This window comes from Paraburkholderia fungorum (assembly GCF_046026025.1).
GTDB classification, from domain to species: Bacteria; Pseudomonadota; Gammaproteobacteria; order Burkholderiales; family Burkholderiaceae; genus Paraburkholderia; species Paraburkholderia fungorum_E.
Genome location: NZ_JAQQFL010000028.1, coordinates 1 through 56,865 on the forward strand (window position 1 = coordinate 1; position 56,865 = coordinate 56,865).

Below are 56,865 nucleotides of genomic sequence, written 5' to 3' on the forward strand. Positions count from 1 at the left end.
GTTGTCGGCGTTAGCCGAAGTGAAACTCGTAAAGGCACTGTACGACGGGTTGATTGGCGAGCCGTTCATCATAATGCCGAAGGTCTCGTTCCCGCTATCGAGCACGTAGTACATCACAGACTGAATGTTGTGAGTCTTTCTTGCCGGATAGAACTGACCCAGTTGCGTGGTGATGTAGTTTGCCCGATACGCCTCAGTTTGTTCCGGACCCGTGTTCCACTCGGAGATGATGAATGGCACGCCGTATCTGGCTTTGCAATACGTCGGCAGATCGAAGCCCGGACCCGCACCATCCGTGCCGATGTCGAAGATATCGCCGTAGACTTCATAGTTGTGCCAGGTCGTGATGTCCCAGCGCACCTTGGAGTAACCGCTACTCCCGTCCGGCTGCGTTCCTTCCCACAACGCGTCGGACGCACCAACATCGTTCACGCAGAAGTTGATGCCGCACTTCGCGGAAGACTGAACCGATTTCACCCCGTCGATCATGCCCCGCATCACGCCTCGCATGACCGGCCAGTTCGCATTGTTGAAATCGAGGGCCTTCGTCCCTGCGTTGGTGGAATCCAGAATGATGGCACCATCGCGCGTCAATTCATTGCCGCACTCGTACATGGTCACGCCATACGACATCAGCGCGCCTGCAACCGCGGAGCCCGCCGAGTAGCCGGCGCTGTAGGCGGCCGACTCACCGCTGAAGAGTTTGCCGGTGCTGTCGTAGAGACCCTGGTTAATCAGCACCAGCAGCTTGATCCCAGCCGACTGAAAGGCCTGGGCCAGTTTGACAACCGCATTGATCTGGGTCGGGTCCGACGTGCAGCCGACGCGATAGCTGGTACAACCCATCGCTTTCAGCATCGTGACCAGTTGCGCAGGCGTGTAGGTGTAGTCGTAGTGCCCGTTGACACCATAGAAGCTACCCGCGCTCGGGGCGACGGCAATACGCGGATCGGTGCACGCCAGCCATTGGGCGCTCACCTCTGCGTTCGCGTAAAAATGGCCGCTCGTGTTGCAATGATAGATCTTGCCGCCGTACCAGAGTACGAGCGACACGTTGAAATTCACGCCTGCGACGGTGCCGTTCTTGTAGACAACGCCGTTCACGAGGGTCCATTTCGCGCCCGACTTATCGAGGATGTACGACGCGGAAGGCAGCGTGGTGCCGTCCGCGGAAATGCTGCCCAGACGCGGATCGATAGCGCTCACCCAGCTTGAGCCATTCCACTGATAGAACTGGCCACTCGCGTTCTCGTGATACATGCTCCCGTTGACCCACAACGCGAGCGCCACATTGTAGTTATTCCCTGCTACCGAACCGTTTTGATACAGCACGCCGCCTGACAGCGTCCATACGGCGCCTGTGCTGTCTGTGATCGAACCTGCCGGCGGCATTGTCGTACCGCTCGCGGACGCGGCGCTGGCATGTGCCGTTGCTTTGGCTGCAGCGGATACAGCGGTACCGCTGCTACCGTCTTGCGAGCCTCCGCCGCAGGCGCTCAAAAGATAGCTTCCACCAAGGGCCGCTAGCCCACCCATAAATTGACGTCGTTTTACCATGGCCGAATATTTTCCACTGTCGATAAAATATAAATATTGTTTTTTAGAGCTTTCGAATGAGAAAAAGCTGATAGATAACTCGGTTTACTTCGCGATCCTAATTATGAAAAAAGATCTTCTTACGTATCCCGGGTGCAGCTCAAAGCCTGATTAAACGGTCCGAGGTGAGACTCGATTAGATGCGGCCATCCAGCGGACGAGCGTCACGGATCGCCACGGCGAGCCGACGTACGCGTCCTACTGCGTTAGAAACCGATGGGAGACAACCTGACTACGATATCCACTGCTACTCAAAACTCTGCCACCACGCGAAACGCAAACGTTTGATCAGACGAATAGCCTTCTTGCTGATACTCGAAAATTCTTCCGCCCGCCTGTCGCGACTGGGGTAAATCGTACCCGCAATACCCGCTCGGTCCCACAAGAAATAGTATTTTTCGGACAAATAGTAAGATTATTTCTATTAGCTTGCCGCATCGCAAAAATCCCTGCTTTCTCATGATGATCATAGGATTGGATGGTCACCATCTTTCTGACTTCGACCCCAAGAAAAACCTCGTGCTGTGCGCGGTGAGTTCGGGGGTGGCATCAGATCAGCGGGCAATGCACCGTTCGGGAGCGTGTTGTCGCTTACGCTTCGATAACAACCAGGCCCAGACGCATACGAATTGTGTCCGACATTTCCGATTCCCTGAGAAGCGTCCGCACGGTGTCACTTCCCAGGGCTCTCGACGAAATCGACACTTAATTCGCCGCAGCGACAGAGAAATTCAAATCGTTATCCGAGGTTCAACATCGCCTTTATCACGTGACCCGCAATACTCGGATTCTCTTTGATTCGCCGCGTACTGTAGCCGTACCAGTCCTTGCCATAGGGGACATACACACGGACGTTGAATCCCATGCCGAGCAGCGTGTCACGCAATGGCTCGCACACACCTAGCAGCATCTGAAATTCGAACTTCGCACGATCCACACCTTCGCGACGCACAAGTGCGAGTATTTCGTCGATGAGCGCCGTGTCGTGTGTCGCGATGCCGACGAACGCGCCTGCTTTGAAACAGCGTGATACGTGTTCCATGAAATGCACGTTGATCGCCGCTCTGTCTTTGCTTGCACGCTCAACAAGGTGCGAGCGATCCTCCACATAGATCCCTTTGCAAATACGCACCGTACTGGTCTTGCGGAGCAGACGGTCGGTGTCCGCGTAAGTCCGTTTCAGATAGGCTTGCAAGGCCAGACCGACATTGCCATGCTCGCGTTCCACTCGCATGAAGAGGTCGATTTCTTTTTGCGTGCAGCTAACGTCTTCCATATCAATGCAGGCAAAGTTTCCATCGGCAGCCGCTACTTTCAGAATCTGTCGAACCAGACGCTCGCATTCTGCCTCGTCGACGAGTAGTCCGAGCGCGGACGGCTTGATCGATATTTCCGTGTTCAAACCGTGTGCCCGGATCGCCTCAAGTACTTTGGTGTACTCGCCGGCCATCGCCTCGGCTTCGCTCATCGATAAGACGGTTTCACCCAGCACGTCGAGGGTGGTGCTGAATCCGCAGGCGTTCAGCGTCTGGACTCGCGCGATGGCGTCGGCGAGTGAATCGCCCGCGATGTAGCGCCGCGAGATTTTCTGAATCAATGCACGGGGGATAAACGGAATGGCGAGCGCCGCCACCGTATTGAGAATACGCATGTTGTCATCCATGACGAAGAACAGTCAGCTCCCCTGGCGCACAAAGTTATGCGTATAGGTGAAGCAACCCAGCCAGTTTCGAGTTCGTCGAAACTGGCGCGAATAGCCGTACTCCCGCCAACGGTGTGGCGGCGAGTTCGACCTGGTTCAACGGGTCGTCAGTGGAGGCCAGGCAGCTGCGTACATTTTTTGCTGGAACGAGAAGGCTGCGATGCAAGGATGGTTTCTACGCTCGCCTGCGATGCGACATCATTAGATGCATCGAGACGGCGCTCGATATTATCACGCGCTTCACATGAAGACCGCCCCGATAAATCGACCGGATGGGAGGCGTGCCTCACCGCTTCGCACGCCCCGCCCCTCCACCGCGTCAGGCCGTGTGGCCGTGACTTCCCTGTTCACTGTCGAGATGGGCCATCTGCGCCGCCGCGTAACGTTCGCCTGCGGCAGCCCCAGGCGGTACTGCCTGCGCGATCGCAGCCAGATCGTCCGCGGTAAGTTTCACATCAACCGCCCCCAATGCTTCGGCAAGACGATCGCGCCGGCGCGCGCCAACCAGCGGCACGATATCGCTGCCCTGGGCTGCCACCCACGCAATCGCGATCTGCGCGACCGAGACGCCTTTTGCATCCGCCACCTTGCGAAGCGCATCGACCAGCGCGAGATTGTGATCGACGTTGTCGCCCTGAAAACGCGGACTCGTGGCGCGAAAATCGCCTTTCCCCGCAGACGCCTTGCTCCAGTGGCCACTGATCAAACCGCGGGACAACACGCCGTAGGCCGTCACGCCAATCCCGAGTTCGCGGCACGTCGGCAAGATTTCGGCTTCAATACCACGCGAAATCAGCGAGTACTCGATCTGCAGATCGCTCACGGGATGCACCGCTGCCGCGCGGCGAATCGTGGTCGCGCCCACTTCGGACAAACCGACGTGCCGCACATAACCGGCTTTGATCATGTCGGCAATTGCCCCCACCGTATCTTCGACAGGCACGTTGGGATCGAGCCGCGCAGAACGGTAGATGTCGATATGATCGACGCCCAGCCGTTGCAGCGAATAGGCGAGAAAGTTTTTGACCGCGGCGGGACGTGCATCGTAGAGCGACCAGCCACCTGCGGGGTCGCGCATTGCCCCGAATTTCACGCTGACGATCGCCGCATCGCGACGCGACGGCGGTGCGCTTTTCAGCGCCTCGCCGATCAGGATTTCGTTGTGACCGGAGCCGTAGAAGTCGCCCGTATCGAGCAGCGTGACGCCGGCTTCGAGCGCGGCGTGGATCGTGGCAATGCTTTCCGCGCGGTCGGACGGGCCGTACATGCCCGACATACCCATGCAGCCAAGACCGATAGCCGAGCTTTGCGGACCCGTCTTACCCAGTTGAAGTTGCTTCATCATGTTCCTTGGTAGTCGCGCCGCAAGAAAGGCGCTCGACCTGCAGTATCGGCCTAATTTCAGCGTGCGATAATCCACCTCAATCTGGATGACCCGTGCGGAAAGGCGAACAATGCAGGAACCCGATCTTTCCGATTTGAAAGCATTCGTCGCCGTCACGCGGGCCCGCGGATTTCGCCATGCCGCATTAACAAGCGCTGTGTCGGCCTCATCGCTTAGCGAAGCGGTTCGCAGGCTCGAACAGCAACTCGGCGTCAGGTTGCTCAATCGCACCACGCGCAGCGTCACGCCAACGGAAGCCGGGCAGCGTCTTTTCGACCGGCTCGCGCCAGCATTCGGGGAAATCGCCATCGCGCTGGACGCGGTGAATCTCTTTCGCGAAAGTCCTACCGGAACGCTGAAGTTGAACGTTCCGTCGATCGCGGCAAGAGAAATCCTGCCCGCGTTGCTCTCGCGCTTCCTTGCCGCTCACCCGGGTATCACGGTGGACGTCGGGACTAACGACACGTTCATCGATATCCTCGCAGCCGGTTTCGATGCCGGCATCCGCTACGACGAACGCCTCGAGCGCGACATGATCGCCGTGCCGATCGGCCCGCGCATTCAGCATTTCGTCGCGGCGGCTTCGCCGGCCTACCTTGTGGCCCGCGGCGTACCCGAGCATCCCGGCGAACTGCTGAACCACGCATGCATCGGACACCGCTTCGACAGCGGCGTGCTCGCGACATGGGAATTCAGACGGGGCGACGAGATCGTGCGTATCGAGCCAAACGGACCGATGATCGCCTCCGTGATCGAACTGCAACGCGGCGCGGCCATCGACGGACTGGGAATCGTCTATTCGTTCGACGAGTTTCTGCGGCCGGCCATCGAGCGCGGCGCGCTCGTGCGGGTGCTCGACGAGTGGTGTCAATCCTTCTCAGGCCCCTTTCTGTATTACCCGAGCCGGACCCACATGCCGGCACCGTTGCGGGCATTCGTCGACTTCATTCTCGCCACCAACGACCCCGATATTCAGCCGTAAGCGTGAGACGAAACGCGAAACACGATACGCCGGGCTAACCGCGCGGCACAGCTTACCGCGTCGCGTTGTACTGCATGAGCCCCGGCAACGCCTCCACCAGCGCATCCACAGCAAGGCGAACCTTCAGCGGCAAGTGAGGTGTCTGCAGCCAGAGCGCGTGGACGTCGTAGAGATATTCCGGCTCATCCGGCAGCAGTTGCACGAGGCCACCCATCTGAATGCGCTCGCGAACGAGCCAGGATGGGAGCCACGCAAGCCCCATCCCGAGCGCGGCCGCGTCGGCGATCGCGTCGAGATCGTCGAGCCGCAACCGGTTGGGCGGGGTGACCTCGACCGGCGACGTGCCGGCACGAGGAAACAGCCACGGGCGAATACGCCCCGAGCGCCTGTAGATGATCGCCTCGTGCCTGCTGAGTTCTTCTATCCGCCGAGGGTGCCCGTGCGCTGCCAGATAGGCGGGTGCTGCACAGACAACCATGTGCTGCCGCGCAATCCGGCGCGCGATGACCCCTGCTTTATCCTCCAGACTGCCCGTGCGGATGGAGAGATCGTAGTCGTCCTCTGCGAGATCGACTAAACGGTCGTTGAAGGACAGATCCAGTTCCAGCCTCGGATAGCGTTGCGCAAACGCCAGCAGGATCGGCGCAACACAGCGCCGCCCGGAGTGCACCGGCATCGAGACGCGCAGCTTGCCACGCGGTTCGGCAAGTTGATCCGCGGCGAGGGCATCCGCCGCATCCGCGTCGGCGAGTATGCCCCGGCAGCGTTCGTAGTAGGCACGCCCGAATTCCGTCAGGCTCTGGCGGCGTGTGGTTCGCGTAATCAGCCGCACGCCCAGGCGCTCCTCGAGAAAGCGGACGTGCTTGCCGACCATCGGTCCGGACAAGTCGAGTGCGTCCGCCGCGGCTGCGAACGAGCCCAGATCGACAGCTTTGACGAACACGGCCATGCTCGTGAGGCGATCCATATTAGTAACCAGTGGTTTCGACTGTTCTAGTTATACCGCCATTTATCCGCCGTTGCAGCGCTGTCATAGTTAAATCGTTCCAATTACTTCCGAGTTGAAACCATGACACGTGTTATTCGCTTTCATCAGCATGGCGGTCCCGAGGTTCTGCGCATCGAGGACATCGCCGTTCCACCGCCCGCTCAAGGGGAGGTTCAAATTCGTGTGAAGGCGTTGGGCCTTAACCGCGCCGAGGCCATGCTGCGCGCGGGCGTCTACATCGAAACGCCAACGCTGCCTTCGGGTCTTGGCTACGAGGCTGCGGGTATCGTCGATCGGATCGGGGCAGGCGTGCAAGAATTCGCGCCGGGCGACGCCGTCAGCGTCGTGCCGCCGCCGACCATGCTTCGCTGGCCCGCCTACGGCGAGGTGGCCACCTTTCCTGCCGAATTCGTCGTCAAGCATCCGCCGTCGCTCAGTTGGGAAGCGGCTGCGGCAGTCTGGATGCAATATCTCACCGCTTACGGTGCGTTGATCGACATCGGCAAACTGGGCAAGGGGGACTTCGCTGTCGTGACGGCGGCATCGAGCAGTGTCGGCCTTGCCGCGATCCAGATTGCCAATAGCGTCGGCGCAACCCCTATCGCGGTCACGCGAACCTCGGCCAAGAGGCAGGCGTTGCTCGAGTTGGGCGCGGCCCATGTCGTCGCCTCAGCGGAGGAGGATCTGGCGGGCCGGTTGAAGGAAATCGCGGGACCGCAGGGGGTGAGGGTTGTGCTGGACCCCATCGGCGGCCCCATCTTCGAGCCGCTCACGGACGCCATGTCTGCTGGCGGCATCCTGATCGAATACGGCGCCCTGAGTTCTCAACCGACACCCTTCCCGCTATTCACCGTGTTGAGCAAGGCACTGACGCTGCGCGGCTACCTTGTGCACGAGATTATCGGCGACCCGGCGCGGCTGGCGGCCGCCAAGGCTTTCATTCTTGACGGGCTAACCTCGGGTGCCTTGAAGCCCGTGATCGCCAGGACCTTCCCGTTCGACCAGATCGTCGACGCACATCGCTTTATGGAGTCGAATGAACAGTTGGGGAAGATTGTCGTGACGGTTTGAACGAGGCCAGGGACAGTCTGAGACTGTCCGCTCAGCCGGCGGCGACGACGTTGATGCGCAACGCTTCGCCACCGGCTGCGATCGCCAGCAAATGGTCGACGTTCGGGTGCGCGCCCGGGCGGTTGCGCGCGTCGGCCGTATGCTCGGCGAACACGGCAAGGCCGTGTTCTGCCGCCCTGGCGTCCAGCGTGCCGAAGGCTTGCTGCAGATAGTTGTACACCGCGAGCGAGCCCTGCTTGCCCGGCTTGTTTTCGATGCTGGCCACCACGGCGCCCTTGCCGTCGAGCAGATCGATACGTTCGATACCATCGATGGCAGGCAGTTGGGCGAGGTTGTCCTTGAACACGTTGCTCGGCTGAATCACTGAAAACACTCCTTCTATTCGGAAAAATGCGGCGAGCCGTATCTTAGCCGATAGGGTACGGCGCATCGCGTTAAGCGGCGCCGCTTCGCACGGTTCACCGCACACGCTTCGGTTTTTCCGAACTATCGCTCCCGGATTAGCAGATTTATCCGTTCCGCCACCTGACGCAGACTGAGGTTCACCACCACTGCGGACCTTGTCCGCGCCAGGAGCCTCAACATGCGTACCTATCCGCGTAACAGTCCTCAAGCCGCCGCACGTATCGTCGCGCTGGCGCTCATCTCCGACGGCCACGTCAGCAGCGCGGAAGAGCGCGCACTCGAAAGTCTGGATATCGCCGGCGAACTGGGTCTCGCGCCAGCGCAATTCGCGCAGATCGTGCAGACGATGTGCGAGGACCAATCGGTCGCGCACACGCCGGCGGTCGGCCAACTCGATGCGGCCCTGCTCACCACCTTGTTCGGCGAAATCGACGACCCCGCGTTGCGTCGCAAGGTGATGCGGCTGTGCCTCGCCGTCACCATCGCGGACAACTATCTGGCGGACGGCGAAATCGCCTTGCTCGCTGCCGTGTTCAGGGCGTGGGGACCTCAGCCAACCCCGGTCGCAAGTCCGCACGGCGCGCTGCTCGACGCGCCGCGCGCTCACGCACGTACGGCGGCGATCACCTGAGAAGCGAGCGCATGATGTTGCCCGCGCCGCGAGCGGATCGCGTGGATTTCTTCGACTACGCCTTCCGCCCGGCCGAGCCAGCGCAGTCCGCGCAGCAACGCCACGTCTTCCGCGCCCAGTTCCGCGAGCGGAAACACGCCGAGACCCCGCGCGGCGAACACCGCCATCAGCGCGCTGTCTTCGAACTCGCCGACGATTCGCGGGCGGATCCCGGTGGTGTCGAACCACCGGTCGAGCCGCGCGCGCAACGCGCCGTGCCCGGTCGGCAAAAGGACGGGCAAACCGGCCAGGCACTGCGGAAAGCCTGCGCGGGCGGACTTGCCGACGATCCCAGCGGGACCGTACCAGTCGACCGGCGAACCGACGAGGCGCTGGCTCACGACGCGCAGGTCCGCGTTGTGCGGCGCGGGCTGGCAGGCAAGCACCAGATCGAGCCGATGGAGCGCGAGTTCGGACAACAGTTGCGCATGCTCGCCTTCGTGACATAACAGCCTGAGCGAAGGCGTAGCGAGCACCGGTGCCAGCAGCGCATGCGCCGCGAGCTTGGAGATACCGTCGGAAAGACCCACGGCGAGCCGCGCAGTGCGCTCCCCGCCCGCCTCGCGCATCTCGTCGAGCAGCGCCTCGCCAATCTGGAAAATCTGCTCCGCGCGATTGAATGCCGTCTCGCCGGCTTCGGTCATGGTGACGCCGCGCCCGGCCGGTTTCAGCAACTGGCGTCCGATCGATTTTTCCAGCTCGCGTACCTGCGCGCTGATGGTTTGAACCGCCATGTCCAGACGCTCGGCCGCACGCGCGAAGCCGCCCTCTTTCACGACGATCCAGAAATAGTACAGATGGCGATAGTTGAGCATGGGGCGGAAACACTTCGAAAAAAACGATATATCGCTCAGATTATCACTGATTTATCCGAACCATGAAGATCGCGATGATAGCGGCATACCGAAGTTGACCGTTATCCGTTACCCATTACTTACGAACCCATGGATTCCTTACTCATTCTCGCTGCCGACCCCGCCGTATGGGCTGCGCTTCTCACGCTGGTCGTGATGGAAATCGTGCTCGGCATCGACAACCTGATCTTCATCTCGATCCTCAGCAACAAGTTGCCGGAAGCACAGCGCGCGCGCACGCAGCGCCTCGGCATCATGCTCGCACTCGTGTTGCGGCTCGGCCTGCTCGGCACTGTCGCGTGGATCGCGCAACTGACTGCGCCTGCCGTGACGCTGTTCGGCCACGCGTTTTCATGGCGCGACCTGATCCTGCTCGGCGGCGGCCTGTTCCTCGTCTGGAAAGCGACGAGTGAAATTCACCACAACGTCGTCCAGGCCGAACAGGTACGCGACAAGGCGAGCACGACCGTGCAGTTGACCGCCATGGCTGCGATTGGACAAATCCTGCTGCTCGATATCGTGTTTTCAGTCGACAGCATCATCACCGCGGTCGGGATGACCGAGCACATGCCGATCATGTTCATTGCCGTGATTGCCGCGGTCATGGTGATGCTGTTCGCTGCTAACCCGCTGTCGCGCTTTATCGACCGGAATCCGAGCATCGTCATGCTCGCGCTCGGCTTCCTGCTGGTGATCGGCATGACGCTCATCGCGGAAGGTTTTGGTTCACACGTGCCGAAGGCTTACATCTATGCGGCTATGGCGTTCTCCGCGTTTGTCGAGGCACTGAACATGCTGGTGCGCCGCGCGAAATCGAAGCAGGTGTTTAGCGCTGGGCAATAAACGTCCATCGATTTTTTTATCCCTAAGGAGCAACCCGATGAAATGTCCCGTTTGCAAAACCGCTGACTTGCTGATGACCGAGCGACGCTCGATCGAAATCGACTACTGCCCGGTCTGCCGGGGCGTCTGGCTCGATCGCGGCGAACTCGACAAGCTGATCGCGCAGGATGCCGGAAGCGACGGCGCGCCGATGAGCGCTGCCGCGCGCCCGAGCCGGAACGACCAGGCGGATCGCGACCGCGCGCACCACGGCGACCATGCGCACAACAACGACCGTGCCCACAACAGCGACCATGCGTACGACCGCAACCGCGCGTACGACAACAACCGCTCGCATGACAGTCACCGCACGGACTATCGCGGTCACAAGAAAAAGCGCTCGCTGTTCGACATGTTCGATTTCGACTAACGGTGTCCGCCGATACAGGAACCAGGCGGCTAGTATCGAATCAAGGGCGCGCGCTGCTATCAGCCGCGCCCTTTCGCTTTTCCCCTCTTTACCTCTTCTGGCGTGGCCTCGTGCCCTCACCAAACCCTTCAGACAAATAACACGGCCTCACGTGTCATCGACAGAGCGGACTGGCGCGTTAATGCGTCAATACAGCATTAACGGTTTGAGCGCGGGCTGTCTGCGCTGAATCTCCTGGCGCACGCCGCCTTGATGCTTCCCCAAATTGTCTTCCCTGCCTGTCTATTGTTCAGATGCCAATTTCACTCGTTTCGATTAAAAAAACCGGCGCGCTTGCTGCGCTGACGTATTGCGCGCTCACCATCGCGATGCCGGCTCAGGCAGCCGACAACGTGATCGTGCTCGACTCCGGCGAAGCCCAACTGACGCTGATCGATCCGGCCACGCACAAGGTCATCGGCACGGAGCCGACCGGTAAGGAACCGCATCATCTGATGATTACGCCCGACGGTCACTCGCTGATCGTCGCCGATTCGATTTCGAATGACCTGATGTTCCTCGATCCGCACACGGGCCGCGTACAACGCAAGGTCGAAGATATCGAAGATCCCTATCAGCTCGGTTTCTCGCCCGATCACAAATGGTTCGTCACCGCCGGCCTGCGGCTGGATCGCGTCGACGTGTACCACTACGACGGCCAGAACGTGACGCTCGCCAAACGCGTCCCGCTCTCCAAGACGCCGAGTCACATGACGTTCTCGTCCGATAGCAAGATCGTGTTCGTCACGCTGCAGGACACGGGCGAAGTCGCCGCGATCGATCTGGCGACGCAGTCGGTGCTGTGGAAACTGCATGTCGGCAACACGCCCGCCGGCCTCTGGATGACGCCGGGCGACCGCTATCTGTTGATCGGCATGACGGGCGAAGACGACGTCGCCGTGGTGGATTGGCACAAGCAGCAAGTGGTGAAGAAAATCCAGACGGGGCGAGGCGCGCACAACTTCCGCAACCTCGACGACGGTCATCACGTGGCGCTCACGAACCGCGTGGAAAGCACGATCAGCATTCTCGATTACAACACGCTGACAAAAACCGCCGACATCACCGGACTCCTGCCCGGCCCTGACGACATGGAACTTTCCGCGGATCGCCGCTATCTGTGGGTCACGTTCCGTTTTTCGCGGCATGTCGGCATCATCGATCTGACGACGCAAAAACTTGTCGACACAATCGCGGTCGGACGCTCACCGCACGGCTTGTACTTCGACAACCGTGCGCCCGTGTATGCACCCAATCCGGACTGACCCGGTTTTTGTGCTTGTGACCGTACCCGCAATTTCAAAAGGTTTTCGATGATCCACGAAATCGTCGCACAACTCGACAACGGCATCTCGGCGTTGCAGACCCTCCTGTACGTCGACGTGGTGCAGCCGCTGTTCTATCGCTTCGGCCTGATGGGATACGACGAGGACACCTACGACGCACTCTATTGGGTGATCATCGGCGTGCTGGAAATAGTGATCACGTATATCGCCTTGCGGCCACTGGAGGCGCTGCGCCCCATCGAAGCGTGGTCCGACCGGAAAGCGCTGCGAGCCGATGTGATCTACACATGGATTGCCAAGCTCGGCATCATCAATATCGCGTTCTTCTTCATGCTGCAGCCGCTGTTCGATCACTGGCAAAGTCTGATGGCGATCTACAACGTGCCGAACATCGACGTCGACGGATTGTGGCCGGGCGTCACGGATCAGCCGGTCGTGTCGTTCCTGATCTATCTGATCGTGCTCGATTTCTTCGGCTACTGGTATCACCGCTGGCAGCACCGCTTCGGCGTGTGGTGGGAACTGCACGCCGTGCACCATAGCCAGCAGCAGATGTCATTGTGGGCCGACGACCGCAATCACTTTCTCGACGACATCATTCAGGCCGCGTTCTTTGCCGCCATTTCGCTGTTCATCGGCGTGCAGCCGACGCAGTTCGTCGTGCTGGTCGCCGTCGGCAACTTCATGCAAAGCGTGCAGCACGTGAACGCGCGCTTGCCGTATGGATGGCTGCTCGAGCGCACGATCGTCAGTCCGATTTTTCATCGGCGTCACCACGCCATCGGCTACGGCCATGAAGGCACGCGCTACGGCTGCAACTTCGGCGTGCTGTTTCCGTGGTGGGACATGATGTTCAGGACCGCGTCGTGGGACGCTACCGTCGAGCCGACCGGCATTCGTGACCAGTTGCCCGCGCCGCACGGCGCCGGGCGCTCCTACGGCAACGGCTTGATCATGCAGCAATGGCGCGCGTTTGGCCGCATTGCCATGCGTCTGCGCGGACAACGCAATTACAGCGGTGTGACGGACTGATCGTCATCGCCGTCGCCGTGGAATGGGCGCCTCATCCCAAACCCACGGCTCGCACGATCAGCAACATCCCCGCGCCGACAATGCCGGCCCCAATGACGCGCGCCGCGCGCTCGCCATTCGGAGCAAGGCGTTCGATCGTGATGGCCGCCGTCACGCCGGCCATCACCCGCCAATCCATGACGCCTGCAACCAGCAGGATCATGGTCAGGCCGGCGCAGCAGTAGATGCAGTGGAGGCCGAGGCGCAAGCCGTGCCGCCACGCCGTGGCGGCGCCCGCGGGCACCCCGGGCACCCGCTGCAACCCCTGCAACCCCTGCAACATCAGGCAGCGGCCCGGCGCCGCGCGGCAGCAAGCAAGACGGCGTGCCTTCCACGCGGTGAACTGCAGCGCCCCGGCGATCAGCACGATCACACCGACCGCAACCGGAACGGCGCGCGCCAGCGCCGGCAGTTCCCTCTCGAGCGCCGCGAGCGCAACGCCCAGCGGAAACACGGCCACGCCGAGCGCGGTCCACACGAAGAAGTACCCGCTCCCCACCAGCACCGTCAGCGAGGCGAGACGCGTCTCGCCTGTTGCGCCGACCGCCCGGCGATAGCGCCACAGCATGGGGACGAGCGAGGGCAGCATCATCGCGACCATCATCACGATCCACATGCCGAGGAACGACGCCGCGAGGCCCGGCCACGTCTGTCCGCACATCCGCATCCACGCTGCCGACATCGTCCAGCCGCCGGGCATCGGCATCCCGCCCATCGCCGACATGGATTCGGCGCCGGCGATCGTCGCCGCTACGCTGACGGCGAAGAGCAGCGACGAAATGCCGAAGAGCGCCCGCTGCGGAACGGGCACCTCGGGCACCTCGTGCACCCCGGGCACGTGCGGCATGTTGGTCGAGCGGCCCGGCATCTGCCGCCCGCCCGTGGCGCTAACGTGTTCCATCACCGGGCTCAGCGCGTTTCGTACTCGTCGTGGCGCTTCCACCAGACGCCCGCCTCATTGCGACCCTTCGGGGCCCGGTCGAGCCATTGATACATGCCCCAGATCCCATCCACGCCGCGCGCGTAGGTGGAATACGTGTGATAGACCACGCCGTCCTCGAGGACGAACGCGCTCAAACCCGGCCTGTCACGCGTATACGTCGCCGCGTCGGTGCCGCATGTCGCCGCGAACTGAACGACGGGCTCCGGAATCTGCGCCGCGTCCATCGCGTGGCCACCGCGCTCGTAGTTGTACTCGATGCTCCCTTCGCGCTGTTGCGCCTCGGTAAACGCGATGTTGAAGTCGAAGTTGAAATCGCTTCCGTACGAAGACGCCCAAGGAAATGTCCACCCCATCCGGCGCTGGTACGTCTGCAGCTTCTCGAACGGCGCCCGCGACACCGCCGACAATGTGACGTCGTGATTCGCCAGATGAACCGCGATGCCGTTGAACCCGTCGGCAATCGACGAGCACGACGGGCACCCCGCCTTGTAGTCGGGTCCGAACATGAAGTGGTACACGAGAAGCTGCGAGCGTCCTTTGAAGAGGTCGGCAAGCGAGACACTTCCCGCCTCGGTTTCGAAGCGGTACTTCTTGTCGATCCGCACCCAGGGCAGTTCCTGCCGCTGCAGCGCCACCGCATCGCTCTGCCGCGTGAGCGCCTTCTCCGCTTCAAGCAGTTCGAGCCGCGCGGCTAACCACGCTTCGCGTGTGCCGGTTGTATGTGTCGTGGTCATGCTTGCCTCCTTGGGCGTCCTGCGCCGTTCGCTCAATTGTCGAGACGACGTACGGGTTGGTGGTCGTGCTAGATTAGTCACGGGCACCCGAACGGTGGGAGTGACAAGTGTGGCGGGATTCAAATCGACCATGAACCCATGGACTCGCTAGTGACGGCGGCGGCGCGCGCGCTGGCGGCAGGTGATCCGCTCGGTGCGTTGAACCGGGTTGCCTTGCGCGACGATGCTCCCGCGCTCGCGCTGCGAGGCATCGCGATGGCGCAGCTCGGCGACTTCGTTCGAGCGAAGGCGCTGGTGCGGAGTGCCGCGCGCGCCTTCGGCCAGAAAGAGCCCGTGGCCCGCGCCAGATGTGTGGTCGCCGAGGCCGAAATCGCACTCGCCTCGCGCGATCTGGGCTGGCCCGCGAAGGCGCTCGACGCCGCGCGGGCCATGCTCGAAGCTCACGGTGACCGGCTGAATGCCGCGCATGCGCGGTATCTCGAAGTCCGGCGCCTGCTTCTGATCGGCCGCCTCGACGAGGCCGAGCGCCTGCTCGCCAATCTCGATCCCGCGCCCTTCCCCCCCGCGCTCAGCGCCGCCCACGCGCTGGTTGTCGCGGGGATCGCGATGCGCCGCCTCCAGACAAAACCGGCGCGCGCCGCGCTCGCGCAAGCGGAACGCGCCGCACGTCAGGCAGGCATCCCAGCCCTCGCGGCGGAGGTCGAAAGCGCACGCCTGCTGCTGAACACGCCCGCGGCGCGGCGGGTCGCGCATGGCGAGGAACGGCCCCTTCTGCTTGAGGAGGTCGAGGCGTTATTGGCGTCGAAGGCACTCGTGGTGGACGCTTGCCGTTATGTCGTACGTGAAGCAAACATCGTGGTTCCGCTCGCCAGGCGCCCGGTGTTGTTCACGCTCGCACGCGCCTTGGCCGAAGCGTGGCCCGAAGACGTGCCCCGGGACGCACTGATTACGCGCGCATTCCGGACCCGGCACGCCGATGAATCGCATCGCGCGCGCTTGCGCGTCGAAGTCGGGCGGCTTCGCGCGTTGCTGGGGCCGCTGGCCGGCGTCAGCGCGACAAAGCGCGGCTTTGCGCTCGTGCCGCACGGCGCACGCGAGGTTGTCGTGCTCGCACGGCCGGTCGAAGAGCCGCATGCCATGGTGCTCGCTTTCCTCGCCGACGGTGAGTCGTGGTCGAGCTCGGCGCTCGCGATTGCGCTGGACACCAGCCAGCGCACCATGCAGCGGGCGCTCGACACGCTGGCGGCAGCCAACAAGGTGCAGTCGTTCGGCCGCGGGCGGGCGCGCCGCTGGATGACGCCGCCCATGCCCGGATTCACGACGACTTTGTTACTCCCCTCACCCATAACAAGTGAATAGGATGGAGCCATGAACCGATCAGCCGCCAAAATCCTGCGTGAATACGGCCCCTTCCCGGGCGTCAACGACGTGCACGGTGTGACCTATGACGGTCAGCACGTCTGGATCGCCACCGGCGACAAGCTGAACGCCTTCGATCCGGCGAGTGGCGCAACGGTGCGCTCGATCGACATGGTCGCGCGGGCAGGAACGGCCTTCGACGGCCGGCACCTGTTTCAGCTCGCCGACGATCGCATCCAGAAGATCGATCCGGATACCGGCCGCGTACTGGCTACGATCCCGGCGCCCGGCGGTGGTGGCAACTCAGGCATGGCGTGGGCCGAAGGGACACTCTGGGTGGGGCGCTATCGCGACCGGAAGATTCATCAGGTGGATCCCGAAACCGGGGCGATTCTGCGCACCATCGAGTCCAACCGCTTCGTCACCGGGGTCACCTGGAGCAACGGAGAACTCTGGCACGGCACCTGGGAAGACGATGCGAGCGAGTTGAGGCACGTCGATGCCCGCACCGGAGAAGTGCTGGAAAGCCTCGAGATGCCGCCCGGCGTCTACGTGTCGGGGCTCGAAGCCGATGGCGGCGATCAGTTCTTCTGCGGCGGCGGAAGCAGCGGAAAAGTGCGAGCCGTACGCCGGCCCGCGCGAGACGCCAGGCTTCCCGCTGAATCCGTGGACGAATAAGCGAGCACAAACCGGCGTAGCAGGCGGTAGGCGGCAGGCGGCAGGCCGCGCGCCGCCAGGCGCCACGCCCGGATCCACATCGCACCCAACCAACATCAAACAGAAACAACAAACGTTGTTAATCCAGGGTTTCCATCAACAGAAATAGCTGTTGCCAAACTTTTTGTTGTCGTAGTATCCGCCTTGACAACACATGTTGCCATACAGGCGGGTTGTGCATCGCATGTTGCGACGCCGCCCGGTGTTAATCAGCCGCCCTTGACGCTGTCAGGGGCATTGCCCACCACCGCGGAGAATTTATGGGACGTCGATCCTTCCTCATGTCTATGGTTGTTGTCGCCCTGTTCGGCACAACCCTCGCCCACGCCGACAACAAAGAACTCATCGTCGGCACTGACACCTCGTTCATGCCCTTCGAATTCAAGCAGGGCGACAAGTACGTCGGTTTCGATCTGGACCTGTGGGCAGAAATCGCCAAGGACCAGGGCTGGACCTACAAGATTCAGCCAATGGACTTCAGCGGCCTGATTCCGGCCCTGCAAACGCAGAACATCGACGTCGCGCTCTCGGGCATGACGATCAAGGAAGAACGCAAGAAGGCGATCGACTTCTCCGACCCGTACTACGACAGCGGGCTCGCCGCGATGGTGCAGACCGGGAACACCAGCATCAAATCCATCGACGACCTGAACGGTAAGGTCATCGCGGCCAAAACCGGCACGGCCACCATCGACTGGATCAAGGCGCATCTGAAGCCCAAGGAAATCCGTCAGTTCCCGAACATCGACCAGGCTTATCTCGCGCTGGAGGCCGGCCGGGTGGACGCCGCCATGCACGACACGCCGAACGTGCTCTATTTCGTCAGCACCGCCGGCAAAGGCAAGGTGCAGGTCGCCGGCACACCGGTCAGCGGCGACAAGTACGGCATCGGCTTTCCGAAGGGCAGCCCGCTCGTTGCCAAGGTCAACCAGGAGTTGATCAAAATGAAAGCCGACGGCCGCTACGCGACGCTGTACAAGAAGTGGTTCGGTTCGGAGCCGCCCAAGTCGTAATCGTCACTGGCAGGACGCGCAGTGAAACCCGCTGCGCGAAAGACGACTCAACCAGGAGCGGTGTGTGGAATTTGATTGGTCAGTTATCTGGACTGCGCTTCCAGACTTGATGAACGGCGTGAAATTGACGGTGTTCATTGCGTTCGTGGGGCTGGTCGGCGGGTTCGTGGTCGGCGTCATCGCCGGCATGTTCCGCGCGTACGGCCCCCTCGCGCTTAACGTCATTGCGCAGGTCTACATTGAACTCATTCGCGGCACGCCGATTGTGGTTCAGGTGATGTTTCTTTACTTCGCGCTGCCGCTGCTCGCGCACATCAGGATCGACGGACTCACCGCCGCCATCATCGCGATCACGGTGAATTCGGGCGCCTACCTGGCCGAGGTCGTGCGCGGCGCGTTGCTATCCATTCCCAAGGGCTTGATGGAAGCCGGCCTCGCCATGGGATTGTCGATGCCGCGCGTGCTGCTGAAAATCGTCGGACCGCTGGCGTTTCGCCGGCTGATTCCGCCATTGGGCAATCAGTGCATCGTGAGTCTGAAGGATACGTCGCTGTTCATCGTCATCGGCGTAGGCGAACTGACACGCCAGGGCCAGGAAATCATCGCGGGAAATTTTCGCGCGGTCGAAATCTGGTCTGCCGTCGCCGTGATTTATCTGGTCCTCACGGGCGTGATGACGCTGTCGTTGCGTCTCGTTGAAAGAAGGATGCGCATACTATGAGCATGGTCGAATTCCAGAGCGTCTCGAAGAGCTTCGGCCACGTGCCCGTGCTCAAGGACATCGATCTTCGTATCGAGAACGGAGAGGTGGTGGTGATCGTCGGGCCTTCGGGCTCGGGCAAATCGACCCTGCTTCGCTGCATCAATGCATTGGAGAAAATCAGCGGCGGCGAACTGCTTGTCGACGGTTTGAGCGTCAAGGGCAATACGTCGGACATCCGCACGATTCGCCTCGAAGCCGGCATGGTGTTTCAGCAGTTCAACCTGTTTCCGCAGATGACCGCGCTTGAGAACGTGATGTTCGGGCCGATCCAGGTGCGCGGTGCAACCCGCGTCGAAGCGCGTGACCAGGCGATGGCGCTGCTCGATAAGGTCGGGCTCGAATCGCGTGCCAATCACTATCCGTCGGAGTTGTCCGGCGGGCAACAGCAGCGTGTCGCGATCGCGCGTGCGCTCGCCATCAGGCCGAAGCTGATGCTCTTCGACGAGCCGACGTCCGCGCTCGATCCCGAGCTTCGTCACGAAGTGCTCAAGGTCATGCAGGACCTCGCGACGGAAGGCATGACGATGATCGTCGTCACGCACGAGATCGGCTTCGCGAAGCGGGTGGGGACACGTCTGCTGTTTATGGACAACGGGGGGATTGCCGAGGATGGCGAGCCGGCGGCACTGATCGACAACCCGCCGACACAGCGCTTGAGGGACTTCCTGAAACATGTGTCATAAGTAAGCCCGCGCGCCTTGCGCGCCTGCGGCAAATACCCGCCCACCAGCTTGTAGTCAAGCTTGGGCGGCGCTTCCCGCGAGCCGGCAATCGGCTCGCACCATCGGCTCTTACATCGCCGCGCCGCCCCCCCTCCCTCACTTCCAGAAAAATTTTATCGAATATGAGAATTTATATTTTTCTCGTATATGATAACTACCGTCGCTTATCCTCTCCTTTATCGAGTCCGGGTCCAGGGTCCAGGTTCCAGTGGCACCGTCAAATTACAACGCTCCAAATCACCAGGTGAGTTCATGACCACCATGAAATTCGATGCCGTCGTGCTCGGCGCGGGCATTGTCGGCGTGTGTGTTGCCGTGCATCTTCAGAAACGTGGTCGTCAGGTCGCACTGGTCGATCGCAAGCAACCCGGCAACGAAACGTCGTTCGGCAACGCCGGGCTGATCCAGCGCGAAGGGGTGTATCCCTATGCGTTTCCACGCGACCTCGGCACCTTGCTCCGGTACGCGCGCAACCAGTCGCCGGACGTTCACTATCATGCCGACGCCATGCTCAGGACAGCGCCGTTCCTGTGGCAATACTGGCGCAATTCCCATCCGGCAAAACACGCCGCTATCGCGAAGTCGTACTCCACGCTGATCGAACATTGTGTGGACGAGCACCGCGCGCTGGCTGCCGACGCCGGTGCGAGTGGGCTATTGCGCCCCACTGGCTGGATAAAAGTCTTTCGCACCGAGAAAGTGCGGGACGCGGAAACCCGGCTCGCTGAACAGTGGCATCGGGAATATGGCGTCGAGTTCGAATCGCTGGATGCGGGCCTCCTGCAGCAGAAGGAGCCCGATCTCGACAAGACTTTGCCAGGCGGCTTGCGCTATACCGCATCCGATTCCGTGAGCGATCCCAACGGGCTCGTCACCGCCTACGCGAAGTATTTCGAAGCGCTGGGCGGACGGTTTTTTATCGGCGATGCGGATTCGCTTCGCGAGGGTTGGACGGTCGACACGCAAGACGGCACGATCACCGCTTCGTCGGCGGTCGTCGCATTGGGGCCGTGGTCGGATCGTGTGAGTTCGCGGCTCGGCTATCGCTTGCCGCTTGCGGTCAAACGCGGGTACCACATGCACTATGCCCCGCAGGCGGCAGCCCGTCTGAATCATCCGGTTCTGGACGTCGAGAAAGGCTACCTGCTGGCTCCCATGGCAAAAGGCATCCGCTTGACCACAGGTGCTGAGATCGCGCACTGCGACGCGCCCAAAACGCCCACGCAACTTGCAGCGGTCGAGCCCATCGCGCGCACGCTGTTTCCATTGGGCGCGCGTCTTGACGACGAACCCTGGATGGGACGGCGCCCTTGCACGCCCGACATGATGCCGATCATCGGACCCGCGAGAAATCACCAAGACCTGTGGTTCGCGTTTGGCCATGCGCACCATGGGCTCACGCTAGGCCCGGTCACGGGCCGGCTGATCGCCGAGATGATGACCCACGAGGAAACGCTCGTGGACACGCGGCCGTTCAGGGTGGAGCGGTTCTAGAACCCATTCGCTCCACCGCCTGATCGATTCAGCCCGCGCGGGAGCGGTTACCGGCTGCTCCCCTGCAAGCTCTCCCGAAACCGTTGACGCACCGGACGAGCGTTTTCATAGTTGCGCTCCTTGATCACACCAAAGCCGCGAATCGACGACGGCACGCGCAACAAGGCCAGCGCCGGTTCGATCGTCTCCGCAGTGAGTTTCTGAAGCGCGAGATCGACGTCCTCCTCGAATTCGCCGATCAACGCACGCTCGATAACCCGGTCCTTCTGGCGGCCAAACGGATCGAAGGCGGTTCCGCGCAGCACCTTGCCGTGCTTCATCACACGCAACAGCGGATCAAGCCACGCAGCGCGCAGGGCGATCTTGGTCCGGCGGCCGGTGCGAGGGTCGCGACGCGTCAGAAGAGGCGGCGCCATGTAGAACATCTTTTTGCCGCCTCCGTCGAAGGCGCCGGACAGGTAGGAATGAAAACTACCGTCGGTGTGCAGCCGCGCGACTTCATACTCGTCCTTGTACGCGAGCACCTTGAAATAGTTACGCGCCGCCGCTTCCGTGAGTTCCCCAGCCGCACCGGCGATACGCCGTTCAGCTTGCTGCACGCGCTCGACAAGCGCCATGTAGCGGCGGCCATAAGCGGCGTTCTGATAACGCTCCAGATCCCGCACGCGGTCGGCAACGAAGCGTTCCAGTTCAAACTCACCGGACGCTGCCGTACCGACAAACGTGCCGGAAACCCGTTCGATCACACTCGGGTCATGAGCGAGCAATCGTCCCCAGAAGAACGCGCGCCCGTTCATCTTCACGGCCGTGCCGTTCAGTTCGATAGCCCGCGTAATGGCCGCTTCCGACAGCGGAATCAGCCCCTGTTGATAGGCATACCCAACCATCATCATGTTCGACGCAATCGCGTCACCGAACAGAATTTCAGCGGCGCCCGAGCCATCCCAGAACGCGGAGGAATCCGTACCGATCGCGCCTTCAATAGCGCGCTGATGAATGGCTTTGCTGACAGGCAGATCGCCATCGCGCACAAAGTCCGACGTCGGCGTGATCCGTTCGTTCACGACTGCCCGCGTCACACCGGGCGCAACGCGCGAGAGCGCGCCCGCTGACGCTGCAACGACCGCGTCGCAGCCCAGCAGAACATTCGCGGCGTGCGCGCCGATACGCGACGTCACGATTTGCGCGCGGCTGCTCGCAATCTGCACGTGACTGATCACAGCGCCATTTTTCTGCGCAAGCCCCGTGAAATCCAGCGTCGATGCGCCTTTACCTTCCAGATGCGCGGCCATCGCGAGAATCGCGCCGATCGTGACCACGCCCGTGCCGCCGATGCCGGTAACGACAATGCTGGCGTGGGCGTCCAGATCCGCAGGCACAGCCACCGGCGCAGGCAGTTTCGCGCGCCATTCAGCTTCAATGGCGCCGATGCGTTTCTGATCCGGCTGTTTAGGTTGCAGCCCTTCAACCGTAACGAAGCTGGGGCAGAACCCTTTAAGGCATGACGTGTCCTTGTTGCAGCTCGACTGATTGACGGCACGCTTGCGGCCCAGCTCCGTTTCGAGCGGTTCGATCGCGATGCAATTCGATTGCACCGAGCAATCGCCGCAACCTTCGCAAACCGCCGGGTTGATCACCACGCGCCGGGGCGGATCGATCAGCTTGCCGCGTTTGCGGCGGCGGCGCTTCTCGGCCGCGCAGGTCTGGTCGTACACGATGACCGAGACACCTTTGGCCACCCGCAGCGTACGCTGGAGTGCGTCGAGATCGTCGCGATGCTGAATGTCGACGTTGGCGGGCAAGCTCAGTGGACCGGCGTACTTCTCGGGTTCATCGGAAACGACCACCACTTTGGCCACCCCCTCGGCGACCACCTGGGACACCACGCGCTGCACGGTAAGACTGCCTTCGGTCGGCTGGCCACCGGTCATCGCAACGGCGTCGTTAAAGAGAATCTTGTAGGTGACGTTGGATTTCGCCGCCACCGACTGGCGAATCGCAAGACTCCCCGAGTGCTGATACGTGCCGTCCCCCAGGTTGACGAACATGTGCGGGATATCCATGAAGGTGGACATGCCGATCCATTGCACGCCTTCTCCGCCCATCTGGCAGAACGTCGCCGTGTCGCCCGCTTCGCCCAGCGCCATGATGTGGCAACCAATGCCGGCCGCGGCGTAAGAGCCGTCCGGCAATCGGGTCGACGTATTGTGCGGACAGCCGGCGCAGAAAAACGGCTTGCGGGTTAGCGGCTGCTCGTCCTTGCTGGCTTGCGCGAGCGTAATGACGCGTGAGCCGTTGCGTTGAACCGGCGCAATGAGCGCAACGGGTGCCGTGAGTTCGACCTGGGTATGGGCAAAGAACCGCTTGAGCGCGGCCGCGACCTGGTCCGGCGCGAATTCCATTGCGGCGGGCAGCAGCGGCCCGGCTTCCCCCAGGTCCTTGCCGAACACCGCGGGACGTTCGTCCGGCCGCAGATTGAACAACGCTTCCTTGATCTGGCGCTCGACAAAGGAGCGCTTCTCTTCGACTACGACCAGCGCCTGCATGCCACGCGCAAAGGCGCGCACGCCCTCGGTCTCCAGCGGCCAGATCATCCCGATCTTGTAGACGCCGATGCCGAGGCGCTCGAGCTCCTGCGGCGACAGCCCAAGGGCCGCGAATGCCGCCAGGACGTCGCCGTGCGCTTTGCCCACCGTGACGATACCGACCCGTGCGCCGCGCGGCCGCACGAGCGTGCGATCGACCGGATTGGCACGCATGAAAGCGAGGGCGGCGGGCAGACGCTCATCGAGCAAGCGTCGTTCGAGTTCGCTGCGTTCGGCCGGCCAGCGAAGATTCGGGTCGTAATTGAAACCGCGCCCTTGCGGTACAGGGATGTCGGTCGGCAACCTGAAGCGAGGCGCCCCGTCGGCGTCATGCGCCTGCACGGTCATCGAGCGGCCGCTCTCAACCGTTTCGGTGATCGCCTTGAAAGCGACCCACAGCCCCGAGAAACGCGACATCGCGTAACCCGCCAGACCAAACTCGATATATTCCTCAACCGACGCCGGAAAGAGAATCGGCATCATCGCGCCTTCGAAGACGTGGTCCGTCTGATGCGGGAACATCGACGACTGCGCCGCGTGGTCGTCACCCGCCACGGCGAGCACGCCGCCTTGCCTCGACGTGCCCACGATGTTCGCGTTGCGGAACACATCCCCGGTTCGGTCGACGCCCGGACCTTTTCCGTACCACATCGAGAAAACGCCTTCGACACGCTTGCCTGGAAATGCGTCGACCTGTTGCGCGCCCCACAACATGGTGGCGCCCAGGTCCTCATTCAAACCGGGTTCGAAGCGGATCGCATGCTCCGCGAGCAGTTTCTTCTGGCGCCACAGTTCCTGGTCGAAGCCGCCAAGCGGCGAGCCGCGGTAGCCTGACACCAGCCCGCCTGTCTGGATGCCGGCAGCGCGATCGCTGCGCGCCTGTTCAACCAGAATTCGCACCAGCGCCTGGGTGCCCGTCAGGAAAACCGTGCCGTTCTCTCTGACGTAGCGGTCCTCAAGACCGTACTCCATGTCGATCGGACGCCCCAGCTCCACTGCTCGCATATTCATTGTTTGTCTCCGCTGCCTGTAGGGATGGCATGTGAGCCATTTTAGGTAGCCGATAGAGGTGATTCGTGCCAAACTGAGTCGCCGAATTGCCTGAATTTGGCACGTAACGCCAGTTTTCAAATGTTTTCGGGGAAAGTTAGCCAATGAAGTTTGACCGTACCGACGTGGCCATCCTGCGTGCATTGCAGTTGGACGCCCATACGAAAGCCGCCGACCTCGCGGAGTCGCTGGGTCTTTCGCTGTCGCCGTTTTACCGGCGCATCCGGATGCTTGAGGAGTCCGGCGTCATCAACCAGTACGTGACGCTGCTGGATCAGGAGAAGGCGGGATTTCCCGTCAATGCCTACGTGTCCGTGGCAATCGAGAAGAAGAGCGAGGCACGGCTCGCGGCGTTCGAGCGCGCCATTGCCAACCTCGATGAAGTGATGGAGTGCTACCTGATGACCGGTGCTTTCGACTACATGCTCAGGGTGGTCGCGGCCGACATTGCCGGCATCGAGCGCTTCGTCATGACCCGACTCACGAAGGTTGACGGCGTGCGCGACATTCACACATCCGTGGCGCTTCGCCGGGTCGAATACAAAACCGCGCTACCGCTACGCATTCGCGACGAGTAAGGGCTCGCGCGCCTTCTGCGCTCGTTGACGCTTGTTGACGCTCGTCAGTCCAAAACACCCGACGATCGACGCCTAACTGAAAGGCGCCTTTTCCGGTTCGGCTGCATATTTGTCCCGGATCGCATTCACGCAACGCGTGAAGCGCGTGCGGAAACCGACGGGGTCGGAGCTCAGCGGTGTGAGTCCATCCGACGCGACGTTCAATCCGTCGGAGCTGCGGGTCACTTCCAGATCGAAGTTTGCGCCCTGCTCATCTTCGAGAATCACCGTCTCGCGCACATCGCGCCCCCCGGCGCGGATCATCGCCTGGCACGCCTGGTGAAGCCGGCCCGCCCCACGAGCGCTACTGCTGCCCACAACGGTATTCTCCGGGGCGGCGCCGTACATCCGCAGGGATTGGAATTGGGATGGCATCCCGGCCGTAACGAATGCGGCGTCGACCTCGGATATCCCGTCACTACAACCGGTTATCAGGCTGGAAATCGCGGCCAGCATGATGCCGGCGAAAGCGCGTCGGAAACTCGATGTCTCGTGGCGTAGCATGGTTGCCCCGTAGTTTTTTGTATGTGGTCGTAAGCGTCCTGTAGCGGCTCCGCACCATTCATTGCGGCCCTAAGGATATCCGAAACGCATGTCAACGATCTAGCGCGCCGATATCAAATCGATGCGCAAAGTCACGGGCCGCCTTGACGGCGTAGCCCGACTCTTTGCGCTGACGGTGTTCACGTATTGCAGATGGCCACGTGGCACATGGAACACCGCTGCAAGACAATCCGGCTCAACAAAAGATTGACGCGTGATGCCTGTTTTCCCGGCCAATCCAAAGCAGTATCAGAACAGATTCAAGGTAGGTCACGCGGATCAGTTGAAGATTGACGCAAGCGCTCACGCAGGTAGGCACAAACAAAGCCATTGAGCTCCCGGCGCATCTCAGGCGTGCCGAGTTCGCCACGCGACGCGGCCGCATGGACCACACCTTCGACAGCCGAAGCGAGAACCTGGGCTGCGATTGCATCGCCCGGGGTGCCCGGTTGTTGCGTGCCTGGCTGAATCAACGCCTGGTAGCGGCGCAGATATTCCACCTCGAACGCATCACCGCTCGCCCGCGCCGCGAGCGGGACTTCGTCCAGCAGCACGCGATGCAACCGCTGACTATCCAGATGGATCGCAATGATGCCGTCGATCACCTGGCCGACCCGCTTCTCGAGCTCGAGCTCGAGCTCGAGCCCGATCGCGTCGCCGCGTTCACCGGGATTGGGCAACACGGCGAGTACCTCGTCGAGGTGGCGCGTGCGAATCGCCTCGGCCAGCGCGAGCTTGTCGGGAAAGTATTGATACAACGATCCGATGCTCGCACCGGCGACGCGCGCCACTTCATTTGTGGTGAATTTCGTCCAGCCGCGCGCGGCTAGAACGTGAGCGCCCGCCTGGATGAGCGCATCGACGGTGGCTCGCGAACGCTGCTGCCGAGGGGCTCTGCGTGCCGCTTGAGCGGGTGCGGAAAAGCGAGTAGCCATGGCCATGGATCCACGCAAAAATTCAAATATACCTGCGAAATCAACGTGTGCAACGTGTGGCGCGCCGTGCCACTGCTTTTCCCCTGTAAAAGGAGTCCGACATGGCGCCATTGCCCCGTGTTTCTCAACAAATCAAACTCGCGGCTCACCCGGAAGGCAAACTGCGGTCGACCGATTTCATGCTTGCCGAAACACCCTTGCCGCCGTTGGCGCCCCACCAGGTACTGCTGCGCAACACGTGGTTTCGCGTCTCCGTGTCGACGCGCTTGATGGCCAGCCGCGATGCGAAGGAAATCAAAGGTATTCCATTTCCCGCTCTCAAACCGGGCGACGCTCTCGCGGATGGGGCGATTGGTGAGGTGATCGCCGCAACGCCCGAATCCGGGTTGCGGGTCGGCGAGACCGTGATGCATTCGCTGGGCTGGCGCGACTATGCGGTGACCGATGCGCGTCAATGCACGGTGGTGCCGCGCGAGCGCCTCGATCCGGCCGCGTACCTCGGTCACGGCTGGACCGCGTATGCCGCATTGACCCGCGGCACGCACATCAATCCCGGCGACACCGTCTTCGTGTCCAGCGGCGCGGGTGCGATCGGATCGATGGCGGGACAGATTGCGCGCAGGCTCGGCGCCGGGCGGGTCATCGGCAGCACGGGCTCGCCAGCCAAGGCTGAGTGGATGAAGCGTGAGCTCGGCTATGACGCGGTGATTGTTCGCGACGGCCGGCCCTTCGCCGCGCACCTGGCCGAAGCCGCGCCGGACGGTATCGACGTGTTCGTCGACATGGTGGGCGGCGAGCAGTTGACGGCGGCGGTCGCACTGGCGCGGGAAAATGCGCGCTTCGTGATCCTGGGCGCCCTCGTCGCGGAGCTGAATGCTGAAGGCTCCAGCGCTATCGCGCCGGCCGAGATCGATTCGTTTCAACTTCCGATCAAGGGCATCACCCTGCGCGGCTATAGCGCATGCGAAGACGACGCGGGCGCGTTCGCCGAATGGATGCAACGCCTCGACGAATGGCGGCACGAGGGCACGATTTGCCTCCCCTCCACGACCTTCAGCGGCCTCGACAATGCGCCAAAGGCGTTGCAAGAGGCTTGCGCGGGAAAGCTCAAAGGGGTGGTGCTCGTCGCGTTGTAACGGGACGAGGCGCGGCGTCTGCCAGCCAGCCGGGCGGGCGTTGATCATTCGGACAGCCGGGTCAGTGTAGAAACCTGAAGCTGACAGGCCTCATTTGCCAACGGCAAGGCTTTCCGCCTCTCGCCGAATCCTGGCGAGCGTACGCTGCCGGATGAGTCCACTGACGGGGCGGATGACGAACCAGTACGGCGCAAATCGGCGGCGTACTTCCGGGCTTGGACAGAACACCCGCGTCTCCGTACTCAGCATGGATGCGCCGGACGCGCTGGCGTTTACGCTGAAGTCCATGACCAGTTGGCAGACATCTGTTCTGGCGGTTGCCTTGAACGCCTCGGGCGAGTCAATCTCGAGCAAACCGTAGTCCGCCTGCCAGAAGGCGCCAATCAGTCCGAACGCCAGTCCGCGGTCTGCGTCGCGCCCCAGAAAAGTGAAATCGTCGAGGTCCAGTGGCGGTCTCTGCGACTGTTTCAAGAGTCGCGACGGCCACTCGCGCAGGCGAATTGCCAGTCGTATCAGCGGATCATCCTGCGCCCGCTGGCGGCTGGCGCAATCCAGAATAATGCCTGCCGGCGCGTGTATAAGCGCGCTGTGCCGCTCGCGGAAATCATAACGCGGCAAAAATTCGTCGATCAGTGTCATGCTATTTTTCGCCTGCTGCATACGGAATCTCGTTCCTCTTCATTCAGGGGATTTCAGATCGATGGTTATCGTCCATTCGCAGCAACCGGCCCGCATTCGCGATCACGATGAACGTGCCCAGGTTATGCAAAAGCGCAACCCACACGGCGCTGAGCACACCGGCCGCGGCCAGTGCGATCACCGCGACCGTCCACGCCAAGCCGATCGCGGCATTGACCGCCGCCGTGCGCAGGCAACGCCGCCCGAGGCGCACACACGTCGGGATACGGCGCAAGTCGTCGCCGAGCAGCACGACGTCGGCCGACGCCACCGCAATGTCGATACCTCGCTCGCCCATCGCCATGCTGGTCGGGCCGGCCTTGATCGCGAGTACATCGTTCAGGCCGTCGCCCACCACGAGCGGATGATAGCCGGCCGCCATTTCCCGCACGACGTAATCGAGTTTGTCATGCGGCAGCGCCTGCGCGACGACCACGGCGATGCCCGTCTGCGCCGCCAGTTTGCGCGCCACCGGTTCGCGGTCTCCGGTCAACAACGTCTGGCGCGTTAGCCCAAGCTCGCGCAACTCCGCCAGCGCCTCCCTGGCTTCCGCACGCAGTGCATCGGCAAAGCCGAACCACGCGAGCAGTCGGCCGTTCAACGCAAGACCCACGCAAGGTCCTTCGATCTCGCGGCGCGGTTCCGTCAAACCCTGCACGTATTGCGCGAGCAAGCCGAAGCGCCCCAGCACCGCGACGCCGTCCGGCGTCTCTGCGAGCACACCCAACCCGCGTAGTTCGCGTGCGTGTTCGAACGGCTCGCGTTCGAATCCGGCCGGTCCGGTTTCAGTCGCGTAATGCAGCAGCGCGCGGCTCACCGGATGCGCGCTGCTGCCGCCCAGCCGCGCCGCCAGTTCGAGCACCTGTGCCGCATCGGCGCCGGGTTCCAGCATCACGTCTTCGACCCGCAATTCGCCGTAGGTCAACGTGCCGGTCTTGTCGATTACCAGCGAATCGATCTGCGCAAACTTGTCGAGAAACGCGGCGCTTCTGAACAGGATGCCGTGGCGCGCGCCGACCGCAATGCCGGCAATGGCCGTCGACGGCGCGGCAAGTACCAACGCGCACGGACACGCCGCGACGATCACGGCCAGCATCGCCGATGCATTCGCCGAGACGAACCACACGATCGCCGCGATCAGCAGGACAAGGCACAAATAACCGCCCATGTAGCGTTCGAGCATCTGTGTGATCGGCGGCTTCGCCTGCTCGGCGCGCTGCATCAACTCGATGATCCTGCCGAGCGTCGACTGCTTGCCCGCGAGCGTGACTTCGATACGCAGCGGACCGTCGAGATTCATCGCCCCGCCGAATACGGTGGAGCCCGGCTCGACATCGAGCGGCACCGACTCGCCGGTAATCGGCCCATTGTCGACACTGGAGTCGCCATGCTGCACGACACCGTCAGCCGGAATCCGCGCACCGGCGACGACTTCGATGTGGTCGCCCGCCCGCACCGCGTCATACTGCACTTCTTCGATCGAGCCATCGGCCTTCACGCGCCGCACCTTGCCCGAGGTCAGCCTGCCGAGCGCCCGGATCGCCTCTTGCGAGCCGAGCACGCTGCGCTCTTCGAGTGCATGCCCGAACGTCATGACGATCGGCAACAACGCGGCCGTCGCCATGTCGCCCACCGCCCATGCCGCCAGCATGGCGAGTGCGATCAGCCGGTCAGTCACACCATGCAGACTCGGTGACTTCAGGCTGTGCCATGCGCCGGCGAACACCGGCCCGGCCACAACCAGAGAAGCGAGGCCCGCCAGGACCTGCGCCAGGGCTTCATCCGCTGGGGCAAAGTAGTGCCATGCCGTCGACAGGATCAGCAGACCGCCGGCCAGCAACGCAAGCGCGACTTGCCGCGTGACGCCTCGTTGCTCGGACGCCGATAAAACTATCGCGCGCCCCTGAGCGACGCTGGTCGCTTCGTCGGCATTCGAGGGATGCGAGCCGTGCGCGTGTGCGTGCTCGCCTGGGTGCGTTGTGTGCCCGACTCCGGTGCTCATCGCCCATTCCCCGGCAGGATCAGATTCGACGTGTCGTGCGCGCCGACGGTCGTCACGCTGCCCGCTTTCGAGAGGACCGACTGGACGCGATCCCGATACACGCGCGCGAGAAGTCCAGGATCGCTGTTGCTGCGAAGCGGCACTTCCAGTTGCTGAATGGTCATGGTTTTAGCCTGCGCGGTGGCGACACGCTCAACGGCGCTCGCCTGGGCGTTCTGTACGATCCGGTCGGCATCCTGTTGTGCATCCTGGCGTGTCTTCTCAGCAGACGTGCGCGCCTCGGCCATGCTGCGCTCGGCCACCTGCAACGAGGTCAGCACCGAATTGAACGCGCCCACGGCAGCAGCCGGAAACGCCACCTCGACGTCGACACGCGCGACTTCCACGCCGAGTCCCGCATGTTGCGCTTCGAGCGCGCGCAGGTGGCGCTCGACTTCCTGCGCGAGATCGCCCCGCAGACGCTCGCGCTTTATCGCGACCTGCTGATCCGCCGACAACAACTCGGGACGCGCGACCAGAATCGCATCCAGATCACGCTGGGCCACGACACTGACCGCCGAGGCGGACACGATCCGCTCCAGCGCCGCCGCGAGCCGGTCTTTTTGCAGGACATAGGCATAGGGATCGACGACCCGGTAGTACAACGTGGCGCGCAACTGCAATACGCCGTTGTCGCCGGTCAGCACATAACCGGAACCGGCCAGCGCATCGGGCAACGGCGCAATCAGCGGCGGCGCGTTAGGGCCGGCCGCGTTGTCCGGCGCGGGCGGTGGACCGGGTGGCCCATCCTCCGGCCCGATCACGGCCCCGGCACCGCTTCCGCCGAGTCCTTGAACCGGCGGTGGCGCCTGCGGCACATTCATATCGGCGGCGCGCGCACGCGGATCACGTTCGAGCGACTGAATGCTCTGCTCCAATACCCGGGCACTGCCCGGCACCAGCAGGGTCGACTCGAACGGACGCGGCCACGCAATCAACAGGCCCGCGTCCTGAGTGCGCACGAACGAGCCGAAGCGCAACACGACCGCCCGGCTATCCGGCGGAATCCGCAGGATGTTCGACCCGGCCCACGCGCAAGCGGCGAGCACGACCAGCGCGGCGACAAACCAGAACGAAAGCCGTACCGCCTGGGCGCCCGGGCCGAGCGGCGGCAAGCCGGCGTCCGTGCTCATCGTGCGGACCTGCTTTTTTTCGACGCGGACGCCGAGCCAACACCGGGCTGCGGCGACGACTCGGGGCTCAGTGCGATGGGCCCCTGCACCAGGGCCTGGAACGGCGCGGCATCGGTGCGCAGAATCAGATTCGTGTTGGCGCTGACCACCGAGTCGAGGGTGTCGAGCGAGCGCAGCATCGTATAGAGCCGCGGATTGCCCGCGTAGGTGGCGCCGTAGATTTCGGCGGCATCCTTGCGCGACTGCGCCTCGATCTGCGCCGCTTTCACATTCGCATCGGCGACGGCGAGCCGGGCATCGCGGTCCGCATCCGAGCGGATCTGCGCGGCCTCGCGATTGCCGTCGGCCGTGCGCTGCGCGGCCACCGTCTCGCGCTCGGCGCTCATCCGGCTCACCGTGGCCGCGAGCGTCACGGCCGGCAGCGTCAACCGCTCCAGCCCCACCTGCACGACATGCACGCCGTAAGCCGAGTACAACTGCGCGTCGATCTGACTGCGCAACGCGTCCTCAAACGCGGCAATGCGCACCTGGGACGGATCCGTGTTGACCAGCGACGCAAGGTCGAAGCCCGCCGACGTGGTTTGCAGCGACGAGCCGAGCAACGAGCGGATTTGCTGCGCGGCTTCGTCGGGCTGATTGCCCACGGCCCGAACGAAACGGCGCACGTCGTTGGGGTCCGCCGCGACCCGCCACGCAACATACGCCTGCACGATGATCCGCAAGCCGTCACGCGTGCCGACGTCCTGCAAGCCGCTCGAGGTCGTATGCAGGCGCAGGTCGACCGGCACCACCGCTTCGATCGGCGCCGGCAGACGCCACGCGAGGCCCGGTTCGAGCAGCACGCGCACGGGTTGACCGAAGCGCGTGATCACCGAAGCTTCGCCCGCGCGCACGGAGATGAAACTCGCCACCGCGATCGCCACGGCCACGCAAAGCAAGGCAAGCAGAACCCGGCCATAGAACGGCCCGCCGCGCGCGGCCTGCGCATCACTGCCATCGTGATGATGGTGGTGATGCCCGTGCCCGTGATCGTGACCGTCTGCATGTGAATGGAACAAACTCATATCGTCACCTTAAAAACTGCTTCGCCGACATTGGGCGTGTTTCTCTGTCCAACCCGTGCACGCCGCGTGTACCGCATGTGTATATGCGTGGCCCCGACGTCAATTGCCATGAGGCATGCCGGTGAGATCGCCCCCGGTGAACGAGCGCAGGTCGATGGTTGCCCGGCGCTCGGCCGTCAGCCGGTCGTCGATCACCGTGATGCGCGCGTTCTGCAATCCCTGCTGCAACTTGCTCAGGTAGTACTCGAAGGGAAAAGCCGGTCCGCCGAGCCGGTACGCCACCGTGTCGGCTTCGAAGTTGATCTGCTGCACGCGCGCCGCCGCCATCGTGTCGGCCGCCCGCGCACTCGCCTGGGTGACGCTCGCCTGAGCCTGTTGCTGCGCATTGCCGAGCAATCCCGCTGCGAAGCCGTGCGCCTCGGCAACACTCGCCTGCGCACGAATCTGCGCGGCCTGCACGTCGTGATAGGCCGCCGCCGCCCCCGTTGGCGGATGCACGCTTTCGATCACCACCGCCACGACTTCGATGCCACTGGAAAGCTGGTCGAGTTGCCGCTGAACGGCAGCGCGCACGCTGTCGGCCATGGCGGTTTGACTCGTCTCGAGCAAGGCCTGCAGCGTATGCGACGCGAGGTAATGCACCACCTCGCGATTGGCGATCGAGCGAACCGTGCTCTCCGGATCGACCGAGCGGTAGAGTGCCGCACGCGCCGCCGCATCGCTCAACCCTTCGCGGTAGTCGAGCCGCACGTCGGCGTTGACGATCTGGAAGCTCTGCTGCTCGCCGGTAGCACCCGCGATCACCTGGCTCGTGTCCCATGGATGCTGGACGTCCCAGAGACGATTCAGCTGTTCGGGCGTCGGACCGTCGGCGGCAGTGGAGGGCGCCGCGACGCTGCTGTCGTCGGCGCCGCCCGACACGATGATCTGATGCACCGCGCCGTTATCGACGAGACGTGCCTTGCCGAAGGGCCAGGGCATGCCGAAGTGAAGCCCCGGCGGCCACACCGCTACCGGCGCGCCGAACCGTTCGTACACCGCGCGCTGAGACGGCCCTAACACGACGACGGACGTCAACAGCCACGCACACGCCACCATCGCCACGACGGTGACCGGCAACAGCCGCACAAAGCTGCGCAACACCCAGTTCTGGCGCAGATCGATCCCATAGCGGTCATGCAACCCGGCGCCGAGCGACGCAAGCGACGAGCGGCGGTAACGCAGCATCCCCGCGATGACGCTCGACGGGACACGCGCTGCCTGTACGCCGGAGCGTGGTGTGAAGAACCAGAGAAGCACGGCGCGGATCAGCATTTCGACGGCAATCGCAGCCGTGAACACCGCCGCGACATGCACCAGCCAATCGAGCGCCGTGTGCAGGTAGACGAGCCACGCCGCTGACAGTGCCGCAGCGAGAGCGCACACCACCAGGACGCGCAACATGCCGGCGAGCGACGCCGACAGCGAAGCATGCGATTGCTCCGCGTCCTGTGCATAGAACCGTTCGGCGACGAGCGTGAGAAAGGCCAGCGTGAGCGCGGCGGCGCCGCTAACGATCACGAGGGACGATGAAACCATCGCATGAATGAGCGCCGCGGGCGGCAGGGGCTGCAACGCCGTCGCGGCGATCGCCACGGAAAGACCGCAGCCAAGGGCCACGCCCCATGGTTGCCAGTGAAAATCGCTGACGGCGAGACTCAAGGGCGGTGCCTCGGCATCCTGCCAAACCAGTCGTTTGATGAAACTTACGCCCCGCTTCCAGCCCGATCCCTCTGCCGGATCACGTGGCGTGCGTGCCCTTGGCGGCTGCCATATCGTGACAACGAACACGTTCAGGCACGCGCTTGCCAGAACCGCACTCCAGCGCAGATCGACGGGCAGCGTTTTCAAAAGACTCAGGATGCCGAGCAGGCCCGCGAGTCCCAAGGCGACCCATCCTGTCAGCAAAGCTTCGCCACGTCCGGACGGTCGCTCGCCCAAATCGATTTCTTCGCCGGCATGCCGATCCAACATCAGTATTCCTTACGAACACGTTACAAATCCGGGTGATGCAGAACGTCCCCGACGGGTTATCGCAATGTTCCGCGAGCCGCAATTTAGCGTGTGAGGGTAGGAAACTCAAGGTTAGTCTGAGAATGACTCAGCGGGCATAAACAACGGAAAGCGCAGATCGTCTACTGGACTTCGAGTGCGCGTATCGCGTCCAGCAATTTGCCGATCTCCGACTCCGTAGTCAGATAGCTGACCGACGCACGCGCGATCTGCTTGAGTCCTCTGGGCTCCATATCCAGGGGCGTATAGCCGACACCGTTACTGCCGATCGTGATGCCCTGAGCCGCCAGATTGCGCTGCACCGACAGCGCGTCCAGGCCCGCTACATTGAATGCCACCAGCCCGGACTGTTCCCGGCCCTGATCCAGAACCGTCACGCCGGGGATGTCCGCGAGTTGAGCGCGCAAAGTCTGAGCAATGCTGTCGATCCGCGCACGAATGTTTTCGATGCCAATCTCCAACGCCTCCTGCAACGCATTGGCCACACCGCAGTGCAAGGCCAGCGATGCTTCCGACAACTCCAGGCGCACCGCGTCGTCCCGCAAGACGGGTTCGCCGTCGGCGCCCAGCGGCGCGGATCGCGTGTCGACGAAGGCCGGCGTCAGGCGGGGTAGAAAGTCCTCTCGCACATAGAGCAGGCCGGTGCCTCTGGGGCCGCGCAGCGCCTTGCGGCATACGCCGCTCAGGACGTCGCAACCCACCGCGGTGACATCGATAGGAAGCTGCCCAATCGCCTGGGCAGCGTCGATAAAATAGGGGATGCCGTGGCGGCGTGCGACCTCGCCGATCGCCGCCGCCGGATTGATCAGTCCGCCGTTCGCCGGCATCCAGGTCAGCGCGATCAGGCGCACACGGTCATCGAGCATGGCCTCCAGCGCCTCTGGATCCACGGCGCCGCTGGAGTCGGACGGGATGGCCTCGATCGTCGCCCCTGCGCGCTGCGCCGAAAGACGCATGGCCGCCAGATTGCCGCCCCACTCATGACGCGCAACGAGGATCCGCTCGCCGGGCCGCCAGGGTCCCAACGCGGCGAATGCGGCGCCCCAGCCTGCCGAGTTGCCCGCGGTCAGGGCGATCTCCGCCGGCCGCGCGTTCAGCAGCCGCGCCGCGAGCAGGCGCGCGCGCTCACTCTGCTCACGTCCCGTTACGCCCGCCTCCATCGGCCCCGTGGTGGCTTCGAGCCAAAGCTGGGCGTGTATCGCCTCCAGCGTCGCGGCGGACGGCAGCGAGGCCCCCGCGTGATTGAAATGCGTGATGGTTTGAGCACCGGGTGTGCGGGCGCGCAGCGCGTCCACATCGGCAAGCGAGAGAGGAGATGGCATGGTTGTTCCAATGACGCGCGTTGGGCTCACGCGGGTGTAAGAGAGATCACGGCTTCGACTTCGACGGCTACGCCGGCAGGCAGCGACGCGACACCGACCGCACTGCGCGCATGGCGACCGACCGCGCCAAATACTTCAACGATCAGGTCGGACGCGCCGTTGGCAACGGCACTATGCCGATTGAAATCCGGCGTGCTGGCGACAAACACACCCAGGCGAACGACACGCGCCACACGGTCCAACCGGTCCCCAGTCGCGGCCGCAATCTGCGCCAGGACGCCGAGCGCCGCGAGGCGCGCCGCCTCGATGCCTTGCTCGTCCGTGAGCTTGTCGCCCAGGCGGCCGAGGTAGGCCGGCTGCCCGTCCTTGCGCGATATCTGGCCGGATATAAAGAGAAGATTGCCTTCCTGCACAAACGGCACGTAATTGGCGGCGGGCGCGGCTGCGGCGTCGAGCGTCAGGCCAAGTTCGGCGACACGTGCGGAGATTGAAGAGGTCATGTCAGGAGCATCCGATCGTAAGGGAAACCCAATCCTATTGGCGCGGCCCCGGCGTGACCAATCAATTTTTGCACGCCATGCATGAGCGAAACTAATGCGTACCGTGCAGCGCGTCCTGTGCGGCTGCCTGCACGATCCACGCGCGGAAAGCAGACGCCGCGTCGCTCAACGCGCCCTTCGGCGTGACGAGCCACCAGCCGATGCGCGGGTCGTCGAGCACCGCGTCGGGCAGCGCCTCGACCAGCGTCTGGCTCGCCAGTTGCTGGGCGATCAGCCGATGCCGCCCCATCGCGATGCCCTGCCCGGCAAGCGCGGCTTCCACAACGATGTTGTAGTCATGCAGTTGTACGTGCTGCGCCCGGCTCAGGTCCAGCCCAAAGCGATGCGCCCAGACTTCCCACTCGAAGGAATGTTTCGAATACGAAGCCAGAAGCGGGAAGCGCAGCAGGTCCTGCGGCTTGCGCGGACGGTTCCTGCCGCTGACAAGGGACGGGATGCACACCAGCGACAGACGTTCCGGCATGAGTTGCTGCGAACGGACGCCCGGCCAACCGCCACGGCCGTAACGGATCGCCACGTCGACCTCGCCGCCGGACACGTCGGCCAGGGCGATCTCGGGTCGCAACTGCAGGTCGATACCGCCATGGGCGGCCGAGAAAGCATGCAATCGCGGCGCCAGCCAGCGCGTTGCAAACGAGGCCAGGATCCCGACCGTCAACGTGGCCCGCTCATCGGCATGAACGCGAACCTCGCTGGTGCCGGTCCGCAGCAGTTCAAAGGCTGCGTGCACTTTCCCGTAGTACGCCAGGCCCTCCGGCGTGAGCGCGACGGCGCGCGTGCGCCGCTCGAATAACGCAACGCCCAGGTCGGCTTCCAGTTTCTGGATCTGGTGACTGATAGCGCTTTGTGTCACGAAGAGTTCCTGAGCCGCATGACTGAAACTCAGACGCCTCGCGGCGGCTTCAAAAGCGCGTAGCGACAGGAGAGGCGGTAGTGGGCGGGCAGGATGCATCGGGTGTTGGCGATGGGTGTTGGCGATGGGTGTTGGCGATGGGTGTTGGCGATGGGTGTTGGCGATGGGTGTTGGCAGTAAGCGTTGGCAATAAGCACGAAGAGTTTGCCATGCTACGCCACCTGGTGCCGGGAGGCGCTGACCGGGTGCCGTCGACAAGCGCCACTGCCTTTAAAAAAAACCCTATTGAGCGACGGATTCCCGCAACTCGCGCCGTTAAAGAGACTGAAGCACAACGTTCGCGGTTCATCCACATCCTGACAGCACTGAAAGCTGATGCGGCCAACGCGCCGCAGTGATGGGCCGGCCAACGTGACTGCCCCCTGTTTCCCGGCTCATGCGTTCGATTCCCTTACTATGACAACTCAAATACTGGTCGTTGACGACGATGTCGAACTCCTTGGTTCGCTGGCCGCCTTTCTCGGACGAGAAGGGATGGCGGTCTCCGTGTTGCACGAAGTGAGGTCGCTCGGGGAACACATCGAACGGGACCCGCCCGATCTGATTGTCCTCGACCAGATCATGCAAGGCGTGAACGGCCTTGCCGCGCTGACCAAACTGCGCGCCGCGGGCAACACCGTTCCGGTGATTCTGACTTCGGGCGCCGACGACATGGACCGGATCGTGGGGCTCGAAATGGGCGCGGACGACTGCATCGGCAAACCGTTCAATCCGCGCGAACTCCTTGCCCGCATGCGGGCCGTATTGCGGCGACAAACCCTGCCTGCGCCGGGCACCGCACGGGAAGAACCCGCCGTCGTTGGAATTGGCCCATTCACGCTGGATCTTCAGTTGCGCACGCTCATCATGGAGAACAACCGCCGGCTCACGCTATCGGCGGGAGAGTTCGCGCTGCTAAAGGTCTTCGTCAATAATCCCATGCGCACGCTGACCCGGGAACGCCTGCTCGAATTGCTGCACGGCCCGGAAGACGATCACACCGACCGGGGCGTCGACGTCCAGGTGTGGCGCTTGCGCAGAATCCTCGAAACGAACCCCTCCTCTCCGAGGTTTATCCAGACCGTGCGCAGTCATGGTTATGTGTTTGTGCCGGATGGCGCGCAGCAGTCCTCGAGGCACTGATTCGTCACTCGCCGCGAGGCGCGCAAGCCTGAGTGTGGATGTGGACAAGGCCTTCAAGGCACTGCATTATCCATGCTGGCGAGCAGCGCCGAACCCGAGAGGCGAACAATGCCCAGGCACAACCCAGCGCTTCATCGCAATGAAAAAGTCCCCATGACACCGGCTCGCCGGCGGCTTCTGATCGCCGGCGCGATACTGCTGATCGCAGCGCTAGGCTGGGGACTCTCGGTGATACTCGAACCCGCCTTCCGCCACACGATCGTCATCACAACCGGCGCGGACAACGGGATCTATCGCGGCTTTGCAGATCGCTATGCACCCATCCTGAAACGCGACGGTATCAAGCTCGATATCCGCAGTTCGTCGGGCTCGAGCGAAAACTATCAGCGCCTGACGGACCCGAACAGCAACTACGAAGTGGGCTTTATCCAGTCCGGCACCACCAGCCCCAAGGACACCGACCACCTGCAGACCATCGCCGTCGTCTCCTATGAACCGATCTGGGTGTTCTACCGCGGCGAGCCCATCGTCAACCGGCTGGCACAACTGCGTGGCAAGCGGATTTCAATCGGCGTTCCCGGCAGCGGCCTGCTGAACGTGTCGCAGACCTTGCTCGGATACAGCGGCGTCACGCGGGACAATACAACGCTGCGCGAAATGGACGCGACCCAATCCTATCAAGCGCTCGAAAACGGTCAGCTGGATGCGGCGTTCTTTATCGGCAGACCCGATGCGCCGATGCAGACCACTCTGCTCAACAGCAATCTCAAGCTGATGAGTTTTGTGCAGGCCGACGCGCTGGTGCAAAAATTCCCGTCGCTATCCAAGGTTATTTTTCCGCGCGCGGCGACCAGTGTCGTCAACGATACGCCGCAGACCGACGTCACGCTGCTCGCCGCCACTGCGTTGCTCGTCTCCAAAGACACGCTCCACCCTGCACTCGTGTACCTGCTGCTGGACGCGGCCAGGACTGTGCACGGCGGCGAAGATTACTTCACGCCGCTTGGCGTGTTTCCCAATCTGAATACCGAGGAATTTCCGGTTTCCGAAGAAAGCGAGCGTTACTTCAAAACGGGACGCCCGTTCCTGCAGCGCTACCTGCCGTTCTGGCTGGCCAGCTTCATCGAAAGACGCTTGCTGATCCTGCTCCCCTTCATGGCTTTATTGCTCGGGCTCATCCAGGCGTTGCCGCGCATGGCGGAGGCGCGCATCAAGAAACGCCTGGTGGTCTGGTATCGCGAGATCAAAGCGCTCGAAGATGAAATATGGAAGAGCCAGCACCCTGCTGCCGATCAGATTGCAAAATGGCAGGACGAGATTGAACACATCGATGCGAATGCCAACCAGATCAAGATGCCACAGCGTTATATCCACGACGTCTACGTGCTCAAACAGGCGATTGGCGTAGTCCGGGACCGGATTGCCCGTGTAGCGCGGGAGCAATAACCTAACCCGCCGGCGCGGCAGCATCGTCGATGATCGGTTGGCGCGCCATGAACCAGTAGAACAGCGCCGCACATCCGGCGATGATGCCGCCGGAGATAAACGCGAGCGCATAAGAGCCCGTGCGGTCGACGATGATGCCCGCGACGACGGGCGAGAAAGCCCCGCCGAAGTAGCCGCCGAAATTCTGGATCGCGCTCACCGACGCAATCATCGACGAAGGCGCGATATCCGCCGCGAGCGCCCATGCCGAGCCGACCACGGCGGCGATGAATGCGAGGCCGACGGTGAATAGCACGATCGTCACGCTGAATGCGTGAGTGAACGGCAACGCAATCGCGCACACCGCAGCGCCCACGGAACAACAGGCGATCAATAAGCGCTTCGCGTCGATCGCCGATGCGAGATGGCGATCGACGATCTTCTTTGCCAGATACCCCACCGCGATCTCCCCTACCGCGCCGCCCGCCCACGGAATTCCCGCGACCACGCCGAGTTGCGCGAACGAAATGTGAAAGCGGTCGAGCAGATAGAGCGGCAGGAACACGAGGAAGATGTTCCACAGCCAGATCGTGCAGAAGTATCCAAGGATCATGCCCCACACGCTGCGGCGGCCGAACAGCGAACGCCATTTGAGCGAGGAGCTCGCGAGCGACCGTTCGTGACCGCCACCGCCTGCTTCGATGTAGGCAAACTCGTCCTTCGACAGACGTTTGCTGTCGGCCGGATTGCGATACAGCAGCAGGAACAGCAGCGCGAACGCGATCCCGACCGCGCCGGTCACATGAAATAGCGAGCGCCAGCCGAACGCGACCATCAATGCAACCAGCATGGCGGGCGCGAGTGCCGGCCCCCACTTCGACGATGAATCCCACACGCCTGTCGCGAAGCCGCGCTCCTTGGCCGGAAACCACGCCGCGGTAATTTTCGCCGAAGTCGGCCAGCACGGCGCTTCGCCTACCGCGAGCAACGCGCGCATCACCAGCAAGCCGGAGATCGAACCCACTACACCCGTTAGCCAGGTCGCGACACTCCACCAGATCATGCCGAGCGCATACGCTCGCTTCGCGCCGAAACGGTCGATCACCCAGCCCGCAGGCAACTGCATGACCGCATAGGTCCACGCGAACACGCTGCCGAGCAGACCAATCTGCGTACGTGTCAGACCCAGTTCCTGAATCATGCCGGGAGCGGCGATCGAAAGACTTGCGCGGTCCAGGTAGTTGATGATCCCGCCGATCAGCAGCCAGATCAGGACATGCCAGCGGAAATTGAGGCGGGCGGGCTGCGCTGCGGCGGCCGATACGGGAATGATGGGTTTGTTCAAATCGTGTCTCCGTCCAGATGGCCTTCTGCGGCCATTCGTTGTCGCCGGTGGCGTCTTTTAGCACTGCGCAACACGATGCTCGCTTGCACGCATCGTGCCGTCACAGAGCGACCAGTGTACGGACAGCGCCCCACCGGTTCCAATCAGGAAACCGCATGGGGCGATAGCGTTTTCGTTATCGGCCGGATCGGGTCGGGTCGGGTCGGGTCGGGTCGGGTCGGGTCGGGTCGGGTCGGGTCAGGCTAGGACGGGCGCAGCATGAGTTTCTGCACTCGCCAGTTCAGAAGCTCGGCAACCAGCAGCACGTTCTCGGATGGGCAGGCCATTTGATGAATCCAGCCAAACTGCTTCAGTTGCTTGCCGGATTGACCCAGCACGCCAAGCAGTTTGCCTTCGAGTGTCAGTTTGTAGATGCGTCCCGGAAACGCATCGGAACTGTAGAGCACCTGATTCGGGCCCGGAGAAATGCAGATCGCCCAGGGCGAGCCGGGCGCAAAGGTGCCCTCGGCCAACGTGGCCTCGTCCGGCACGTTGCCGATCGCGGGTTGCGCGCCAGGGGGCACGGGTACGTCGATGGTGAACTGCCGCTGGAAATTGCCCTCGCCGTCGAACACCTGAATGCGGCGGTTGCTGCGATCGGCTACGTAGACGAGCCCCTTGGCGTCGACTGCGATGCTATGCGGCGTATGGAACTGCCCCGGCCCCGTCCCACGTTCGCCCCAGGATTTGAGCCAGTTGCCGTCCTTGTCGACTTTCGCCACGCGGGAGTTGATGTATCCGTCGCTGATATAGGTGTTGTCAGCGCTGTCCCACGCGACGTCGGTAACCTGCCGGAAGCGTCCCGGCTCCGCCGGCAGGGGTGGATTCGGATGCTTGAGCGGACCGGTTGCTTCGTCCGCCGCCTCCTGCTTGCGGCCAAACACCATAGCTACGCGTCCTTCCGGCGTGAACTTGATCACCATGTCGGAACCCTTGTCGGTCACCCAGATATTGTCGTGCCGGTCGAGCTTGACCGTATGCGCGAACGACCAGGCATACAGGTTGTGCCCGATCTCGCGGACGAAGCGGCCGTCCGGCGCGAACTCGAGCAACTGGGCCGCGGCCGCGCCGTAGGCAGGCCCAGTCGAGTTGCCGCGTGAGAGCACAAAAATATGCCCCTTCGAATTGAAGCTGACACCCGAGCACTCACCGAAATAAACGTCGCGTGGGAGATGCAGGAAATCGGCAACCGACTCGTAGGCGATGCCTGGGACAGAATCCGCATAGGCGAGACCTGGAAAGAGCGCGAATGCCGCCGCGCTTTCGGCGGCGAGGGTGAGGAAGCGGCGACGGCTCAAGACCGCGCTCTGGGCGCTATCACAGCAAAGACAGGAGTACGACGGTTGATCGTTCATTGGCTTGTCTCCTTTCGCGCGCCTTGCGTGACGGCGGCGTTGTCGGTTTTCGCGCCAATGTATGCGGCATGTCCGGATAACAGGCGCACCAGGTCTTGCACGCCGAGAATACACCGTGAAGAAGCACACGCAAATTCATTGCACCGATAAGATCACGCGTACTATCCCGACTGTCCGACTCAACCACCGCAACCGCCATGCGCCGCGTTTCACTCGAGGTGATATCCATGCTCAGGAATATTTCGCAAGCCTGCTTCGCAACTATTGCAACTGCCATGCTGACCGCATGTGCAATGCCATCCGCAAGTCCGCCGAGTGCATCCATCGACCCGCCTCAAGGCGAGCGCGTGATGACCCTCACTGCCTCCGGCGTGCAGAATTACTCGTGTGAACTGGACGCGCAGGGCCGTCTCGCATGGGTGTTCAAGAGCCCGCAAGCAACGCTCTACGACGCGAGCGGTCACGCCGTGCTCCGGCATGGCGCAGGACCCTCATGGGAAGCGGAAGATGGCAGCCGGATCGTAGGCCGCGTGCTCGCACAGCGGCACAGCGAAACAGCGGCGAGCATTCCCCAGCTATTGCTCGAAACGCATAGCACGTCCGGTAACGGCACATTGTCAGCAGTGCGATATGTGCAGCGTGTGCATACCGTCGGCGGGTTAGCGCCGGCGGCCGCGTGCTCGACGGAGCATCAAGCTGGCAGCTCGCCGTACCTCGCGAACTACGTGTTCTACCGGTAAGCCGGCCACGCATCGCTGCGCGCGCTTACTTCACGTTGGGCTGGTTCGGCGGCGGCAGTGCCGGATCGAGTTTCGCGGACTGTCTCACTAGCTGATCGGTCATTGCGGCCGCAACCGGGTTCGAGCCGGGGCGATATGGGTCGTTATGACCGGATTGCGGCTGCGGTGGCGGCAATGCCGGATCGAGTTGTGCGGATTGCTTGACCAGTTGGTCCGTCATCGCGGATGCGAGCGGATTCGAGCCTTGACGATGCGAATCGTCACGCCTGCTTTCGGCTCGCGGTGCGGGCATGCTTCTCGGTGCAACGGAAGCATGAAGCGCGACAGATTCACGTGGCGGCGTTTCTGGCCGCGCTTCCGGTCGCGGCTCCGGTCGCATCTCCGGCCGCGGCGCTTGCAACGCGACTTTAGCCGGCGAACCGGATTGCGTCACCACGGTGCCGCTCACAACCTGATTGGGGTCAGTCGCCGTGTGGCCAGTGACAGGCGCTGCGCCGGCCACACTTCCCGCCGCCATATGCGCGTCATCCGATTGAGAAGACGATTGGAAGGACGTCACGGCCAATTCCGCCGAATTGTCTTTCGGGACGTCGGTGTCGGCTGCCGAGCGATCTCGCTCCTGCAGCAGCAAGAAAGCGCCGAATGCCACCTCCACGAGCAGCACAGCGACTATCACCGATTTACGTACATTCCTCATATTAACCACCGATTCGTTCAATCGATGCGATTGGATTGATGATGGCCGCCCACTCGAAGAACGCGCAGGACGGCAGGTTCGCGGCGTAAGCCCGCGGCAGGTTGATGTGGGGTGATTTACTCGGCCCGCACACATTGATGTGTCCAGCGGCAAGGGTCTGGTGATTCATTCCACCAAACAGCACGGGACATGCCCGTATGCTAATGCGAAAAAACAATCTCTGCTGAGCGGACGCAAGGTTCACGCGAAATAGTCCGAAATCCGCTAGCACGCTCCACGCTCGCTGCCACGGGAGAACACCATGCAACGACGGTACGATTCACCCGCACCGAACGCTCAGATCGCCTCTGCTCCGCTTCCGGAAACAAGGCGCGCTGCCATAAAGTCGATCAGCGTACGGATGCGGCGCGCAACCGGACGGCCCGCCTGCCACACCAGATGCACGGGGACAGGTTCGGGTTCGAACGCATCCAGCACCGTCACCACCTGCCCCGCGTCGAGCAGTTTCTGCACCTGAAAGATCGGCGCCCGGCCGATGCCCGCTCCGGCCGCGGCGGCCGCGTTACATGCCAGCGCACTGGAGGAGCGGAACCGCCCCGTGACCTCGACCGCGCCGCCGGCCCGATTGAATGTCCACATCTCGCGCTCGGCGTGCTGGCGCAGGATGCAGTCGTGTGCGCCAAGATCGGTCGGATGAACCGGGTAGCCGTGGGCGGCGAAATAGTCCGGTGCGCCGAACACCACGCGTCGCAACGTGCCCACCTGTTTCGCGCGCAAGTTCGAGTCCGGCAGACGTCCAAGGCGGACCGCGAGATCGATGCTGGCTTTCGCCAGGTCGAGATGCTGTTCGGCGAGCACGAGTTCGGCGCGGACAGACTCGTGAATCGCCAGAAACGTCGCAAGAATCGGCGAGACGAATTCAGCGCCGAATGCCGTTGGCGCACCGACACGAATACTGCCGCGCAACTGCGTGACCTGGTCGACGAGTTCGTCGCGCGCTGCGTCGATTTCTCCCAGCGCGGGCCGAATTCGCGCGGCGAATTTCAGGCACGCCGCAGTGGGTTCGACACGGCGCGTCGTACGGTGGAACAAGGTCGTATTCAACTCACGCTCGAGCGCGGCAATCGCGCGGCTCACCGATTGCAACGTTCGGCCTAGCGAGCGCGCCGCGGCCGTCAGACTGCCTTCGTCGAGAATGGCTAGCAGCACTTCATAGTCGTCTTTGTTCATGCCCGTCATTCTCTCGTTTTCTGGAAGAATCTCTGACGGCTCGCGCAGCTAGGCGGGAGCCGATCGCCGCTCTACATTCTAGCCATGTTGATACCCAACCGATTCCCAAGGAGGCGATGAATGACCCAACCCAACGAGAATGGCATGCCCATGAAATACAGCGACCGGCTCAATCTTGCCGACGCACGCCAGGTCGCGCGCGCAGCCGAAGAGGAAGCCTTGCGTCACGGTTGGCCCATGGTCATTGCAATAGTGGACAGCGGCGCGCACCTGGTGCTTCAGCAGCGGCTCGACGGCGCGCAACTCGGCAGTCACGACGTGGCAAGACAGAAGGCCGAGACAGCCGTGCTATTCCGGCGTCCCACGCGCGTGTTCGAAGACGCCGTCACGCAGGGAGGACTCCACTTGCGCCTGCTCGGCATGACTAACCTCGTGCCGCTCGATGGGGGGATTCCGCTGATTCGCGACGGCGCCGTGGTCGGCGCGATAGGGGTGTCGGGCATGCGCTCCGACCAGGACGCTCAGGTCGCCCAGGCCGGTGCCGATGCGCTGCCGGGAACAGAATCGCCTGCCGGCGTTTAAGGCTTGCGTTTAAGGCTTGCCCTTAAGGGTGAACGACGCCAGCAGTGAGCGCACGTCGACCTGCTGCCCCTGGAGCATCAGCAGCCTCGCGTGCAATACCAGGTTCTCGAGAACAAGCTTGGCGGTGCTCAGCAGATACAACGCGTGGATGTCGGAGATCGACAGGTTGTCTGCTTCCACCTGGTGATGGCGCTCGACCAGTGAACTCATGACCAGCCGCCTGAGTTCCTGCTCTCCAAATGGAAGGTCAGCGAAGTCGATCGGGTCGTCGGCTTCCACTTCCCGCAGCAGTTCCACCAGCGTTTCCGTGTTCACGTCCATGTGCAGGCTCCATGTTGTCGTTTAAGACCAGCATAGCCAAACAGCGTCACCAGCACTGACAGCCTACCGTGTCTATTCAACAGAGTCCACAATGACCTGACGTCAATGCAGCAGTAGAATGCGCCAGACACGGAGGGTCACCCTATGGCAAGCATAACGAGCATCGACATTGAACAATTGCGTCCGCTGCAGGCAACGGTAGGCATGCTGGAAGTCGATGCAAAACGAAAGCGCCTTCTGGCCATGGATGCAAAGTCTTTGAAAGACTTTTTGAAAAGCGCGCCGATTCCAACCGTCATCGGCAAGCGCGACCGGCACTTCGTCATCGACCATCACCATCTCGCGCGTGCGCTGTGGGACGGCGGCATCAAGAAAGCGTTCGCCGCCGTGGTGGCGGACCTGTCACAGTTGCCGGACACCAAGTTCTGGGACACCGTGATCGAAAAACGCTGGGTGCATCCCTACGACGAGCGCGGCGTCCTGCGAGCCATTTCCGCGATTCCCGATGAAGTCTCCGAGCTCACCGACGATCCCTATCGCAGCCTCGCCGCATTCGTGCGCGACGCGGGCGGCTACCTGAAAACGCCCGAACCCTTCGCCGAATTCCAGTGGGCGGAGTTTTACCGCACCCGCGTTCCAATGTGGACGAGCGAGTCGCAATTCAGGGCAGCGGTCGAGCAGTCTGTCCACCTTGCGTGGAGTCCCGACGCCCGAACGCTGCCCGGTTTCAAATCGCGGCGCGTGAAATAGCGGCGAGCTTACCCACGCCGCTTTTTCTTCAACTCGATCGTTTCAAACAGCTCATAGTTTTGCGTGGGGGTCTGGTCGGCGCCCGGCGCGTGATAGTAGTTCATCGTGATCGTGGTCTCGCCGCCCGGCTGCCCCGGGTCATGGTCGAACACCGCGATGCCGTAGCCCGTGCCGGTATCCCGCTGTGCCGACCAGATTGCGTCTTCAGCAGCGTCCGCTCCGGCACGCACGAATGTCCCCGCGGCTGTGCCGGCGACCGGACGATTGGGCCGCGTGAAAATGCGCGCCTGTGGCAAGCCGGTACCGGCGTCGACCCCGTACACGTCGAGCGGCGCACTCGTGCCGCCGCCGCCGAGAATCAGGTGAATCGTGCCGTGGCTCGTATCGAACGTCGACGCCCCCGCCGACACCGCCGACATCACCGGCCGCGGTTGCAACGTATCGACCACGCGCCCCGTGGCGATGTCGGTGCCCTTGTTGTGATTGCAGCCGCGCACGGGATAGCTGCGCTCGTAATCATGGTCATGCCCGCACAGCACCAGGTCGACGCCGTAGCGGTCGAACAGCGGCAGCCACGCCTCGCGGATGCCCTTGTCGGAGCCGTTGCCGGTCTTCGACGAACTCAGCGCGTCCTGATGCATCTGCACGACGATCCAGTCGACCTCATGACCTTCCGCCGCCCGGCGCAAGGTCCTCTCGAGCCAGCGCGTTTGCTCGCCCTCGCTATAGCCACGCACATAGAGCGACGTGCCCGGCTGAATGGGCGGATTGCCGGTGCTCGCCACCGGCACCAGCGGGTTCGGGCCGGCCACGAAGGCAGCCGCGTCCTGATAGACCACGTCGTCGGCATCGAGCGAAATGAACAGCACCGAGCTCACGCGGAAGCTGTACCAGCGCCCCTGAAAGCGCGTGTGATTCTCGGGCAGCGTGTAACGCGAGAGATACGAGGCGAGACCTTGTTCGCCATTGTTGAATTCGAGCTCGTGGTTGCCCGGACAGGGCATCCACGGCCGGTTCGACGCCGAGGTCTGGCAGTTGTTGCCGAAATCGCGCCACACGTCCGGCTGATGCATCGGGTTCAGGTTGGCGTAGCAGAGGTCGCCGTTGAGCAGGTGGAACAGCGGCTCAAATCGCTCGACGGCCTGAACCGCGAAACGGCTCTGCGGCGACGACAGGACCCAGCCGGTATTCGGCGTCGCGAGATCGCCGTAGCTCGTCCAGCGGAACGGCGCGCGGCCCCGCGGCGCAGTGCGAAAGCTTGCCGTAAAGGGCTGGGCCGCGTTGCTGTCGTTGTCGGCGCTCACCTCGTACTGGTAGCTCGTAGCGGGCTTCAGGCCATGCAGACGGGCGTGATAGGTGAACACGACCTCACCGTTGATGCCGTCGGTGTAAGTGCTTTGGACGCCGTGGGCCGTCTGCCCTGCCTCGCCCGCGCCACTTAAGCGCACCCGCGGGTTGACCGCCGGCGCCGGCGACGACCACGACACGGTCACCTCGCTCGTCGGATCATTGCCCCAGGTCAGATGGATCTGTTCCGGCGTGCCGTCGGGAGCGCCGTTGGCGGCGCGCGCCGTCAACGCGAGCGTGCCCGCGGCCGTCGCAAAACTGGATGCGCCCGCCAACTTCAGAAACCCACGGCGCGAGACGATGCTGGCGCCCTGATCGGTCGGCAAGTCTTTGACGATTTTCTTGTTTGTCATGTCGAGTGTTGTTGTATGGGGGTGGAAGGTCGCCCACGCGAACGGCGGACAGCGGGGCGCGCGCTGCGATGCAGGCCGCGCGTGCCGTGCCGGACCAGGGCGCGACGGAAGTGACAGCGCATCCTAGTCGCGAAGCTATGACAGGCAGATGAAATGGCCGGCCGGGACAAGGCGGCAAAAGCCGTCCACGTCGCGCAGAAAAACCGCCACAGCACCCCAGATTCAGGCATCGCGAGCGGCCTGCCGGACACGCTGAAATACCGCGCCCGGCCCCCCGATTCATTAAGGGGCTGCATCCCTCCCCCCGTCGGCGTGTAAACTGCTGACTTTTTTGACTCTGGTGGTATGGTGCAAGTCCCCCAGCGCACAGCTTTCAGCGGCCCGGCGCTCATTCGATTACTTGCTCGCCTGACGGACGTCGACGTTCCCGAATCCAGCCAATCGCTCTCGGACCGGCTGAGCCAGTGGCTCGGCTGGACCGACGCGATCGCGTTGTCCTCGGCGCTGAACAACAATCCGCCGGCCGTCGGCGCCGGCGCTCGCGCCTTCAACGAGGCTGAAGAGAGCGAGTGCGCCCGCGTGCGCGCGTCGTTGGCGAATGCCATCGTCGGCGACAGCGTGTTTGCCGCCGCGAGGCGGCGCGGGCCCGCGGCGCAAGCGCTCGCCCAAAGCGCCCCCGTGGATGCGCCGGTCGACTACAAGGTGTTTCGTCAGCGCTACCTCTCGATGCAGCAGGCGATGGAAACGGGTGTCGGCAACCTGCGCGGCCGCCTGCGGGCCATGCTGGCCACCAGAACGCCTGCCATGGCGAAGCTGGCGGTGGTAGACGCCGTGATGGAGCGCGCGCTCAGCGAGCGCGAGCGGAATTTGCTGGCCGCCGTGCCTGGCTTGCTCGCGGGGCATTTCGAGCGCTTGCGCGAGGCGGAGCAACAGACGCTGGCCGACGCCGAAGCCTCGAAGGACGACGAGGCAGCCACTGCAACCACGGCGGCCCCACCCGTCTCGGCCGTCATGCCCGGCGCCTGGCTGGACACGTTCCGCAAGGATATGCAGAGCGTGTTGCTGGCCGAACTGGATGTTCGTTTACAACCGGTCGACGGGTTGCTCGCAGCCCTTCGCACCCGCTAACTGGGACACTATGTCCAGATATCTCAATCTCGTTGTTTTCCTGGTCGGTCTGGCCGCCGTGTGCTGGATCGGTGGCGGCTACCTCGGCTCGAACGCCCTGGCGCTCGCTGTCACGCTGCTGATCGGTGTTTGTTATCTGGCGGGCGCGCTCGAACTGCGGCGCTATGGCCAGGCCACGTCCACGTTGACGCACGCGGTCGCGGGCCTGTCCGCGCCGCCGCAAAGCCTCGGCACGTGGCTCGATCCGCTTCATCCCAGCCTGCGCAATGCGGTGCGCCTGCGCGTCGAGGGTGAGCGGGTAGCTATGCCAGGCCCGGCGCTGACGCCGTATCTGGTCGGCCTGCTCGTCTTGCTGGGCATGCTCGGCACGCTCCTCGGCATGGTCGCGACCCTGCGCGGCACCGGCATCGCGCTGGAAAGCGCAACGGACCTGCAAGCGATCCGCGATTCGCTCGCCGCGCCCGTCAAGGGGCTGGGCTTCGCGTTCGGCACCTCGATTGCGGGCGTGGCCACTTCCGCGATGCTGGGGCTGCTGTCGGCGCTGAGCCGCCGCGAGCGGATCCATGCCGCGCAAATGCTCGACGTGAAAATCGCGTCGACCTTGCGCATCTACTCGCAGGCCCATCAGCGTGAAGCAAGCTTCAAGCTCCTGCAGCAGCAGGCCGAGGTGATGCCGACCCTCGTCGATCGTCTGCAGGCGATGATGACGGCCATCGAGCAGCAGAGCCTCACGATGAACGAGCGGCAGATCGCCAGCCAGAACACCTTCCACGACAAAGCCGAGGGTGCCTACACGCGCCTTGCCGCCTCCGTGGAGCAGTCGTTGAAGGAGAGCGTCGCCGAGAGCACCCGCGCCGCCAGTGCGGCGCTGCAGCCGGTCATGGCGGCCACGATGGCCGGTCTCGCGCGCGAGAGCGCCGCGTTGCACGACACCGTCACGCACGCCGTGCAGCGGCAGTTGGACGGACTCTCGAGCGGCTTCGAGGCCACCACCGTCAGCGTCTCGGCCATCTGGAACAAAGCCCTGGAAAGACAGCAGCAATCGGGCGAGGCGCTCACCCAGCATCTGGGCGCGTCGCTGGATCGATTCACTCAGACCTTCGAGCAACGTTCGGCCGGCCTGCTGGAGGGCGTCTCCGCACGTCTCGACGCAACGGCCGGCAGCGTGACGGCGGCTTGGAACGAAGCGCTGTCGCGCCAGGAACAGGTCAGCGGGAAGCTGGCCGACCACAACCAGCAAGCGCTGGCGGCAGCCGCAGCCACCTTCGAGCAGCACTCGGCATCGCTGCTGCGCACGGTGGGCCAATCGCATACGGACTTGCAGACGGAACTGGCCGCGCGCGATCAGCACCGTTTGGCGACCTGGACCGAGACGCTCGGTTCGATCGCCACCTCGTTGAGCCAGCAATGGGAGCAGGCCGGTACGCGTACCGCGAGCCGGCAGCAGGAAATCTGCGACGTACTCGCACAGACCGCACGCGACATCTCGGCCCAGACACAGGCGCACGCGAGCAGCACCATCGCCGAGATCGACCGGCTCGTGCAAGCGGCGGCGCAAGCCCCCAAGGCCGCGGCGGACTTGCAGGCGGAACTCGCCGCGCGCGACCAGCAGCGACTGGCCGCCTGGACCGAGACACTCGGCTCCATGGCCACGACCTTGAGCGAGGAGTGGGAGCAGGTCGGCGCGCGCACCGCGAGCCGGCAGCAGGAGATCTGCAGCACGCTGGAGCAAACCGCGCGCGACATCTCGGCCCAGACACAGGCGCACGCGAGCAGCACGATCGCCGAGATCGGCCAACTCGTGCAAGCCGCATCGGAAGCCCCGAGGGCCGCGGCGGAAGTCGTCGCCGAATTGCGTCAGAAGCTCTCCGACAGCATGGTCCGCGATACCGCGATGCTGGACGAGCGCAGCCGCCTGCTGGCCACCCTGGAAACCCTGCTCGATGCCGTGAACCATGCGTCCACCGAGCAGCGCTCGGCCGTCGACGCGCTGATCACCACGTCGGCGGATCTGCTGGATCGTGTGGGCACCCGTTTCACCGACAAGGTCGAACTCGAGACCGGGAAGCTGGGCACGATTGCCGCGCAGGTCACCGGCAGCGCCGTCGAAGTGGCGAGCCTCGGCGAAGCATTCGGTACGGCCGTGCAGTTGTTCGGCGAATCGAACAGCACGCTGGTCGCGCATCTGCAGCGGATCGAAGCGGCGCTGGACAAGTCTCTCGCGCGCAGTGACGAGCAGTTGGCCTATTACGTGGCCCAGGCGCGAGAAGTGATCGACCTGAGCATGATGTCGCAGAAGCAGATTGTCGAAGACTTGCAGCATCTCGCGGGCAAGCGGGCGGCGCTTGGAGCTGAAGCGGCATGAGCGAGGAAATCGACGGCGGCATGGAGACGTCGGCGCCCATCTGGCCGGTCTTCGGCGACCTGATGTCGGTGCTGCTGGGCGCCTTCGTGCTGATCCTGGTGAGCGTCATCGGCGTGCAACTGGAACTCTCGACCCGGCTGGAGCAGGAGGTCAAGCAGCGGCAGATGGAAACGCAGCGCCGCAAGACGCTGGAGCAGGCGCTGGCGGGACCGCTGGCGGCGGGCCGGGTGACGCTGGTGAACGGGCGCATCGGCATCAACGGCAGCGTGTTGTTCGCGCTGAACTCCGATCAGTTGCAGCCTGAAGGCCGCGACGTTCTGAAGAGCCTGGCGGGACCGCTGTCCGCCTACTTGCGGGCCAATGACCAGATCCTGATGGTGAGCGGTTTTACCGACGACCGGCAGGTGCGGGAGGCGAACCGCCGCTTTGCCGACAACTGGGAGCTGTCGGCCCAGCGCGCATTGACGGTGACCCGTGCGCTGATCGACGAAGGCGTGCCCTCCTCGTCCGTATTTGCAGCCGCGTTCGGCTCGCAGCAGCCCGTCAGCTCGAATGCCGACGACCAGGGCCGGGCCAAGAACCGGCGCGTGGAAATCGCACCAGTCCCACGGCCTTCGAGCGCAACGGTGAAGCCCCGTGAGTAGTACGACTCGTGCGGACAGTGGCGCTGACGGTGTGACAGGCAGCGCCCGGGCAACGCTCGACGCGTGGCGCGAGCACGGCGCCGATCGCCTGGACCCCATCCGTTTTCATTTCATCGAGGCGCTGGATCGGCGCGCAGCCGCCCATGGCGGCGAGGCGCGGCGTCTGCTGGACGCGCGGCTATCCGGACTGATCGAGGTCTATGCCGCGGATCTCGAACGCGCCGCATCCAAAGCGCCGGGGACCGGTACTGACACGGGCAGCGCCGCGGCATCCACCGAACCCGCTCACGACACGCTGGCCGCACTGGTCGGCTACATGGCGAGCCATGCGCCGGCAGACGGAAACGGCCCCGCAGCGGCTCATGCCGCGCCCCGGCACGCCGCTTATCCGGAACTGGAGGTGCTCGACTATTTCCGGCAGACCTGGTCCAAGGTCCGGTCCGAGAAACAGTTGCGGCAATCACTCAGGAAAGCGCCGGACAACGCCGGTCCGCTCAACTCGAGCAGCCTGGTGCATCGTTCGCTCTCGCTGATGCGCGAGCTGTCGCCGGGCTATCTCCAGCAGTTCCTGGCTTACGTCGACGCCCTATCGTGGATGGAGCAGATGAACGGCGGCAGCGCATTGCCGGCTAAAGACGCGCCGCGCGCCACGACCGCGAAAAAGGGTGCGCGGAGCAAACCCCGATAGCGCGAGAACGGGTGCCCCCTGGTCCCGGGTCCGTCTGCTAGTTGACGAACGACCGGCTGCGCCAGGCGGGCCTACGCAGCCGTGCGCCAGGCTCTGATCCCGCGGTTCAACGGCTCGGCAAAAACTCGGGCGATACCGGCGCTCAACCCCGCCGACAGCACGAGAAATCCCACCAGTATCAGCAGCTTTACATCGCCAGCCACATCGTGCGGCGGCCAAAGTGTCCGCATGACACCGAGCACGATGAGGTGGAAGAGGTAAAGCTCATAGCTGAGCTGTCCGAACCACTCGAAGAAGCCCCGCAGGACCCGGACACCGCCAACGGCAGCCGTGGCCGTAGCCGCCTGACCGGACGCCCCCAGCAGCAACACAGCCGTTCCCAGGGCCATCCCGGTCACACCGAGGACATTGGTTTCTGCAATGGGTCCAACCAGATACAGGCACACCATGGCCGCCACCACCACGCCTTGCAGGAAGGTGGCCGCGCGACCGCGCAACGCTATCCGTTTCGCGAGCAAGGCCGTACAGCAGCCGATTGCGATGCCGTCGAACGAAGCGAAATAGGCATAGAGAAAGCCGCCGTCGTCACCCTGGTGGGCCAAGCGATAAAGCGGGCCGATCACGATGATCGCGGCCCAGAAAACAAGCAGGCGCGACTCGCGCCGCAGGACGAGACAGAGGATCGGGAAGAACAGGTAAAACACCTCCTCCACCGACAAAGACCACAGCACACCCAATGGGTAATTGACCCACCCATGCATGCCGACGAGCACATTCATCCAGAAGGTCAGCGAGGCCAGATTGACGAGCCAGAAAGAGACCGCCGTACCGGCCGGCGCGTGATTCTGGAACATAGCCACACCCGCCAGCGCGAACAGGTTGACCGTGCCGAGCAGCAGCAACAGACACGGGACGATGCGCGCAATCCGCAATCGATAGAATGCCCGCGCATCGATGCCGCTCAGACCGGCCCAACGACGATCGGCGTTCGACGTAATCAGATAGCCCGAGATGACGAAGAACATCGTCACCCCGTAGTTGCCGTTTCGAGCGACCGCGCGCACCGCATCCCAGCCGAATGCCTGCGCCAGAAACGTGTCGTTCAGACGGTACGCAATGTTGAAGTGATGAAACAGGACGAGAAGAATCGAGACGCCACGGATCGCGTCGATCCGCGGGTTGCGTCGGCCAACGCTCATCATGTCCGATCCGCCGTCCACTTCACGAATACCGCGCCGACTTCTCGCAAGACAGCCTCCCGGGCGGGCATACCGAGTGCCGGCGCATCGTAGTAGGCCGCGATCAGCAGCGGAGCACGTCCCGGTGGACGCACGATGGCATAGTCGTTGGTTTCTTCTTCCACGCTTGTTCCGGGTCTGTCGCCCGCTATCCAGTCCGGCGGCAACGCCGCGCGGAGCCGGTTCAGACCCGGCGTGCAGGCGATCATCCACTTTTCCAGTTGCGCACGGGACTGTGCGCCAAGAACGTTCCCCAGGAGAATCTGGCTCGCCAGCTTCGTGATCGATCGCGGCGTCGTGGTATCGAGCACGCCGCTGTACCGGTTCGATTCGGGTTCGTAGCGGTCGGAGCGCGTCACCGTATCGCCGAGACCGCGAACAAATTGAGTCAGACCGGCAGGACCACCGGCGCCTCGCATCAACAGCACGGCCGCCGTGTTGTCGCTCACTTCGACGATCGCCTGGCACAACGCGCCGACCGACATCGCGCCTTCAGCAACATGCGCCTTCGTCACCGGCGACGTAAAGATCAGGTCCTTTTCGGTGTATCGCACAAGGCGGCCCATATCGTCCTTGCCGGCATCCACGCGGGCCAGCACCTGCGCGGCGAGCAAGCCCTTGAAGGTGCTGCACATCAGAAAGCGCTCGTCAGCACGATGAGCCAAAGTTCGGCCCGAACCGGTATCGATCGCGAACACGCCGAGGCGTCCGCCATGGCGTCGTTCGACATCGGCCAGCGAGTCTGCATTTGCGGCGCGTGCGGATGTAGCGCCGAGACTCAGAAGGAGGGGCAATCCGAGCGTCAAGCTCCTGCGGGTTGCGGAAATGGTCACTGAGTCGTCCTTTTATTCGAGTTCTAGTTTCTTCTTCGAAACGCAACACTTCAGCTTTGTCTGGCTTTCGCGCTTACCGGTAACGATCCGGCTCACCATAAAAAAACGGGCCAGTCCTGCGAAGGACTGGCCCGTTCATCGTACACAATTACGTCTGAGGATTCGTATCGTCGGTGGGTTGAGCATTGGCGGCGTCGTCCTGCTTCTCGCCTTCTTTCTTCTCGACCAATCCTTCCAATGCGCCGGCACCTTCAAAGCCCGCTACCGCTGCAACACCTTTCGTTAGCAGACCTGCATCCGGATCGACTTTTTCTGCTGCCTCAACGGCTGCTACTGCGCCAGCGATCTTGCCTACTTCGTCCAAGAGTCCCATTTCGCCCTCCGCGAGAAAAAGTGAAATGCCATCCTCTCACGAACTCGACGCCTTGTCGCCAAATGTAAAATTGACTTTGTCAGTTGGCGCCGATCCGAAATGACAATGAAAGAAATCGCCAAAAAATCGCTGACGTATACGCTTAAATCGCGTTCGTTACCGGTGCGGTTGCCGCCGGATCGGTAATGCTGACTTGGCCCGTCTCGACATGACCCGCAATGCGCCGCAACCAGCCCGCATTGCCCGCGACGGTCAATTGAAAGTCATACCACTGGCTGCTGCACGACAGGTCCCAATGCGCCTCCACACTCTTGCCTGCGGGCACCGTCACCGTGCGCGGCGCCTGGCCATAGGCGACGTCGGCCGCGGTGACCGTGAGCGGCGTGCTTCCCGCGTTGGACAGCGTGACATAGACGTTGCCGTTGGCCACGTCGTAACAGGTCACGACATCTGGCCTCGCGGCAGCATCCGCTACGGACGACCCCGCGAAGCGCCGGAAGTAACCGTTCGGCCCGTAGACGTTCACCATGTAATTACCGTTCGCGTCGAATGCCCACGTATCGGTTAATTGCTTGCCAGCCTCCACGGTATAGCGACGCGGCATCGCGGTCGGGTC

Annotated in this window: 55 protein-coding genes (1 of these 55 only partly in view); 25 read left to right on the plus strand and 30 right to left on the minus strand. The window is 63.1% G+C overall.

Annotation, left to right across the window (positions count from 1 at the left end; all coding sequences use genetic code 11):
- The 3 genes from PQR67_RS26380 to PQR67_RS26390 form a co-directional block, all read right to left on the minus strand.
- On the minus strand, positions 1–1,557 hold a 1,557-nt coding region (locus tag PQR67_RS26380), incomplete at its 3' end, for a hypothetical protein (RefSeq protein WP_408465641.1).
- Between the two features lie 778 nt (positions 1,558–2,335).
- Positions 2,336–3,229, minus strand: a complete 894-nt coding sequence (locus tag PQR67_RS26385; protein ID WP_408465643.1) for a proline dehydrogenase family protein — start codon at positions 3,227–3,229, stop codon at positions 2,336–2,338.
- 388 nt (positions 3,230–3,617) lie between these two features.
- A complete protein-coding gene (locus PQR67_RS26390; protein WP_408465865.1) occupies positions 3,618–4,640 on the minus strand; it encodes an aldo/keto reductase in 1,023 nt (340 codons plus the stop codon).
- A gap of 112 nt (positions 4,641–4,752) precedes the next feature.
- On the opposite strand from PQR67_RS26390, the gene PQR67_RS26395 reads away from it, so the two are divergent.
- Complete coding sequence (locus PQR67_RS26395) at positions 4,753–5,664, plus strand: LysR family transcriptional regulator (RefSeq protein ID WP_408465645.1); 912 nt, start codon at positions 4,753–4,755, stop codon at positions 5,662–5,664.
- Positions 5,665–5,716: 52 nt separating this feature from the next.
- Here PQR67_RS26395 and PQR67_RS26400 read toward each other — a convergent pair whose 3' ends face one another.
- Positions 5,717–6,631, minus strand: a complete 915-nt coding sequence (locus PQR67_RS26400) for a LysR family transcriptional regulator (protein ID WP_408465647.1) — start codon at positions 6,629–6,631, stop codon at positions 5,717–5,719.
- Positions 6,632–6,733: 102 nt separating this feature from the next.
- On the opposite strand from PQR67_RS26400, the gene PQR67_RS26405 reads away from it, so the two are divergent.
- On the plus strand, positions 6,734–7,723 hold the full coding sequence (locus PQR67_RS26405) for a zinc-dependent alcohol dehydrogenase family protein (RefSeq protein ID WP_408465649.1): 990 nt from the start codon (positions 6,734–6,736) through the stop codon (positions 7,721–7,723).
- 31 nt (positions 7,724–7,754) lie between these two features.
- On the opposite strand, the gene PQR67_RS26410 is transcribed toward PQR67_RS26405, so the two are convergent.
- Positions 7,755–8,087, minus strand: a complete 333-nt coding sequence (locus PQR67_RS26410) for a DUF2322 family protein (protein ID WP_408465651.1) — start codon at positions 8,085–8,087, stop codon at positions 7,755–7,757.
- Positions 8,088–8,306: 219 nt separating this feature from the next.
- Here PQR67_RS26410 and PQR67_RS26415 point away from each other — a divergent pair, with 219 nt between their 5' ends.
- The gene (locus tag PQR67_RS26415; RefSeq protein WP_408465653.1) at positions 8,307–8,759 is read left to right on the plus strand and encodes a TerB family tellurite resistance protein; all 453 of its coding nucleotides are present in this window, start codon (positions 8,307–8,309) and stop codon (positions 8,757–8,759) included.
- On the opposite strand, the gene PQR67_RS26420 is transcribed toward PQR67_RS26415, so the two are convergent.
- A complete protein-coding gene (locus tag PQR67_RS26420; RefSeq protein ID WP_408465655.1) occupies positions 8,732–9,613 on the minus strand; it encodes a LysR family transcriptional regulator in 882 nt (293 codons plus the stop codon). The genes PQR67_RS26415 and PQR67_RS26420 overlap by 28 nt on opposite strands.
- A gap of 129 nt (positions 9,614–9,742) precedes the next feature.
- On the opposite strand from PQR67_RS26420, the gene PQR67_RS26425 reads away from it, so the two are divergent.
- The 4 genes from PQR67_RS26425 to PQR67_RS26440 all read left to right on the plus strand — a co-directional run bounded on the left by PQR67_RS26425 (position 9,743) and on the right by PQR67_RS26440 (position 13,261).
- Entirely contained in the window at positions 9,743–10,495 is a 753-nt protein-coding gene (locus PQR67_RS26425) for a TerC family protein (RefSeq protein ID WP_408465657.1), read from the plus strand.
- A gap of 37 nt (positions 10,496–10,532) precedes the next feature.
- Positions 10,533–10,904: a TFIIB-type zinc ribbon-containing protein gene (locus PQR67_RS26430; RefSeq protein WP_408465659.1), complete on the plus strand. Its 372-nt coding sequence runs from the start codon at positions 10,533–10,535 to the stop codon at positions 10,902–10,904.
- A gap of 293 nt (positions 10,905–11,197) precedes the next feature.
- Positions 11,198–12,208, plus strand: coding sequence for a YVTN family beta-propeller repeat protein (locus PQR67_RS26435; RefSeq protein ID WP_408465661.1), 1,011 nt, complete (start codon positions 11,198–11,200; stop codon positions 12,206–12,208).
- Positions 12,209–12,256: 48 nt separating this feature from the next.
- Positions 12,257–13,261, plus strand: a complete 1,005-nt coding sequence (locus tag PQR67_RS26440) for a sterol desaturase family protein (RefSeq protein WP_408465663.1) — start codon at positions 12,257–12,259, stop codon at positions 13,259–13,261.
- Between the two features lie 31 nt (positions 13,262–13,292).
- Here the strand turns inward: PQR67_RS26440 and PQR67_RS26445 are convergent, their stop codons facing one another.
- Together PQR67_RS26445 and PQR67_RS26450 are read right to left on the minus strand one after the other, a co-directional pair.
- A complete protein-coding gene (locus PQR67_RS26445) occupies positions 13,293–14,147 on the minus strand; it encodes a DUF2182 domain-containing protein (RefSeq protein WP_408465867.1) in 855 nt (284 codons plus the stop codon).
- A 62-nt stretch (positions 14,148–14,209) separates the two neighbouring features.
- Entirely contained in the window at positions 14,210–14,977 is a 768-nt protein-coding gene (locus PQR67_RS26450; RefSeq protein ID WP_408465665.1) for a DUF899 domain-containing protein, read from the minus strand.
- A 138-nt stretch (positions 14,978–15,115) separates the two neighbouring features.
- Between PQR67_RS26450 and PQR67_RS26455 the strand changes: the two genes are divergently transcribed.
- The 6 genes from PQR67_RS26455 to PQR67_RS26480 all read left to right on the plus strand — a co-directional run bounded on the left by PQR67_RS26455 (position 15,116) and on the right by PQR67_RS26480 (position 21,045).
- Positions 15,116–16,336, plus strand: a complete 1,221-nt coding sequence (locus tag PQR67_RS26455; protein WP_408465667.1) for a helix-turn-helix domain-containing protein — start codon at positions 15,116–15,118, stop codon at positions 16,334–16,336.
- 9 nt (positions 16,337–16,345) lie between these two features.
- Positions 16,346–17,014 carry a Vgb family protein gene (locus tag PQR67_RS26460; RefSeq protein ID WP_408465669.1) on the plus strand — a complete coding sequence of 223 codons (669 nt, stop codon included), beginning with the start codon at positions 16,346–16,348 and terminating at the stop codon, positions 17,012–17,014.
- Between the two features lie 299 nt (positions 17,015–17,313).
- Entirely contained in the window at positions 17,314–18,066 is a 753-nt protein-coding gene (glnH, locus tag PQR67_RS26465) for a glutamine ABC transporter substrate-binding protein GlnH (protein WP_408465671.1), read from the plus strand.
- A 64-nt stretch (positions 18,067–18,130) separates the two neighbouring features.
- Positions 18,131–18,787 (plus strand): glutamine ABC transporter permease GlnP, encoded by a 657-nt coding sequence (glnP, locus tag PQR67_RS26470; RefSeq protein WP_408465673.1) that lies wholly within the window; start codon positions 18,131–18,133, stop codon positions 18,785–18,787.
- Positions 18,784–19,512, plus strand: coding sequence for a glutamine ABC transporter ATP-binding protein GlnQ (gene glnQ, locus PQR67_RS26475; protein ID WP_408465675.1), 729 nt, complete (start codon positions 18,784–18,786; stop codon positions 19,510–19,512). The genes glnP and glnQ overlap by 4 nt, the downstream gene beginning before the upstream one ends.
- A gap of 300 nt (positions 19,513–19,812) precedes the next feature.
- Positions 19,813–21,045, plus strand: a complete 1,233-nt coding sequence (locus tag PQR67_RS26480; protein ID WP_408465869.1) for an NAD(P)/FAD-dependent oxidoreductase — start codon at positions 19,813–19,815, stop codon at positions 21,043–21,045.
- Between the two features lie 47 nt (positions 21,046–21,092).
- Here the strand turns inward: PQR67_RS26480 and PQR67_RS26485 are convergent, their stop codons facing one another.
- Positions 21,093–24,641, minus strand: a complete 3,549-nt coding sequence (locus tag PQR67_RS26485; RefSeq protein WP_408465677.1) for an indolepyruvate ferredoxin oxidoreductase family protein — start codon at positions 24,639–24,641, stop codon at positions 21,093–21,095.
- Between the two features lie 143 nt (positions 24,642–24,784).
- Between PQR67_RS26485 and PQR67_RS26490 the strand changes: the two genes are divergently transcribed.
- The gene (locus tag PQR67_RS26490) at positions 24,785–25,258 is read left to right on the plus strand and encodes an Lrp/AsnC family transcriptional regulator (protein WP_408465679.1); all 474 of its coding nucleotides are present in this window, start codon (positions 24,785–24,787) and stop codon (positions 25,256–25,258) included.
- A 72-nt stretch (positions 25,259–25,330) separates the two neighbouring features.
- Here PQR67_RS26490 and PQR67_RS26495 read toward each other — a convergent pair whose 3' ends face one another.
- Together PQR67_RS26495 and PQR67_RS26500 are read right to left on the minus strand one after the other, a co-directional pair.
- A complete protein-coding gene (locus PQR67_RS26495; protein WP_408465681.1) occupies positions 25,331–25,753 on the minus strand; it encodes a hypothetical protein in 423 nt (140 codons plus the stop codon).
- A gap of 347 nt (positions 25,754–26,100) precedes the next feature.
- Complete coding sequence (locus tag PQR67_RS26500) at positions 26,101–26,775, minus strand: TetR/AcrR family transcriptional regulator (RefSeq protein WP_408465683.1); 675 nt, start codon at positions 26,773–26,775, stop codon at positions 26,101–26,103.
- A 101-nt stretch (positions 26,776–26,876) separates the two neighbouring features.
- On the opposite strand from PQR67_RS26500, the gene PQR67_RS26505 reads away from it, so the two are divergent.
- Positions 26,877–27,911 carry an MDR family NADP-dependent oxidoreductase gene (locus PQR67_RS26505; RefSeq protein ID WP_408465685.1) on the plus strand — a complete coding sequence of 345 codons (1,035 nt, stop codon included), beginning with the start codon at positions 26,877–26,879 and terminating at the stop codon, positions 27,909–27,911.
- A 90-nt stretch (positions 27,912–28,001) separates the two neighbouring features.
- Here PQR67_RS26505 and PQR67_RS26510 read toward each other — a convergent pair whose 3' ends face one another.
- The 8 genes from PQR67_RS26510 to gcvA form a co-directional block, all read right to left on the minus strand.
- Positions 28,002–28,550, minus strand: a complete 549-nt coding sequence (locus PQR67_RS26510; protein ID WP_408465687.1) for a hypothetical protein — start codon at positions 28,548–28,550, stop codon at positions 28,002–28,004.
- A 43-nt stretch (positions 28,551–28,593) separates the two neighbouring features.
- Positions 28,594–30,591, minus strand: coding sequence for a heavy metal translocating P-type ATPase (locus tag PQR67_RS26515; protein WP_408465689.1), 1,998 nt, complete (start codon positions 30,589–30,591; stop codon positions 28,594–28,596).
- Complete coding sequence (locus tag PQR67_RS26520; RefSeq protein WP_408465691.1) at positions 30,588–31,763, minus strand: SPFH domain-containing protein; 1,176 nt, start codon at positions 31,761–31,763, stop codon at positions 30,588–30,590. The genes PQR67_RS26515 and PQR67_RS26520 overlap by 4 nt, the downstream gene beginning before the upstream one ends.
- Entirely contained in the window at positions 31,760–32,827 is a 1,068-nt protein-coding gene (gene hflC, locus PQR67_RS26525; protein WP_408465693.1) for a protease modulator HflC, read from the minus strand. Before hflC ends, PQR67_RS26520 begins: the two co-directional genes overlap by 4 nt.
- Before the next feature lie 99 nt (positions 32,828–32,926).
- A complete protein-coding gene (hflK, locus tag PQR67_RS26530; RefSeq protein WP_408465695.1) occupies positions 32,927–34,840 on the minus strand; it encodes a protease modulator HflK in 1,914 nt (637 codons plus the stop codon).
- A gap of 161 nt (positions 34,841–35,001) precedes the next feature.
- The gene (locus PQR67_RS26535; protein ID WP_408465697.1) at positions 35,002–36,201 is read right to left on the minus strand and encodes an aminotransferase class V-fold PLP-dependent enzyme; all 1,200 of its coding nucleotides are present in this window, start codon (positions 36,199–36,201) and stop codon (positions 35,002–35,004) included.
- A gap of 26 nt (positions 36,202–36,227) precedes the next feature.
- Positions 36,228–36,701 (minus strand): RidA family protein, encoded by a 474-nt coding sequence (locus tag PQR67_RS26540; protein ID WP_408465699.1) that lies wholly within the window; start codon positions 36,699–36,701, stop codon positions 36,228–36,230.
- Between the two features lie 91 nt (positions 36,702–36,792).
- Positions 36,793–37,713 carry a transcriptional regulator GcvA gene (gene gcvA, locus PQR67_RS26545; protein ID WP_408465701.1) on the minus strand — a complete coding sequence of 307 codons (921 nt, stop codon included), beginning with the start codon at positions 37,711–37,713 and terminating at the stop codon, positions 36,793–36,795.
- A 71-nt stretch (positions 37,714–37,784) separates the two neighbouring features.
- Here gcvA and PQR67_RS26550 point away from each other — a divergent pair, with 71 nt between their 5' ends.
- The 3 genes from PQR67_RS26550 (at position 37,785) to PQR67_RS26560 (ending at position 40,242) form a co-directional block, all read left to right on the plus strand.
- A complete protein-coding gene (locus tag PQR67_RS26550; RefSeq protein WP_408465703.1) occupies positions 37,785–38,012 on the plus strand; it encodes a hypothetical protein in 228 nt (75 codons plus the stop codon).
- Between the two features lie 58 nt (positions 38,013–38,070).
- Entirely contained in the window at positions 38,071–38,796 is a 726-nt protein-coding gene (locus PQR67_RS26555; RefSeq protein WP_408465705.1) for a response regulator, read from the plus strand.
- 153 nt (positions 38,797–38,949) lie between these two features.
- The gene (locus PQR67_RS26560) at positions 38,950–40,242 is read left to right on the plus strand and encodes a TAXI family TRAP transporter solute-binding subunit (protein WP_408465707.1); all 1,293 of its coding nucleotides are present in this window, start codon (positions 38,950–38,952) and stop codon (positions 40,240–40,242) included.
- Position 40,243: 1 nt separating this feature from the next.
- On the opposite strand, the gene PQR67_RS26565 is transcribed toward PQR67_RS26560, so the two are convergent.
- From PQR67_RS26565 to PQR67_RS26575, 3 genes are all read right to left on the minus strand, one after another.
- Entirely contained in the window at positions 40,244–41,566 is a 1,323-nt protein-coding gene (locus PQR67_RS26565) for an MFS transporter (RefSeq protein WP_408465709.1), read from the minus strand.
- A gap of 242 nt (positions 41,567–41,808) precedes the next feature.
- Positions 41,809–42,960 carry a peptidyl-alpha-hydroxyglycine alpha-amidating lyase family protein gene (locus tag PQR67_RS26570; protein ID WP_408465711.1) on the minus strand — a complete coding sequence of 384 codons (1,152 nt, stop codon included), beginning with the start codon at positions 42,958–42,960 and terminating at the stop codon, positions 41,809–41,811.
- On the minus strand, positions 42,923–43,285 hold the full coding sequence (locus PQR67_RS26575; protein ID WP_408465875.1) for a hypothetical protein: 363 nt from the start codon (positions 43,283–43,285) through the stop codon (positions 42,923–42,925). Before PQR67_RS26575 ends, PQR67_RS26570 begins: the two co-directional genes overlap by 38 nt.
- On the opposite strand from PQR67_RS26575, the gene PQR67_RS26580 reads away from it, so the two are divergent.
- Positions 43,188–43,700, plus strand: coding sequence for a DUF3455 domain-containing protein (locus PQR67_RS26580; protein WP_408465713.1), 513 nt, complete (start codon positions 43,188–43,190; stop codon positions 43,698–43,700). The genes PQR67_RS26575 and PQR67_RS26580 overlap by 98 nt on opposite strands.
- Before the next feature lie 25 nt (positions 43,701–43,725).
- Here PQR67_RS26580 and PQR67_RS26585 read toward each other — a convergent pair whose 3' ends face one another.
- Positions 43,726–43,992: a hypothetical protein gene (locus PQR67_RS26585; protein ID WP_408465715.1), complete on the minus strand. Its 267-nt coding sequence runs from the start codon at positions 43,990–43,992 to the stop codon at positions 43,726–43,728.
- A gap of 741 nt (positions 43,993–44,733) precedes the next feature.
- Positions 44,734–45,627 carry a LysR family transcriptional regulator gene (locus PQR67_RS26590; RefSeq protein WP_408465717.1) on the minus strand — a complete coding sequence of 298 codons (894 nt, stop codon included), beginning with the start codon at positions 45,625–45,627 and terminating at the stop codon, positions 44,734–44,736.
- Between the two features lie 120 nt (positions 45,628–45,747).
- Here PQR67_RS26590 and PQR67_RS26595 point away from each other — a divergent pair, with 120 nt between their 5' ends.
- Complete coding sequence (locus PQR67_RS26595) at positions 45,748–46,209, plus strand: GlcG/HbpS family heme-binding protein (RefSeq protein ID WP_408465719.1); 462 nt, start codon at positions 45,748–45,750, stop codon at positions 46,207–46,209.
- 9 nt (positions 46,210–46,218) lie between these two features.
- On the opposite strand, the gene PQR67_RS26600 is transcribed toward PQR67_RS26595, so the two are convergent.
- On the minus strand, positions 46,219–46,530 hold the full coding sequence (locus PQR67_RS26600) for a hypothetical protein (protein WP_408465721.1): 312 nt from the start codon (positions 46,528–46,530) through the stop codon (positions 46,219–46,221).
- A gap of 144 nt (positions 46,531–46,674) precedes the next feature.
- On the opposite strand from PQR67_RS26600, the gene PQR67_RS26605 reads away from it, so the two are divergent.
- Positions 46,675–47,280: a ParB-like protein gene (locus tag PQR67_RS26605; RefSeq protein ID WP_408465723.1), complete on the plus strand. Its 606-nt coding sequence runs from the start codon at positions 46,675–46,677 to the stop codon at positions 47,278–47,280.
- Positions 47,281–47,288: 8 nt separating this feature from the next.
- Here PQR67_RS26605 and PQR67_RS26610 read toward each other — a convergent pair whose 3' ends face one another.
- Positions 47,289–48,980: a purple acid phosphatase family protein gene (locus PQR67_RS26610; RefSeq protein WP_408465725.1), complete on the minus strand. Its 1,692-nt coding sequence runs from the start codon at positions 48,978–48,980 to the stop codon at positions 47,289–47,291.
- 345 nt (positions 48,981–49,325) lie between these two features.
- Here PQR67_RS26610 and PQR67_RS26615 point away from each other — a divergent pair, with 345 nt between their 5' ends.
- The 4 genes from PQR67_RS26615 to PQR67_RS26630 are packed head-to-tail and all read left to right on the plus strand — an operon-like array spanning position 49,326 to position 53,805.
- Positions 49,326–50,108, plus strand: coding sequence for a DUF3348 domain-containing protein (locus PQR67_RS26615; RefSeq protein ID WP_408465727.1), 783 nt, complete (start codon positions 49,326–49,328; stop codon positions 50,106–50,108).
- Between the two features lie 10 nt (positions 50,109–50,118).
- Entirely contained in the window at positions 50,119–52,473 is a 2,355-nt protein-coding gene (locus PQR67_RS26620) for a DUF802 domain-containing protein (RefSeq protein ID WP_408465729.1), read from the plus strand.
- Entirely contained in the window at positions 52,470–53,117 is a 648-nt protein-coding gene (locus PQR67_RS26625) for an OmpA family protein (protein WP_408465731.1), read from the plus strand. The genes PQR67_RS26620 and PQR67_RS26625 overlap by 4 nt, the downstream gene beginning before the upstream one ends.
- Positions 53,110–53,805, plus strand: a complete 696-nt coding sequence (locus tag PQR67_RS26630; protein WP_408465733.1) for a DUF2894 domain-containing protein — start codon at positions 53,110–53,112, stop codon at positions 53,803–53,805. The genes PQR67_RS26625 and PQR67_RS26630 overlap by 8 nt, the downstream gene beginning before the upstream one ends.
- A 71-nt stretch (positions 53,806–53,876) precedes the next feature.
- Here PQR67_RS26630 and PQR67_RS26635 read toward each other — a convergent pair whose 3' ends face one another.
- From PQR67_RS26635 to PQR67_RS26650, 4 genes are all read right to left on the minus strand, one after another.
- Entirely contained in the window at positions 53,877–55,004 is a 1,128-nt protein-coding gene (locus PQR67_RS26635; RefSeq protein WP_408465871.1) for an acyltransferase family protein, read from the minus strand.
- The gene (bla, locus tag PQR67_RS26640; RefSeq protein WP_408465735.1) at positions 55,004–55,876 is read right to left on the minus strand and encodes a class A beta-lactamase; all 873 of its coding nucleotides are present in this window, start codon (positions 55,874–55,876) and stop codon (positions 55,004–55,006) included. Before bla ends, PQR67_RS26635 begins: the two co-directional genes overlap by 1 nt.
- A 148-nt stretch (positions 55,877–56,024) precedes the next feature.
- Positions 56,025–56,249, minus strand: a complete 225-nt coding sequence (locus tag PQR67_RS26645) for a hypothetical protein (RefSeq protein WP_408465737.1) — start codon at positions 56,247–56,249, stop codon at positions 56,025–56,027.
- Between the two features lie 142 nt (positions 56,250–56,391).
- Positions 56,392–56,865, minus strand: the 3' end of a protein-coding gene (locus tag PQR67_RS26650; RefSeq protein ID WP_408465739.1) for a phosphocholine-specific phospholipase C. Its footprint extends 1,641 nt past the window's final position; the window shows 474 of its 2,115 coding nt (coding positions 1,642–2,115); its start codon lies off the right edge, out of view; it ends in the stop codon at positions 56,392–56,394.

Coding starts and splice junctions, on each gene's coding strand:
- PQR67_RS26390 (WP_408465865.1), bottom strand. CDS start 4,640: ATGAAGCAACTTCAACTGGGTAAGACGGGTCCGCAAAGCTCGGCTATC.
- PQR67_RS26395 (WP_408465645.1), top strand. CDS start 4,753: ATGCAGGAACCCGATCTTTCCGATTTGAAAGCATTCGTCGCCGTCACG.
- PQR67_RS26400 (WP_408465647.1), bottom strand. CDS start 6,631: ATGGATCGCCTCACGAGCATGGCCGTGTTCGTCAAAGCTGTCGATCTG.
- PQR67_RS26405 (WP_408465649.1), top strand. CDS start 6,734: ATGACACGTGTTATTCGCTTTCATCAGCATGGCGGTCCCGAGGTTCTG.
- PQR67_RS26415 (WP_408465653.1), top strand. CDS start 8,307: ATGCGTACCTATCCGCGTAACAGTCCTCAAGCCGCCGCACGTATCGTC.
- PQR67_RS26420 (WP_408465655.1), bottom strand. CDS start 9,613: ATGCTCAACTATCGCCATCTGTACTATTTCTGGATCGTCGTGAAAGAG.
- PQR67_RS26425 (WP_408465657.1), top strand. CDS start 9,743: ATGGATTCCTTACTCATTCTCGCTGCCGACCCCGCCGTATGGGCTGCG.
- PQR67_RS26430 (WP_408465659.1), top strand. CDS start 10,533: ATGAAATGTCCCGTTTGCAAAACCGCTGACTTGCTGATGACCGAGCGA.
- PQR67_RS26435 (WP_408465661.1), top strand. CDS start 11,198: ATGCCAATTTCACTCGTTTCGATTAAAAAAACCGGCGCGCTTGCTGCG.
- PQR67_RS26440 (WP_408465663.1), top strand. CDS start 12,257: ATGATCCACGAAATCGTCGCACAACTCGACAACGGCATCTCGGCGTTG.
- PQR67_RS26445 (WP_408465867.1), bottom strand. CDS start 14,147: ATGCCGCACGTGCCCGGGGTGCACGAGGTGCCCGAGGTGCCCGTTCCG.
- PQR67_RS26450 (WP_408465665.1), bottom strand. CDS start 14,977: ATGACCACGACACATACAACCGGCACACGCGAAGCGTGGTTAGCCGCG.
- PQR67_RS26455 (WP_408465667.1), top strand. CDS start 15,116: ATGGACTCGCTAGTGACGGCGGCGGCGCGCGCGCTGGCGGCAGGTGAT.
- PQR67_RS26460 (WP_408465669.1), top strand. CDS start 16,346: ATGAACCGATCAGCCGCCAAAATCCTGCGTGAATACGGCCCCTTCCCG.
- glnH (WP_408465671.1), top strand. CDS start 17,314: ATGGGACGTCGATCCTTCCTCATGTCTATGGTTGTTGTCGCCCTGTTC.
- glnQ (WP_408465675.1), top strand. CDS start 18,784: ATGAGCATGGTCGAATTCCAGAGCGTCTCGAAGAGCTTCGGCCACGTG.
- PQR67_RS26480 (WP_408465869.1), top strand. CDS start 19,813: ATGAAATTCGATGCCGTCGTGCTCGGCGCGGGCATTGTCGGCGTGTGT.
- PQR67_RS26485 (WP_408465677.1), bottom strand. CDS start 24,641: ATGAATATGCGAGCAGTGGAGCTGGGGCGTCCGATCGACATGGAGTAC.
- PQR67_RS26490 (WP_408465679.1), top strand. CDS start 24,785: ATGAAGTTTGACCGTACCGACGTGGCCATCCTGCGTGCATTGCAGTTG.
- PQR67_RS26495 (WP_408465681.1), bottom strand. CDS start 25,753: ATGCTGGCCGCGATTTCCAGCCTGATAACCGGTTGTAGTGACGGGATA.
- PQR67_RS26500 (WP_408465683.1), bottom strand. CDS start 26,775: ATGGCTACTCGCTTTTCCGCACCCGCTCAAGCGGCACGCAGAGCCCCT.
- PQR67_RS26505 (WP_408465685.1), top strand. CDS start 26,877: ATGGCGCCATTGCCCCGTGTTTCTCAACAAATCAAACTCGCGGCTCAC.
- PQR67_RS26510 (WP_408465687.1), bottom strand. CDS start 28,550: ATGACACTGATCGACGAATTTTTGCCGCGTTATGATTTCCGCGAGCGG.
- PQR67_RS26515 (WP_408465689.1), bottom strand. CDS start 30,591: ATGAGCACCGGAGTCGGGCACACAACGCACCCAGGCGAGCACGCACAC.
- PQR67_RS26520 (WP_408465691.1), bottom strand. CDS start 31,763: ATGAGCACGGACGCCGGCTTGCCGCCGCTCGGCCCGGGCGCCCAGGCG.
- hflC (WP_408465693.1), bottom strand. CDS start 32,827: ATGAGTTTGTTCCATTCACATGCAGACGGTCACGATCACGGGCACGGG.
- hflK (WP_408465695.1), bottom strand. CDS start 34,840: ATGTTGGATCGGCATGCCGGCGAAGAAATCGATTTGGGCGAGCGACCG.
- PQR67_RS26535 (WP_408465697.1), bottom strand. CDS start 36,201: ATGCCATCTCCTCTCTCGCTTGCCGATGTGGACGCGCTGCGCGCCCGC.
- PQR67_RS26540 (WP_408465699.1), bottom strand. CDS start 36,701: ATGACCTCTTCAATCTCCGCACGTGTCGCCGAACTTGGCCTGACGCTC.
- gcvA (WP_408465701.1), bottom strand. CDS start 37,713: ATGCATCCTGCCCGCCCACTACCGCCTCTCCTGTCGCTACGCGCTTTT.
- PQR67_RS26555 (WP_408465705.1), top strand. CDS start 38,071: ATGACAACTCAAATACTGGTCGTTGACGACGATGTCGAACTCCTTGGT.
- PQR67_RS26560 (WP_408465707.1), top strand. CDS start 38,950: ATGACACCGGCTCGCCGGCGGCTTCTGATCGCCGGCGCGATACTGCTG.
- PQR67_RS26570 (WP_408465711.1), bottom strand. CDS start 42,960: ATGAACGATCAACCGTCGTACTCCTGTCTTTGCTGTGATAGCGCCCAG.
- PQR67_RS26580 (WP_408465713.1), top strand. CDS start 43,188: ATGCTCAGGAATATTTCGCAAGCCTGCTTCGCAACTATTGCAACTGCC.
- PQR67_RS26575 (WP_408465875.1), bottom strand. CDS start 43,285: ATGGATGCACTCGGCGGACTTGCGGATGGCATTGCACATGCGGTCAGC.
- PQR67_RS26585 (WP_408465715.1), bottom strand. CDS start 43,992: ATGCCCGCACCGCGAGCCGAAAGCAGGCGTGACGATTCGCATCGTCAA.
- PQR67_RS26590 (WP_408465717.1), bottom strand. CDS start 45,627: ATGAACAAAGACGACTATGAAGTGCTGCTAGCCATTCTCGACGAAGGC.
- PQR67_RS26595 (WP_408465719.1), top strand. CDS start 45,748: ATGACCCAACCCAACGAGAATGGCATGCCCATGAAATACAGCGACCGG.
- PQR67_RS26600 (WP_408465721.1), bottom strand. CDS start 46,530: ATGGACGTGAACACGGAAACGCTGGTGGAACTGCTGCGGGAAGTGGAA.
- PQR67_RS26605 (WP_408465723.1), top strand. CDS start 46,675: ATGGCAAGCATAACGAGCATCGACATTGAACAATTGCGTCCGCTGCAG.
- PQR67_RS26610 (WP_408465725.1), bottom strand. CDS start 48,980: ATGACAAACAAGAAAATCGTCAAAGACTTGCCGACCGATCAGGGCGCC.
- PQR67_RS26615 (WP_408465727.1), top strand. CDS start 49,326: ATGGTGCAAGTCCCCCAGCGCACAGCTTTCAGCGGCCCGGCGCTCATT.
- PQR67_RS26620 (WP_408465729.1), top strand. CDS start 50,119: ATGTCCAGATATCTCAATCTCGTTGTTTTCCTGGTCGGTCTGGCCGCC.
- PQR67_RS26625 (WP_408465731.1), top strand. CDS start 52,470: ATGAGCGAGGAAATCGACGGCGGCATGGAGACGTCGGCGCCCATCTGG.
- PQR67_RS26635 (WP_408465871.1), bottom strand. CDS start 55,004: ATGAGCGTTGGCCGACGCAACCCGCGGATCGACGCGATCCGTGGCGTC.
- PQR67_RS26645 (WP_408465737.1), bottom strand. CDS start 56,249: ATGGGACTCTTGGACGAAGTAGGCAAGATCGCTGGCGCAGTAGCAGCC.